The 41052-nt window shown below is 45.0% G+C and carries 34 protein-coding genes and 1 tRNA gene; 12 read left to right on the forward strand and 23 right to left on the reverse strand.

What is annotated here, in order from left to right; genetic code table 11:
* Positions 1-798 precede the first annotated feature (798 nt).
* Positions 799-2046 carry a sodium:proton antiporter NhaD gene (gene nhaD, locus GWI56_RS20470; protein WP_028760859.1) on the forward strand — a complete coding sequence of 416 codons (1248 nt, stop codon included), beginning with the start codon at positions 799-801 and terminating at the stop codon, positions 2044-2046.
* A 107-nt stretch (positions 2047-2153) separates the two neighbouring features.
* Here nhaD and GWI56_RS20475 read toward each other — a convergent pair whose 3' ends face one another.
* Together GWI56_RS20475 and GWI56_RS20480 are read right to left on the reverse strand one after the other, a co-directional pair.
* Positions 2154-3236: a general secretion pathway protein GspB gene (locus GWI56_RS20475; protein WP_198573912.1), complete on the reverse strand. Its 1083-nt coding sequence runs from the start codon at positions 3234-3236 to the stop codon at positions 2154-2156.
* Complete coding sequence (locus GWI56_RS20480; protein ID WP_198573913.1) at positions 3236-4909, reverse strand: ExeA family protein; 1674 nt, start codon at positions 4907-4909, stop codon at positions 3236-3238. Before GWI56_RS20480 ends, GWI56_RS20475 begins: the two co-directional genes overlap by 1 nt.
* A 178-nt stretch (positions 4910-5087) precedes the next feature.
* Here GWI56_RS20480 and GWI56_RS20485 point away from each other — a divergent pair, with 178 nt between their 5' ends.
* Together GWI56_RS20485 and GWI56_RS20490 are read left to right on the forward strand one after the other, a co-directional pair.
* Complete coding sequence (locus tag GWI56_RS20485) at positions 5088-6338, forward strand: multifunctional CCA addition/repair protein (protein WP_198573914.1); 1251 nt, start codon at positions 5088-5090, stop codon at positions 6336-6338.
* A 233-nt stretch (positions 6339-6571) separates the two neighbouring features.
* Positions 6572-6838 carry an Lpp/OprI family alanine-zipper lipoprotein gene (locus GWI56_RS20490; protein WP_006080732.1) on the forward strand — a complete coding sequence of 89 codons (267 nt, stop codon included), beginning with the start codon at positions 6572-6574 and terminating at the stop codon, positions 6836-6838.
* Between the two features lie 621 nt (positions 6839-7459).
* Here the strand turns inward: GWI56_RS20490 and GWI56_RS20495 are convergent.
* The 4 genes from GWI56_RS20495 to folB all read right to left on the reverse strand — a co-directional run bounded on the left by GWI56_RS20495 (position 7460) and on the right by folB (position 10162).
* Positions 7460-8302, reverse strand: a complete 843-nt coding sequence (locus tag GWI56_RS20495) for a putative RNA methyltransferase (RefSeq protein WP_168823472.1) — start codon at positions 8300-8302, stop codon at positions 7460-7462.
* A 118-nt stretch (positions 8303-8420) separates the two neighbouring features.
* Positions 8421-9221: an undecaprenyl-diphosphate phosphatase gene (locus tag GWI56_RS20500; protein ID WP_173246178.1), complete on the reverse strand. Its 801-nt coding sequence runs from the start codon at positions 9219-9221 to the stop codon at positions 8421-8423.
* Between the two features lie 18 nt (positions 9222-9239).
* On the reverse strand, positions 9240-9743 hold the full coding sequence (gene folK, locus GWI56_RS20505; protein ID WP_113940689.1) for a 2-amino-4-hydroxy-6-hydroxymethyldihydropteridine diphosphokinase: 504 nt from the start codon (positions 9741-9743) through the stop codon (positions 9240-9242).
* A gap of 68 nt (positions 9744-9811) precedes the next feature.
* Positions 9812-10162 carry a dihydroneopterin aldolase gene (gene folB / locus GWI56_RS20510; protein WP_105249889.1) on the reverse strand — a complete coding sequence of 117 codons (351 nt, stop codon included), beginning with the start codon at positions 10160-10162 and terminating at the stop codon, positions 9812-9814.
* Positions 10163-10430: 268 nt separating this feature from the next.
* Between folB and plsY the strand changes: the two genes are divergently transcribed.
* A complete protein-coding gene (gene plsY, locus GWI56_RS20515) occupies positions 10431-11042 on the forward strand; it encodes a glycerol-3-phosphate 1-O-acyltransferase PlsY (RefSeq protein ID WP_028760867.1) in 612 nt (203 codons plus the stop codon).
* 83 nt (positions 11043-11125) lie between these two features.
* Here plsY and tsaD read toward each other — a convergent pair whose 3' ends face one another.
* Positions 11126-12142 (reverse strand): tRNA (adenosine(37)-N6)-threonylcarbamoyltransferase complex transferase subunit TsaD, encoded by a 1017-nt coding sequence (tsaD, locus tag GWI56_RS20520; RefSeq protein WP_198573915.1) that lies wholly within the window; start codon positions 12140-12142, stop codon positions 11126-11128.
* Positions 12143-12357: 215 nt separating this feature from the next.
* On the opposite strand from tsaD, the gene rpsU reads away from it, so the two are divergent.
* The 5 genes from rpsU to GWI56_RS20545 all read left to right on the forward strand — a co-directional run bounded on the left by rpsU (position 12358) and on the right by GWI56_RS20545 (position 17136).
* A complete protein-coding gene (gene rpsU, locus GWI56_RS20525; protein ID WP_006080725.1) occupies positions 12358-12573 on the forward strand; it encodes a 30S ribosomal protein S21 in 216 nt (71 codons plus the stop codon).
* Positions 12574-12579: 6 nt separating this feature from the next.
* Entirely contained in the window at positions 12580-13023 is a 444-nt protein-coding gene (locus tag GWI56_RS20530; protein WP_028760869.1) for a GatB/YqeY domain-containing protein, read from the forward strand.
* Between the two features lie 83 nt (positions 13024-13106).
* Positions 13107-14831, forward strand: a complete 1725-nt coding sequence (gene dnaG / locus GWI56_RS20535) for a DNA primase (protein WP_198573916.1) — start codon at positions 13107-13109, stop codon at positions 14829-14831.
* A 135-nt stretch (positions 14832-14966) separates the two neighbouring features.
* The gene (gene rpoD, locus GWI56_RS20540) at positions 14967-16805 is read left to right on the forward strand and encodes an RNA polymerase sigma factor RpoD (protein WP_105249892.1); all 1839 of its coding nucleotides are present in this window, start codon (positions 14967-14969) and stop codon (positions 16803-16805) included.
* 254 nt (positions 16806-17059) lie between these two features.
* A tRNA-Ile gene (locus tag GWI56_RS20545) sits at positions 17060-17136 on the forward strand.
* 243 nt (positions 17137-17379) lie between these two features.
* Here GWI56_RS20545 and GWI56_RS20550 read toward each other — a convergent pair.
* Together GWI56_RS20550 and mak are read right to left on the reverse strand one after the other, a co-directional pair.
* On the reverse strand, positions 17380-19500 hold the full coding sequence (locus tag GWI56_RS20550; protein ID WP_198573917.1) for a methyl-accepting chemotaxis protein: 2121 nt from the start codon (positions 19498-19500) through the stop codon (positions 17380-17382).
* Positions 19501-19730: 230 nt separating this feature from the next.
* Entirely contained in the window at positions 19731-20627 is an 897-nt protein-coding gene (gene mak, locus GWI56_RS20555; protein WP_198573918.1) for a fructokinase, read from the reverse strand.
* A 419-nt stretch (positions 20628-21046) separates the two neighbouring features.
* On the opposite strand from mak, the gene GWI56_RS20560 reads away from it, so the two are divergent.
* Complete coding sequence (locus GWI56_RS20560; protein ID WP_198573919.1) at positions 21047-22612, forward strand: peptide MFS transporter; 1566 nt, start codon at positions 21047-21049, stop codon at positions 22610-22612.
* A 525-nt stretch (positions 22613-23137) separates the two neighbouring features.
* Positions 23138-24145, forward strand: a complete 1008-nt coding sequence (locus tag GWI56_RS20565) for an LLM class flavin-dependent oxidoreductase (protein ID WP_198573920.1) — start codon at positions 23138-23140, stop codon at positions 24143-24145.
* A gap of 145 nt (positions 24146-24290) precedes the next feature.
* Here the strand turns inward: GWI56_RS20565 and gabT are convergent, their stop codons facing one another.
* The 10 genes from gabT to GWI56_RS20615 all read right to left on the reverse strand — a co-directional run bounded on the left by gabT (position 24291) and on the right by GWI56_RS20615 (position 36472).
* A complete protein-coding gene (gabT, locus tag GWI56_RS20570; RefSeq protein WP_113941280.1) occupies positions 24291-25568 on the reverse strand; it encodes a 4-aminobutyrate--2-oxoglutarate transaminase in 1278 nt (425 codons plus the stop codon).
* Positions 25569-25600: 32 nt separating this feature from the next.
* Positions 25601-27049 carry an NADP-dependent succinate-semialdehyde dehydrogenase gene (gabD, locus tag GWI56_RS20575; protein WP_198573921.1) on the reverse strand — a complete coding sequence of 483 codons (1449 nt, stop codon included), beginning with the start codon at positions 27047-27049 and terminating at the stop codon, positions 25601-25603.
* 50 nt (positions 27050-27099) lie between these two features.
* On the reverse strand, positions 27100-28386 hold the full coding sequence (locus GWI56_RS20580) for an FAD-binding oxidoreductase (protein WP_198573922.1): 1287 nt from the start codon (positions 28384-28386) through the stop codon (positions 27100-27102).
* A gap of 257 nt (positions 28387-28643) precedes the next feature.
* Positions 28644-29459, reverse strand: a complete 816-nt coding sequence (locus GWI56_RS20585) for an ABC transporter permease subunit (RefSeq protein ID WP_105249905.1) — start codon at positions 29457-29459, stop codon at positions 28644-28646.
* On the reverse strand, positions 29456-30361 hold the full coding sequence (locus tag GWI56_RS20590; RefSeq protein WP_028760880.1) for an ABC transporter permease subunit: 906 nt from the start codon (positions 30359-30361) through the stop codon (positions 29456-29458). Before GWI56_RS20590 ends, GWI56_RS20585 begins: the two co-directional genes overlap by 4 nt.
* Entirely contained in the window at positions 30358-31494 is a 1137-nt protein-coding gene (potA, locus tag GWI56_RS20595) for a polyamine ABC transporter ATP-binding protein (protein ID WP_028760881.1), read from the reverse strand. The genes GWI56_RS20590 and potA overlap by 4 nt, the downstream gene beginning before the upstream one ends.
* 177 nt (positions 31495-31671) lie before the next feature.
* A complete protein-coding gene (locus GWI56_RS20600) occupies positions 31672-32772 on the reverse strand; it encodes a polyamine ABC transporter substrate-binding protein (protein WP_028760882.1) in 1101 nt (366 codons plus the stop codon).
* Positions 32773-33371: 599 nt separating this feature from the next.
* Positions 33372-34727 carry a glutamine synthetase family protein gene (locus GWI56_RS20605; protein WP_028760883.1) on the reverse strand — a complete coding sequence of 452 codons (1356 nt, stop codon included), beginning with the start codon at positions 34725-34727 and terminating at the stop codon, positions 33372-33374.
* A gap of 2 nt (positions 34728-34729) precedes the next feature.
* On the reverse strand, positions 34730-35491 hold the full coding sequence (locus GWI56_RS20610) for a gamma-glutamyl-gamma-aminobutyrate hydrolase family protein (protein WP_198573923.1): 762 nt from the start codon (positions 35489-35491) through the stop codon (positions 34730-34732).
* A gap of 432 nt (positions 35492-35923) precedes the next feature.
* Positions 35924-36472 carry a cupin domain-containing protein gene (locus GWI56_RS20615; protein ID WP_198573924.1) on the reverse strand — a complete coding sequence of 183 codons (549 nt, stop codon included), beginning with the start codon at positions 36470-36472 and terminating at the stop codon, positions 35924-35926.
* A 236-nt stretch (positions 36473-36708) separates the two neighbouring features.
* Between GWI56_RS20615 and GWI56_RS20620 the strand changes: the two genes are divergently transcribed.
* Positions 36709-38016 (forward strand): FAD-binding oxidoreductase, encoded by a 1308-nt coding sequence (locus GWI56_RS20620; RefSeq protein ID WP_198573925.1) that lies wholly within the window; start codon positions 36709-36711, stop codon positions 38014-38016.
* On the opposite strand, the gene GWI56_RS20625 is transcribed toward GWI56_RS20620, so the two are convergent.
* From GWI56_RS20625 to GWI56_RS20640, 4 genes are all read right to left on the reverse strand, one after another.
* Entirely contained in the window at positions 38000-38506 is a 507-nt protein-coding gene (locus tag GWI56_RS20625) for a DUF2937 family protein (RefSeq protein ID WP_198573926.1), read from the reverse strand. The genes GWI56_RS20620 and GWI56_RS20625 overlap by 17 nt on opposite strands.
* A gap of 108 nt (positions 38507-38614) precedes the next feature.
* On the reverse strand, positions 38615-39472 hold the full coding sequence (locus GWI56_RS20630) for a sulfurtransferase (RefSeq protein WP_198573927.1): 858 nt from the start codon (positions 39470-39472) through the stop codon (positions 38615-38617).
* Between the two features lie 245 nt (positions 39473-39717).
* Positions 39718-40131 (reverse strand): septal ring lytic transglycosylase RlpA family protein, encoded by a 414-nt coding sequence (locus tag GWI56_RS20635; protein WP_198573928.1) that lies wholly within the window; start codon positions 40129-40131, stop codon positions 39718-39720.
* Positions 40132-40392: 261 nt separating this feature from the next.
* The gene (locus GWI56_RS20640) at positions 40393-40788 is read right to left on the reverse strand and encodes a hypothetical protein (RefSeq protein ID WP_105249914.1); all 396 of its coding nucleotides are present in this window, start codon (positions 40786-40788) and stop codon (positions 40393-40395) included.
* Positions 40789-41052: the final 264 nt, after the last annotated feature.

A 41052-nucleotide genomic window follows, 5' to 3' on the forward strand; every position in this document is an offset into this window, starting at 1 on the left:
TAAGCCACAACTGAACCTCACTAACGCAGAGTTTAATGCTATTACAGTTATGGCTTGTTAAACCGATCTCAGGTTAGTTAGCTTTGTGTCGCTTTAATAACGATCAGACTTTTTAGAACCTAAAGCCGATTTAAATATTATCCCAGCCTCCATGAATTGTAAGGTCAAGTTGATATGCTCAATAACGTGCTAAGGCCACCCCATCACGCCCAGCGCAATAAGCTGCTTGCCACAATATATTAACCAAACGAGTGAGCCTAAAAGCAAAAGACTCCGGATAACAAATCTCATTTTCCTCTACTTCAAAAACACAATATCCATTATTGATACCCAAACAAGCTCAAGACGCAGAATTCTGCGGGACTGAGTGCTAAGAGCACTCTACTTCCGAGTGGCACTCATTCAAAAGGCAAGCATTAAAAATGCCTGCCTACATAGGCATGACAATTCAGGAATATCGACCTGAATAAAAATTAATTGAAGAATATGCAAACTAACTGCTTAGACTTTAATCGTAGATCTCACTTTTAACGCGGTAATCAAATCAAACAATACAGTTAATAACGCTGCAATAATCACAATAACCAATATATAAAACTAATTAGCAACCAAAAAGCATGAGATGGACATCACAAAGAAGCATTAAATTGAGTTACAGCTAACAGTTGCGTTCTCTAGCCCATTATGTTCTGATCCGCACGCGCTAACACGGCTAGCTTAATTTAGCCTTGATATGCCCAATCTTTAGGTTGACTCAAGTCGCCCTACGACATCAAAACAGCAGTTGGAATTGCAGTTATGTTAAATACCTTTCTCATCTTACTGGCCGTGCTCGCATTGCTCAGTATTATTTTCGAAGAAGTGACCCACCTTAATAAAGCAAAAACCACCTTATTCTTTGGTTGTATCTCTTGGGTAGCGCTGTTTATGGCTGCAGGGGAACCGGCTAATGAGAAAATCGTTGCCCATCAGCTCAATGAAAATTTGCTCGAGATTGCCACACTTTGGCTCTTTCTGATGTCGACCATGACCTTCGTAGCATATTTGAATGCTAAGGGTATGATCCAAATCATGGTGCAAAAGCTGTTTCCGCAGAAAGTATCAGTGCGTATGTTAATGATCCAAGTCGCCCTATTCGCACTCGTGCTCTCAGCATTTTGTGATAACGTCACCGCGACTTTAGTGTCTTTAGGTTTATTAACCACCTTTAAACTCGACAAGCAAATGCGCCGTAGAATGGCAGTGTTGATTATATTCGCGGTGAACTCAGGCGGTGTAGCCCTGATCACTGGCGATGTGACGACACTGATGATCTTCTTAGCTGGACATGTGCATATGTCTGAACTGCTGATGTTATTTATCCCATCGGCCGTGAGCGTGATTTTACTGGCAACCCTGTTCTCACTCAAAGCCGAAGGTGTTGTGAGCACGACGCCAATCAAACATACTTATCAAACCGTTGATGTATTGATTGCCCTCGTCTTCTTCTGCACCATTTTAATGACCATGCTACTCAACATATTGTTTGGTATCCCGCCAGTGTTAACCTTCTTAACGGGTCTATCAATTATGTTCCTGATTGGCCATACCACGCGCAGTGATAAAGAAGAAATCAAGATCCTAGAGTATATTCGCCAAGTTGAATACGACACCCTGTTGTTCTTCTTAGGTATTTTACTGCTCGTTGGTATGCTTAAAGAAATTGGCACCTTAGACATGTTGACTGAAGCTTATACTCAGTTTAATCCAAACATCTCTAACTTCGTCACGGGTATGGGCTCAGCCTTAATTGATAACGTACCGCTAACGGCGGCATTGTTAAAAGCCAATCCAGTGCTGAGTACTCCTGAATGGCTTGGCTTGACTTACAGCGTCGGGGTAGGTGGTTCACTGCTGATTATCGGTTCAGCATCAGGTATTGTAGCCATGAGTAAAGTAAAAGAACTGACTTTTGTGAGTTACTTGAAATATGTTCCTGCACTTTTCCTCTGCTACAGCGTCGGTTACGCACTGACCCTATTCTTAGCCAACAGACTGTTTGATTAAGTTGAGATTCACTAAGATCAAAAAAGGCGCCTAGTGCGCCTTTTTTATCAACTACTTATTTATTGTTACCACAAATAACCGCTAGCATGACTTATCGTAATACCTGATTAGATTGCGGGCACTTTAAACTGGGTTCCTTGAATATCTAACACTATGTCCCTTGGACGAATAGAGATGATTTTCAGCTTACCAGCAATCATATCCCCTTCTTGTAACTCAGCACCGTCTACATTCAGCCATCTCTGGGCAGGGTCGCTGGAATAAACATGAGCAACGATATTAAATTCAGGCACTTGTAATTGCAGACCTGCAGGTAATTGGCCGTATTTCGGAATTTCATCCACAGCAGTTTTGGGGATCGGATCTAATTTAGCTTCAGTGACATTCGTCTCTGCAGCATTAACATATTCCACATCCTTTAATGCATTTTGAAAGGAAGCCACTAACTTATCTTCATCGCGACTTTTATTGGTCTCTAAACCGACATCTTCCGCCGCGGCACTGACTTGCTGACGCAGGGCTTCAAGACTCGCTAGACCCGACTCATTGGCATTAGCGCCTAACATCATAGGCTGCTGTGATTGCGTCTCTGCTGGCACAACCGCTTCCTGACTTGCCGCATCGACTTGGGCTGACGTCGACATATAATCTGCGTAGCTTGAATCACTAAAACCCGAATTGCTATCACTTTGAGCTGGCATACCAACAGAATTGGTCGTTATATTCGCGCTAGCATTCATTTCAGGCGCATTTGATACTACAGTCTCAGCCTGAAATTGCGGCGATACCGTTAGCTCGGGTAAAGTCTGCGTCCGAGGAAGCGCCACTTTCCCAGCAAGCCGAACACCTGAAGCAGCACTGGGCTCAACTTGGAGCTCAGAGGCAGCTCCTACCGTAGACTGAAGCTCATTTTTAATCCCAGTCGAGGGTGGCAATGATGAAGTTGATGGCAGTATGTTAGCCACTGCCACAGTATCACTTTGGGGAGGTCGAGTTTTATCCCAAACGCTTAATCCCCAAGCCACACCAATTCCAGCGGCAACTGCAACGACTAATATAGACAGTTTTCCTATCGGCACACCCGATTTACGTGGCTGTGGATAATTCGCCCTTGGCGTCATCACAGCATCAGGTAACGGTGATTGTTGCTGTTGTTTATTGCGGGTTACGGCATCGAGTAAAATGGACATCAGCTGCGCCCCCCATCATCAGTTAACCGTGGGCCTTGCTGACTTAAATACAAATTTAATCTCACTAATGTTTGATTCCCTGCAATACCATCGGCTTTTAATCCATGCTGACTTTGGAAGGTTTTAAGATCATTTTCCAATTGCACATCAAATTGATTAACCCGACGGGGGCTACGACCATTCACATGTGCTAACGCATTCTCTAACCACTGTAATTGACCAGGACTCGATTTTTGACTGATATCCATCATAGGCAAATTAGGTGCTTGCCATAATATTTCGAAGGTGCCACTGAAATGTTGATTAAACCAAGCTCTATCAACCCAAAGTTGCTGCTCACCCAGTTGCATCAGTAATTGTTCCCCCTCTACCGCAAGCACTGCACCATAAAAATCTTGTTGCTTGTCATCAACCAAATACACGACAGCCGGATAATTAAGCCGAGTCAGTGACATCCAGTTACCCTGCTGTTGATAGCAAGCTAATCCTTGCTCAACCGCCGATTGGCAAGCCGTCAAGCCTTTATAGGGCACTTTGCCCCACACGCTAAACAAACCTGCAAAAGCAGTATCGATATTGCGACTCTGATTAATCGCCTCGTTTAACAGACGTTGATTAGGATCGGGAATGGAAGTCTGACCGCTTGGTTGATTAGTCGGTTTTACTGACTTATCAGCGACGCCTTCACCACCCAAGGTTTGAGCATTTAATGACGCCACATTTGTTGGCACAGACTCAGTAACCAAATTGGACGCTGGCGCCGTATTGACTGACTTATCAGTAAATAACCAATAAGACACACCAAACGCAACACATAACGCCGCAGCGGTTGCTGTCGGCCACAGATACCTATTTTGAGTCGGTTCTTCTTCACCTAATACTTCAGCCGCGGCTTGCCGCACCATATGATGATCTATGGGCACCCGCGATTGTGCATAGCCTGCCATCAGTGAACGTTCACATAAAAGGTTAATTAATCGAGGGATGCCGCCGCTGTATTTCTGCAAAACGTTAACGGCTTTACGGGTGAATAAAGGCTCAAACCGCCCTGCCACTTGCAAACGATGCAGCACATAGAGGGCGATTTCATCTTCATTGAGCGGCAATAAATGATAACGAGCCGTGATCCGCTGGGCTAACTGACGCAATTCTTGGCGCTTCAATAACAGCTGTAATTCCGGCTGACCGATTAAAATCACCTGCAGTAACTTCTTAGTGTCCGTCTCCAAATTGGTCAGAAGACGCAATTGCTCCAGCACCTCAGGACGTAAATGCTGTGCTTCATCGATAATGAGCACGGTATTACGACCTTTGCTGTGATTTGCCAATAAAAAACGGCTCAAGTGATCAGTCAATTGCTTGAGTGTAGGATTATCGCCGTAGGAAATCTTAAGCTCATCACAAAGCGTTGCGAGTAATTCAAGCTCAGTTAACGACGGATTAAGGATAAAAGCAGTATCGGTATTGTCGGGCAATTGCCCAAGCAAACAACGAGATACTGTTGTTTTACCCGTACCGACTTCCCCTGTTAACAACACAAAGCCGCCCGTTTCCCCTAACCCATAGGTTAAATGGGCTAACGCCTCTCTGTGCCTATCACTCAGAAATAAATAATGGGGATTGGGTGCAATTGAAAAAGGGTTATCGCTGAGTCCGTAAAAGGCCTTGTACATACCACCAATCATCCTAATTTAAAAATAACGCCCCACGTTAAAGCGTCCCAATGTTATTGTCAAAATATCTGCAACATCAATGTGACAGATAAGTGCGCAAATATCTCGCGACGACTTTATCCATCATCTTAATGAGCGTGATAAGCTATGTTCATGACACATTAGCCGAATCTTGCCTGTGAAAATATATCTCGTCGGCGGTGCTGTACGTGACAGCCTGCTCAATCTTCCCATTAAAGATAAAGATTACCTCGTCGTTGGAGCAACACCAGAACAAATGCTGCAACAGGGTTACCGCCAAGTGGGTAAAGATTTCCCCGTATTTCTACATCCCAAAAATCAACAAGAATATGCTTTAGCCCGAACCGAACGAAAAATTGGTCTGGGTTATGGTGGTTTTAGCTGCCACGCCAGCCCTGATGTGACTTTAGAACAAGATTTGTTGCGCCGAGATCTAACCATCAATGCGATCGCCCAAGATGAAAAGGGCAACTTATATGATCCTTTTAATGGTATTGAGGATATTAACGCGCGCCTGTTACGCCATGTGTCGGATGCTTTCGTTGAAGATCCACTGCGAGTGTTACGCGTCGCCCGCTTTGCCGCAAGGTTTCATGCCTTAGGATTTCAAATTGCCGCAGAAACCCTGGCACTGATGCGTCAAATTAGCGCAAGCGATGAGCTTAGCGCTTTAACGGCGGAGCGAGTTTGGCAAGAAGTTGATAAAAGTTTAGGCGGACCTCACCCAGAGGTCTTTTTTGAGGTACTGCACCAATGTGCCGCACTCGAAGTCCTATTCCCTGAAATTCACGCCTTATTTGGCATACCTCAACCTGAAAAATGGCATCCTGAAATAGATACTGGCGTGCATACCTTAATGGTGCTCGCTCAAGCCGCACTGCTCACTGAGGATAAAAGCGTTCGGTTTGCCGCCCTAGTACATGATTTGGGCAAAGCACTGAGCCCAAAAGAGCATTTACCAAAGCATCACGGCCACGGCCAGAAAGGCTTGCCACTCATAAAAGCACTCTGTACCCGTTTACGAGTACCGAATGAGGCACGCGATCTGGCGTTGCTCGTCAGCGACCAACATCAGAACGTCCATCAGGCATTCGAGCTCAGAGCCGAAACTATCGTTAAAATATTCGATAAAGCTGACTTTTGGCGTAAACCAGAGCGCTTAACGCAACTTATATTAGCTTGCACCGCAGATATGCGCGGCCGCACAGGATTTGAAAACATCCCATATCCTCAGGGAGAATATTTAACTCAGTGCTTCACTGTCGCCAATAATGTCGATATTGCCGCCATCATTGCCACTGGTTTCCAAGGCGCAGAGATAAAACAAGCCTTAAATTTACATCGAGTTGAAGCCGTCAGTCAGTTTAAACAAAAAATGCAAACAAAACTGCCGACGGACAACCAGTAATTTGTAAAGGATTTGTAAGTCGTGCATCACTGCATGGTGAATAATGCCCCTTTTTACGATTAGAAATGTCGATATCACATAGAAAAAAAGCTTTTAAAAAAAATTTATATGCCTATAGTGGTTAAACACATTAATATTCGTAGCAAATTAAAATAGCTATGTCATAATTAGGCAGTTTCGCTTACAAAGTAACGAAACATTCAAATCCAACCTATTTTAAGGGATTTTTTACAATGAACAAAAAAGTACTGATGATTGCTGGTTTAGCAATGACTGCCCTACTAGGTGGTTGCGCGAACACTACTGCTCTGGAAGAAAGCGTTGCAACTCTGGGCAACAAAGTTGATCAATTGTCAGCTGATGTTGGTTCTCTGAAATCAGAGCAAAGCAAACTGTCTGCAGACGTTAAAGATGCAAAAGCAGCATCTATGGACGCACAAGCAGAAGCTAAACGCGCAAACGACCGTTTAGACAACGTTGCTTCTCGTTACAAGAAGTAATGAAAGGTAATTTAGCTTACTATTTAGTAAGTTAAGACAAAAGGCTTAAGAAAGATGAAAGCGATAAGCACATCAATCTAAGCCTTTTTTTATGCCTGCAATTCAAGATTGCCATGCTAAGAATAGCGAATGCGACAATACAAAATCGCTAAATTGGTTTTAAACTTCCAAAGGCATGTTAAAGGCGATTCGCCTACCTCCCCCTAAAAGTTAGCCTTGACATACTTCTGTATAAACGAGTGTTATTCCTCTTTTAAATAAAGTCGCGTTATTAATCTAAACTTCTCGTTTGCGTTTTTAAGCATCCCTAACAATCAGCCTCATTTATCATAAAAAATGTATTTATGGGAAGTGAAAGCTAGTAATTTAAAGAACAGCTATAGATAAAAAAATCGAGGCTATATGGAAAACAAAAGCAATAAGAAGGTTGTCTTTGTCACTGAACAAATAGGCCTAAAGTTAAAAATAATAACACCTTCAGCCTATCCAACATAAGAGCAACATAAAAACGTCAAACAGAATCATAGGTTTGAGTAATATAGCCTTTTAAAGCATCAAAAAACCATCTAACTAAGCCTATGAATTGTCTTAAAATTAACCGCATCGACTGCAAGTTTTAACCTATAGCGATTCACTCACGCGTTTATGTGCCAAGACTAATACATAGTCAATTTCTAGCGACTCAAAATGATTAGCTTGAATATCGTGTTTCATCTTGTCAGTTGCACGCCACGCATAGGGTGCCATATCCAATAACGTTAATGCCTGTTCACCTGTAACTGATAAAGTAAAGCGCAGTGACTGAGTTTCTTTTACCAATAATGCTGAGGGTAAATTCACTTGGAAAGGTTTTTCAGCCAAGTCGGAATAAATATATTCTCTGAGTTGCCATAGATGTCGTGGCCCAGGCATAACCAGTAACATGGTCCCATCGTCTTTCAATACCCTGACAGACTCTTTTCCCTTTAACGGCCTATCAATAACAGTAATAAAATCCACACAATTATCGGCAAAGGGTAATTTTTTAGAAGAGCTTAAACACAAGATCCCAGGAGTCTGCGCTTTTGCTGCAGCAAAAATAGCATTTTCTGCGTCCGCTACACCCACGTACTGGACGTTTCGCGGATTTTCGACCTCTGCCAACTTGGAGGCTAAAGCACGTAAATAGAAGCCCTCAGCGCATTCATAATCCAATAAACAAGCGTCAGGCTTGATAGAGCCGGTGATTATCTCAGCCAATTTATCGATTAAAGGCGAAAAGATGCCTGATTCGAGAAGAAAACGCTTAGCCCTAACTTGCTCGCGCGAATCCCCTGTCGGCTTTTGGCGTTGTGGTTTAGTAAAAACCCAATAACCTTGCTCATTTCGATCAAAATGATGCTTATTTGCACAATAAAAACCTTGGGAGGCTTTGTGTTGTTTTAACGCAAGTCCGCAGGTTGGACACTGATATTCGAGACCCATATAAAGCTCCAAAAATAAGTTAAGCTTCAGAAAAATGAGGAAGCTCCAAAAACAAAAATCGGGTACTTGACCCGATTCTATTATTTATAATTTCACTATGATGACTAAGCTGGAATGACTACAAAAAAATAAATCCACACAGCACAGCACCCAGTGCCAAACGGTAAATAACAAACGGGGTCATTCCCATGCGGCTGATGATTTTCAAGAAATAATGAATACATGCATAAGCTGCAACAAAGGAAATCAAAGTGCCTAAGATCAATGCTTGATAATCAATTGGCAGCGCGCTTTCCGCCAAATCTTTACCCACTAAAATTGCCGCGCCTAAGCTCACTGGCACTGACATTAAGAATGAGAAGCGAGCCGCAGCATCTCGACTCAAACCTAGCATTAGCGCCGCGGTCATAGTGGCACCAGAACGTGAAGTTCCAGGGATTAAAGCAAGCGCCTGGGCGAAACCAATTAACAAGGCTTTGCGCCATCCAGTCTGATAGATTGTTAAATCGCGGCGCGACATCTTATCAGCCCACCACAGCAATAAACCAAAAACGACTGTCGTGACCGCGATAACCTCTGTATTACGTAGGTGAGTTGCAATAAAATCCTTAGCCATAAAACCAAAAAATACAGCGGGTAACGTCGCAAGAATAATCCACCATGCCAGCTTGCTGTCTTCGGATTGCTGACCTTTAAAAATGCTTGCAACCCAAGCATTAAACATAGTCCATAACTCGTGTCTAAAATAAATCACCACAGCAAATAACGACCCCGTATTCACCGCCACGTCGAATGACAAACCTTGATCTTCCCAGCCTAAAAGCTGAGCAGGCAGAATTAAGTGGGCAGAACTAGAAATAGGCAAAAACTCAGTTAGCCCTTGAATAAGCGCTAAAATAATGACCTGAAACGTATCCATGACAATCCTATCAATAAATTAAAACGTCAGCCCTTGGGGCCATTCAAACATCACAGGCCAAAGTCGCTGTGACTCTTTATCATACTCTTGCCACAAACTGGCATAGCTTTTATCAACCACGGGATGAATCAATTCCGGCGCTAACTCGGCTAATGGCCATAACACAAAAGCATTATTAACTATCTCTGCACGGGGGAGCGTAACGGGCGTTTCACATACCACATGGTCATAAAGCAGCAGGTCTAAATCTAAAGTTCTTGGGCTAAATTTCTTCGCCCCGACAAGCCGGCCGTGATTCTGCTCGATTTGCTTAAACTGCGCAACTACCGCAGCAATATTAAGGTCAGTTTCAGCACTAGCAACCATATTCAAAAAGTTAGTGCCACTAAAACCTACCGCTTCACTTTCATACATAGAAGAGAGGCGCAGCGGCCCAAAACACGCTCGCAGCGATATTAATCCCGCTTGCAGATGCTGTTCAGGCTCGATATTGCTACCTAGACTGATATAAATACGTGCCATGCAATGTCCGATTTATCTGAAGATAAACATGATTTCTTAATCAACAGTCGAGTTGATCAATCTCTTATCTAACGTGAACGCTCGATCTCAACGCCAACCGACGCAGCAGTGGCGACAGCCCCCGGCTTCATCACGACAACTTTCACCCAAGTCACGTTAAATTCTTGAAGTAAGCAATCCGCTACGCGCTCGGCAACCGTTTCGATTAACTCGATTGGATGCTCAGTAATAAGTTCTGTTAATCGATTGGAAACTGTCTCATAGCAAAGCGCATATTGATAATCGTCTGTCGCGGCAGCAGGTTTGTTATCCCACGCCATATCTAAATCTAGCAACAGGCTTTGATGGATTGTCTTTTCCCACTCATAGACACCAATCACAGTATCGACGCGTAATTGCCGTATAAGTACTTTATCCATGCTTTCTCCAACTAACTTACTACTATGAGGTCTGATAAGCTAAAAGCGATCCTAGCTGTATAATCCGCAATCTTCTGACAGATAACTAATTTGCTTTCTACTCGAGCCAATCCACAGTAGGATAACGCCCTAAAAGGATTTGCTCATTCAGAAAATATCTCAACCTCAAATGGGCGAGTTATTCCACAAACCTATAGCGGGATTGACAACTGAGTCAGCTTTTTAAATTGTTGCGCGATAATACCTTAAGACGCGTAAGGAAACCAATGTGAGTCCATTAACACTGACACTTTTGATGATTTTGGCCGCCTATTTGGCAGGTTCAATCTCGAGTGCTGTGCTGGTTTGTAGAATGAGGGGTTTACCCGATCCAAGATTACAGGGTTCAGGTAATCCGGGAGCCACCAATGTACTGCGAATTGGCGGCGCGAGTTCGGCTGCCATGGTGTTGTTTTTTGACATGCTCAAAGGCGCCCTACCATCTTATTTAGCCTATCTGATGGGCATAGATGCAGTCTCACTCGGACTTATCGCTATCGCTGCCTGCCTTGGGCATATTTATCCCGTATTTTTTGGATTTAAGGGGGGGAAAGGTGTCGCAACAGCTTTTGGTGCTATGGCTCCCATTGGCGATGATTTAGCCATTTGCTTAATGGCATCTTGGATTGTCCTCCTCTTAATTAGCCGCTACTCGTCCCTTGCAGCCATTCTGACGGCCTTACTTGCACCACTTTATACTTGGTGGTTAGACGACAGATTTACCATTCCCGTTGCCATGCTATCGACGCTTATCATTATTCGTCATAAAGACAATATCCAACGGCTACTTAAAGGTGAAGAGTCCAAAGTTTCACGTAAAAAAACGCCTAAAAAATCTTAATGTGACAACATTATTCCAATAAAAAGCTGCGCTATAAGCGCAGCTTTTTTGTTTCAACATAACCTATCAACATCAAAGGCGTTTTATGCCACAGGCGGCAAGGTATCTAACGGCCATCTTGGCTGACCTTTTACCGCCAAATCTTCGTGCTGTCCCGCCTTTAAACGCTGCAATCCTGCAAAGGCAATCATGGCGCCGTTATCGGTACAAAACTCACCACGGGGATAAAACACTTGTCCACCAAGCGAGCTCATCATTTCAGCCAAGGTTTCTCTTAAGCGCGTATTCGCACTCACGCCACCGGCAATCACTAAGCGGTTATAGCCTGTTTGCTTCAGTGCACGGCGGCATTTAATCGCTAGCGTATCAACCACAGCTTCTTCAAAAGCACGAGCAATATTGGCTCGAGTCTGTTCATCCTTAGGTTCGGCAGCAATGGTATTAGCGGTAAAAGTTTTTAGACCCGAAAAGCTAAAATCGAGTCCAGGTCTATCGGTCATAGGCCGCGGAAACTTATACCCTGCAGGTAAACCTTTAGCAGCAAGCTTTGCTAAACGCGGACCGCCGGGATAATCCAGCCCCATTAACTTAGCTGTTTTATCAAACGCTTCACCCGCAGCATCATCAACAGACTCGCCTAATACTTCATAGCGGCCAATTCCATCGACTTTAACCAACATAGAATGGCCACCAGAGACCAATAAGGCCACAAATGGGAACTCGGGCGCGTCATCTTCAAGCATAGGCGCCAGTAGATGTCCTTCCATATGGTGAACACCGATTGCAGGCTTGTCCCAAGCAAACGCCAGTGACCGCCCCACACAAGCGCCAACAAGCAAAGCACCAATCAAACCAGGCCCCTTGGTATAGGCAATCCCATCGAGATCAGCAATTTCAGTATTTGCATCTTTCAGCGCTTGACGAATAAGCGGCACAATTTTGCGTACATGGTCACGCGACGCCAACTCAGGCACCACACCACCATAGTCAGCATGCAGCTTAACCTGACTGTATAAAGTGTGCGATAATAAGCCCAGTTCATCGTCATAGACGGCGATACCTGTCTCGTCACAGGATGTTTCAATACCTAAAACCCGCATGGTGTCTCATCAATTGCTAACTAAAGGGCGCCAATTCTACCCCCAAGCGCTCGATTACTCCAGTCGCGCAGGCCATATTGAGTCCACTATAGGACTGAGCTCAGTTTTAGGGCTTTACAAGCCTAGGTGTCTCGGTATAAAATTCCGCACCATTTTAAATAGACTTGGTTCGAGCAATTGAACCAGAACAACCTACACCTAAGGGGTGATGGCGTATGCCAATTATTAAAGTACGTGAAAACGAACCATTCGACGTAGCTCTGCGTCGTTTCAAGCGCTCTTGTGAAAAAGCTGGTATTTTAGCCGACGTGCGTGCTCGTGAATTCTACGAGAAGCCAACTACTGCACGTAAGCGCGCAAAAGCAGCTGCAGTTAAACGTTTAGCTAAGAAGCTTTCTCGCGAAAACGCACGTCGCGTACGTTTATATTAATCTCATATGAGCCTAATTGATCAGCTAAAAGACCATATGAAACAGGCCATGATCGCCAAAGAGAAGGCGCGCTTGAGCACTATTCGTATGGCATTAGCCGCCATCAAGCAGATTGAAGTGGATACCCGCGAATCTCTGACTGATGAACAGGTTATAGCGGTCTTAACCAAAATGGTGAAACAACGTCGTGACTCGATTGCTCAATTTGAAGCAGCGGGTCGTAACGAGTTGGCCGACGTGGAAGCAGCAGAGATTCAAGTTATTGAAGCTTTCTTGCCTACCCCTCTTACAGAGGCGGAAATCGCGGCGCTCATCGATGCAACTATTGTAGAAGTAGGTGCATCCGCCATGGCGGATATGGGCAAAGTAATGGGAGCATTGAAATCTAAAGTGCAAGGACGTGCAGACATGGGCGCTATCGGCGCTATGATCCGTGCTAAATTGCAATAATTAGCGTTTCACTGTATGAACAAGCCGTGCCTATGCGCGGCTTGTTTGTTTAAATTCGCGCAAGGCGGGATTTTAAGCACTCAATGGCAATACCTCGTGATTTTATCAATGAGCTAATCGCTCGCACTGACATAGTCGAACTTATCGATCGTAAGGTGCCCTTGAAAAAGGCGGGTAAGAACTACTCGGCCTGTTGTCCTTTTCATAGCGAAAAATCACCTTCGTTTACCGTCAGCCGTGATAAACAGTTCTATCATTGCTTTGGCTGCGGTGCTCACGGCAACGCCATCGATTTTGTGATGGAGTATGACCGACTCGATTTTATTGATGCCATTGAAGATTTGGCGGGCCAGCTTGGATTAGAGGTTCCCAGAGAACAAGGCACAGGCAAGCGACATGATGACGGTTTAAGCCGTGACTTATATCAACTCATGGAAGAAGCGAGCCTTTACTTTCAAAACCAACTTAGACAACACCAAGATAAACAAAAAGTTATCGATTATCTTGCCTATCGCGGTTTATCCGATGATGTAGTAGAACATTTTGGTATTGGCTTTGCGCCAGACGGTTGGGATGGCTTATTGGGCCGCTATCGTCAGAATCAAGATGCGCAGGATAAGTTACTGACTGCGGGGATGTTAATTAGCAACGACAGTGGGAAACGTTACGACAGATTTCGTGACCGCCTCATGTTTCCTATCCGCGACAGGCGCGGACGAGTCATTGGTTTTGGTGGCAGAGTTTTAGGTGATGGCACACCCAAATACTTGAATTCTCCAGAAACGCCCATATTTCATAAGGGCAATGAGCTTTATGGTCTCTATGAACTAAAGCAGCGCTATCGCGATCCAGACAAAGTACTGATCGTTGAAGGCTATATGGATGTGGTGGCATTGGCGCAATTTGGCGTCGATTATGCTGTCGCATCATTAGGCACCTCGACCACAGCAGAGCAATTTCAGCTTTTGCTGCGCAGCGCTAAAGAAGTGATTTGCTGTTACGACGGTGACAGAGCGGGTACTGAAGCGGCATGGCGCGCCTTAGAAACAGCATTGCCATTATTAAAGCCTGGCGATCAAGTGCGATTTATGTTCCTGCCTCAGGCCGAAGATCCTGATTCTATGGTACGTAAAATTGGTAAAGATGCATTTGAAACCTTAATGGGCTCTGCCATTGCACTACCCGAGTTTCTATTTGACACGTTAGCGACAAAATACGGTACAGATAAAGGCAACTTAGCGAAACAAGCTTTTATCTTAATTGAAAAAATTCAAGACACTGTGCTGCAAAATTTACTGCTTGAGAACTTAGCTCACAAGTTAGGAATGAACAGCTCAGAAGATATGAAAAAGAAGCTAGGCTTTAGCGTGAAACAAGCTAAACCAATGGCAAGTAAAGGATTAAAAGGACGCGGTACACCATTGCGACTCGCCATCGCACTGCTAGTACAACATCCTAAACTGGGTATGGGTTTACCCCCACAACCCGCACTCGCCCACTTGCAGATGCCAGGCATAGAATTGCTGCCACTGTTATTGGAGATGACTCGAGAGCAAACGTTAAACAGCGCACAACTACTTGAACAATTCCGAGAGCACCCTTACAGCGGCACTCTCCATAAATTGGCCCAATGGGACCATCAAGTGGCGGATGAAAACTTGCTCGAAAAGTTTAAACAAACCCTGGTTTGGTTGAACAATCAATATATTGAACAACGATATCAGGAATTGAGTCTAAAACAGACTCATACAAAAGAAGAGAAGATGCAGCTCTCGAAGCTGATCTCAGTCATGAAAGGGTTAAACTGAGGCAAAAATGTCCTCATTCGCTACCCCAGTGACTAGCACAGATATGTGCACACGGCTATAATTGACGATTTGCGCGGCACTTGGCTTATGCTAAGTGTCCGTCGTTGTAACAGTTTCCCAACTTGGATGATATCTATGGATCATACTCCGCAGTCGCAACTTAAGCTGTTGCTTGCCAAAGGTAAAGAGCAAGGTTACTTAACCTATGCAGAAGTGAACGATCACTTACCTGCAGACATGGTCGATTCTGACCAGATCGAAGATATTATCCAGATGATAAATGACATGGGTATCCGGGTGTTCGAAGAAGCCCCCGATGCCGATGACATGATGATGTCGGAAGACAACACAGACGAAGATGCAGCAGAAGAAGCCGCCGCAGCACTGGCAACAGTAGAAAGCGAACTTGGCCGCACAACCGATCCCGTACGCATGTACATGCGTGAAATGGGTACCGTTGAGCTTCTGACCCGAGAAGGCGAAATTGTTATCGCCAAACGCATCGAAGAAGGCATCAACACAGTTCAAAGTTCAGTCGCCGAATACCCACAAGCGATCGCTATGATCCTTGAGCAATTCGACCAATTTGAAGCCGACGAACTGCGCTTATCTGATATTATCTCTGGATTTGTAAACCCGGACGAAGATGACGTCGCCCCGACGGCCACTCACATCGGCTCAGAATTATCTGAAGAAGAGCTGGACGATGAAGATGACGAAGAGGATGACGATGACAGCGAAGATGAAGAAGAAGGCAACAAAGGGCCTGATCCTGAAGAAGCTCGAGAAAGATTCGGTCAACTTAGAGCCGCTTACGAAAGCGCACTGAAAATTATCGAAGCTAAGGGCCGTGAACACCCTGAATCGGTAAAAGCCCTCTTCGAAATCGGCGAAATTTTCAAAGAATTCCGCTTAGTGCCTAAGCAGTTTGACCGTTTAGTCAAAAGCATGCGCACTATGATGGACCGCGTGCGTGTTCAAGAACGTTTAGTATTAAAACTGTGCGTTGAACAAGCCAAAATGCCGAAGAAAAACTTCGTCAAATTCTTCACTGGCAACGAAACCAACCTCGATTGGTTCAACACTGAGAAAGCCTCAACGAAACCTTATGCCGAAGGCCTAAGAATGGTTGAAGATGACGTCATTCGTTGTCGTACCAAGCTTGCAGCAGTTGAAGAAGAAACCGGCTTAGCAATTTCTGCCATAAAAGACATCAACCGCCGTATGTCAATCGGTGAAGCCAAAGCGCGCCGTGCGAAGAAAGAAATGGTTGAAGCCAACTTACGTCTGGTAATTTCTATCGCGAAGAAATACACCAACCGTGGTCTGCAATTCTTGGACTTAATCCAAGAAGGTAACATTGGCTTAATGAAAGCCGTAGATAAATTCGAATACCGTCGTGGTTACAAATTTTCGACCTATGCTACTTGGTGGATCCGTCAGGCGATTACTCGCTCTATTGCCGACCAAGCGCGCACGATTCGTATTCCAGTACATATGATCGAAACGATCAACAAGCTGAACCGTATCTCTCGCCAAATGCTACAGGAAATGGGCCGCGAGCCTTCACCTGAAGAACTGGCTGAGCGTATGATGATGCCGGAAGATAAGATCCGTAAGGTACTGAAAATCGCTAAAGAACCTATCTCCATGGAAACCCCAATCGGTGACGATGAAGATTCGCATTTAGGTGATTTTATCGAGGATACTACCCTCGAATTACCACTGGATTCAGCGACCAGCGAAAGCTTGAAAAACGCCACCCACGAAGTGTTAGCAGGTTTAACCGCCCGTGAAGCGAAAGTGCTGCGTATGCGTTTTGGTATCGATATGAACACTGACCACACGCTTGAAGAAGTGGGTAAGCAGTTCGATGTGACCCGTGAACGTATTCGTCAGATTGAAGCTAAGGCACTGCGCAAACTGCGTCACCCTTCACGCTCAGAAATCTTAAAATCATTCTTAGATGAATAAGCCGTTACAAGCCTAAAGTCAGCTAAGATGGATTGAAGCCCTGCCCATGCAGGGCTTTTTATTGTCTTTATCACCTCAATTTATGCACAAGCACAGTATCGAAGCCTTAAATTTAGGCGACGATAGCATTTAAGTTGATTAACAGATAACCAATTGAATCAGTTGCGTGAATTTCCAGCCAAAACACGGGTGACAAGCGTAAGTAAGCTTAGTATACTTCCTCCCGCTTCAGGTAATGACGATTACCTTAAGTCGGCCCCTTAGCTCAGTTGGTTAGAGCACACGACTCATAATCGTTAGGTCCACGGTTCAAGTCCGTGAGGGGCCACCACCCGATTCAACAAAAAAGCCCATTGATTCAATGGGCTTTTTTGTATCTAAAAACTGATCTCCGCTAGTTATCACACAATATCCGTGTATTTACACATTCCCCTCGCTGAACTGTTTTAAATTTTTAGCCTATTCGATGTTATTTAAATATCCATAAAAATAGGCTCTTTGATAAATGTTAAGCAGCAACACAATCAAAGAGCCTATTTAAAATCAATGAGCTAATTCCACAAATATCTGAGTGCTAGGTTTTTAACTTGCCTAACTGCTCATGTTGCTGCTTCACTAAGCTTGCTAAAACTACACTGCTTTGCTGTGCTTCACCCGCAAGACGCGCAAGTTCAGAAGCCGAATCAGAAATGCCTGTAATATTGCGATTAACCTCTTCAGTCACCGCGCTCTGCTCTTCTGCCGCTGCCGCAATATGGGTCACTTGGCCCGAAATTTCTTCAATCTGACTCACCATAGAGTTCAATGAGTTCAGCGCTTGCTCAGTTTGAGATACGGCCATTTGTGCCCGTTCAGCGCCTTTATCTATGATGCCAGAAGCACTTTGAACTTCTTTTTGCAGTGCATCGATAAGAGTACTAATATCATTCGTCGAGCTTTGAGTCTTAGATGCCAGCGCACGGACTTCGTCAGCCACCACAGCAAAACCCCGTCCTTGTTCACCCGCTCTCGCCGCCTCAATCGCCGCATTTAGTGCCAGCAGGTTTGTTTGTGCGGCAATGGAGCTGATCACCTCAAGAATACGACTAATATTCATACTGCTGTCAGCGACTTTACTCACGGCCAGCTTAGCTTCCATTGACTCTTTAGACATAGTCGCCACAAAGCCCATCGCCTTAGTCAGACTTTCTTCACTGTGACGAATGTTGCGTGACATAGCTTCTGTTTCTGCAGCGGTTTGCTCAGACGCCTTAGCAACCTCAAGTGCGGTGGCACTCATTTGGTTTACGGCCGTTACCACACTCTCAATTTCACCATATTGACGATTGACACTATCACGCGTGAGCTGGGCAATTTTCGCTGAGGCTTGGCTTTCTTCCTGAGAACGACTCGCGAGGGTTTTAAGTTCGGCAATCAAGTTTTTCAGTTTATAAATAAAGGAGTTGAAACCTTTTGCTAACGCAATCAACTCTGCATGGGAGTCCACTTCTATCGATTGCGTTAAATCGCCATCAGCGCTTGCTAGGTGTTCTACACGGCCTTGGATCATCTTTAAGGGTGAAATAATGCTACGGATCACTAGGCTAATCGTAATCACAGCAGCAATCGACACGACAACACCGACCATGAGCAACAAACTTCCCAAGGAAGTTGCCATTTCATCCATATCATTATTCAACACAATCGAACTCTTGTACGCCTGCGCAGTCGGCACTTGGATCACTAAGGACCACTCGGCATTCGCTAAAGGGATCTTAATTGGGTAGGCAACAATAATTTCATCATCATTAACCATGTAACCCGAGTTCTTGTGTAACGAAATGATTTGTGAGGCAATTGCTGGATTTATAGACTCTGCTAAAGGACGAGCCTTTTTACTGTAATGACTTGCTGCAACCACTAAACCGCGGGTACTCAATAAAGTTACTTTCGCTTGCCCATCGTAGAGGCTCTTAGATAACTTATCGATAAGGGTTTGAAAGACGGGTAAGTTTAAATCAACACCGACCACACCGATAAACTGTTTACGCTTAAGCACAGGAACAGTTAGCGAGGTCATTAATGCTTTGTTACCGGGAGTGATTTCGTATAAATACGGCTCCATTAGACAGGGCTTTAAGGTTTCTTTACCGCATAAATACCATTCTGCATCACGGATCCCAAATTCATTTAGGCTAGTAAGGTATTTTTCTGCCGAATCTTCAACCTGTTGATGTGCAACAGTGCCATTATCATCACGGGTATAGTAAACCTCTAGCACACCCGATGTCGTTACACTGTGGCTAGAATTAATATTCAGAAACTCAGTATCGAGCCCATCATAACCATTAGGTTCAAACTGGGCATACATGGAGGAAACTTGCGCATTCTTCTTAAGCACAGCCGCCACAGTGAGTTCTAAACGATCACGCTTTAAGGGAAGTTCTTCTGCCGTACTCTCCACCATACCGGCAAAAGAGTAAGGAATACGATAGGCTTCGTTAATAAATCCAGCGACCATTTCGCCATATTCACCGGCGCGGGCTTCGAGTTTATCCCGTGTTTCAGTTTGTAAGGTATTTTGAACTTGATCCGATAATTGCGCGTTTTGAGCCGACAGTGTCCACCATAAACTGATAGATAAAATAGCCACTATCGATAAAAATAATGCTGATGTAATCCACAACAACTTAGTACTGATGGACAAATGCTTCATCTAGTAAACTCCCAAGAGAACGACAATAGCGTAATTATTTTGATCTACTTTATTTTTATACTTTCTATACAGCATTAAAAATAGCACTTAGGGTAGGAATTACCAGTACTTAAGATAAAGAGTTGTCAATGGAATGTAAAACTTTTGAATGACTAAATTAAAAAAAGGCCAAATTCAAATAAATGAATTCAGCCTTTAATATCAAACACTATTCTTGATTGAGTCTAGGATTAGCGTCCCCACAACCAAGCGGCGCCACGCACTCCCGATGAAGCACCATAATAATTTTTAACAACGGGTGTATGGCACTCTCGGCCAACCACATATAGCGGCAAAATTTTCGGTAATTCGGTATAAATAGCATCGATGTTAGACACGCCGCCGCCAAGGACGATAACATCAGGATCCATCATATTGATCACATGGGCCAATGAACGGGCTAAACGATCAATAAAGCGGTTAAATGCTTGAGTTGCCAGCGGATCTCCCGATTGCATCATTTGGGCAATTTCAATACCGCTGTCAGCAACACCGCCCGCAGCGCGAAAGTCGCGAACAAAGCCTGTTCCAGATATAAACGTTTCGATACAGTCTCTATTACCACAAAAACACGTCGTGGTATTAAATTCTTCGGCTTTCATCCACGGTAAAGGATTATGGCCCCACTCACCACCAATACCATTGCCACCGTCATGTACTTGGCCTTTAATTGCGATACCAGCACCACATCCCGTTCCAATAATGGCACCAAATACAACTGACTTTCCTGCGGCAGCGCCATCTACCGCTTCTGATACGGCAAAACAGTTCGCATCATTAGCAATTTTTACTTTACGATTTAATCGAGTCCCCAGATCCACATCGAGTGGATGACCATTGATCCAAGTTGAATTAGCGTTTTTTACTAGGCCAGTAAAAGGAGAAACAACCCCAGGAATACCTATTCCGATAGTGGCGGTTTGCTGCAGGCTGTCTTCGACTTCAGTTACCAATGCAACCAAAGCATTGACTGTCGCAACATATTCTCTCGGTGTCGGGATGCGTTTACGAAAGACTTCGTTACCATCGCTATCTAATGCGACTACCTCGATTTTTGTGCCACCAAGATCGATACCAATTCGTAACATTCATATACTCCGTTTAAATATATTTAACGCAAAGCGATGCATTAACAACCTGATGCATATCTGCAACTGTAGAGACGCTGCTAAGTAGAACTTTTCGTTTTAAAGTTATCTACATTAGAATTTCCAAGCGCACTATGCCTGCTGGACAAACAGCAATCAACCTCAATGTATTTAAATACACCATAGCGCATACCCGCACATGCCATTATCTGCTTATCCGATAGTACTGCGAATGCTCCTTGATTTATCCGCAGCAGAAAAACTTGGATAGAATTGTCCCCGCTTAAATCCACCTTAAAATTGATAAGGTCATTTGTAACAAAGTCTGTTTTTGCCTATGTCTGCCATTGGTTTGAATTGGTTATCGCCTTATACTTTTGAGCTCAAATATTAAAACAACAATGTTGGAAGCAAGCGATATGACTATTGGGACTGCTCCGGTAAGTAAAACACATTCATTTATGACAGTGTCTCTTATCGAATTATGGGAACGCTTTGGTTATTACGGCATGCAAGCGCTGATTGTGTACTTTATGGTGCAACGCCTTGGCTTTGATGACTCACGTGCAAACTTAGTATGGAGTGCCTGTGCGGCACTTATTTATGTATCACCGGCGATTGGTGGCTGGGTTGGGGATAAAATTCTCGGCACCAAACGCACTATGCTGCTCGGTGCGGGGATCCTCTCTCTGGGTTATGCGCTAATGGCCGTACCCACTGAAAATACGTGGTTTATGTTTTCAGCGCTCGGCGTGATTGTGGTCGGTAACGGCCTATTCAAGCCGAATGCGGGTAACTTAGTCCGTAAGATTTACGAAGGTGACGACTCTAAAATCGACAGTGCTTTTACCATCTATTACATGGCGGTAAACGTGGGATCGACCTTCTCTATGTTGCTCACGCCTTGGATTAAAGATTACGTTAACGCCCAGTATGGTAACGAATTTGGTTGGCACGCAGCCTTTGCCGTGTGCTGTGTCGGTATATTGGTGGGGTTAGGTAACTATGCACTCATGCGTAAGAGTCTAGTCCATTACGGTTCTGAGCCAGATACTCGCCCTGTGAACAAGAAAAACCTCGCGATTGTATTGGGTCTATCCGCATTGTCAGTTGTCGCTTCAGCCATTATTCTTGAATACGAAGCTGTTGCGCGCGTCTTCGTTTATGCAGCAGGCGTAGCCGTATTGGCAATCTTCTTCCACTTGATCCGCACCAGCGAAACCAGTGAAAGAGCTGGACTGATTGCAGCGCTGATCCTTACCGTGCAAACCGTGTTCTTCTTTATTTTCTATCAACAAATGTCAACGTCACTCGCGCTGTTTGCCCTGCGTAACGTGGATTGGGATTTTCAAGTTTTTGGTACCCACTTGTGGACTTGGTCACCTGCCCAGTTCCAAGCATTAAATCCATTATGGATTATGGTATTAAGTCCAGTACTCGCATGGAGCTATTCGTGGGCTGGACGCAATGATAAAGACTTTTCTATCGCGGCGAAGTTTGCCCTCGGTTTTGCCGTTGTGGCGATAGGCTTCTTTATCTATGGCTTTGCGGGCCAATTTGCCGTCAATGGTAAAACCTCTTCATGGATCATGATCTGGGGCTATGCCTCTTACTCTTTAGGGGAATTGCTGGTGAGTGGTCTTGGACTTGCCATGATTGCTCGCTACGTACCTGCACGCATGGGCGGCTTTATGATGGGTGCCTATTTCGTCGCATCAGGTATTTCACAGTATTTGGGTGGTGTGGTTGCTAACTTCGCCAGTGTACCCAAAGATTTAGTCGACCCACTGCAAACCTTACCCGTATACACAAGTCTGTTTAATAAACTAGGTATAGCCGCTGTGGTCTGTACCTTTATCGCACTTGCGGTATTACCTCTGATGCGTCGCCTGACTGAGACTCATCATTCACATAACAATACTGCTGATCATGATATTAATGAAAGTGCTGCAGCATCGCTACGGGATGTGAAAGCCGAGCAGTAATGCTCGACTGACAATAGCGATTTATCTATTGCATAACATTAACTGCCGATAGCCCTGCTATCGGCAGTTTTTTTATCACTTCATTCAACATCGTTTATACCCTTATATTGCTACTCATAACCAAATGAGCTTTAGCGAAAGTCATGCAATCCTACTGTGACTGGCTTAGCGCTGAGTTGCTGAGAATAAGAACTTCAGTTCCACATTATCGGCCCTCATACAGGGATGACTTCACCGTCTCGATTTGTTACAAAGAAAGTATGAACTCGGACGCACTCGGTTTAATAGCGCTGCTCAAGTACAAATTCAAATTGACATGATTAATGAAATAACGAAGGGGAAAAGAGTCAGTCGTTCAAGCTTGAGAAGCGCGGCACTTAGCCCCATATCAATAACACTGAATACCTTTTATTCATCAAGACTGAGCCGTTAACGCTTTGTCTTAGCAATGCAACGAACAATACGCCTAACACAGTTAGCGCCTCTTGTTGTAGCTAGCAAAAACGGCAGTCACTTGGAGACCCTATGTCACAACAGACATCAATATTAGCCGATATTCCCTTCTCGCTATTGGAACTCGCGCCCATGCGCCAAGGCTCAACCGTGGGTGAAACACTGCACAGCAGTTTGCAGTATGCCAAGGAAGCCGACAGACTCGGCTTTAATCGTTTTTGGTTTGCCGAACACCATAATATGCCCGGCATCGCCAGCGCGGCGACCTCAGTATTAATTGGTTATATTGCTGGCAATACGCAGCGTATTCGCGTCGGCGCAGGTGGCATTATGCTGCCAAACCATGCGCCGTTAGTAGTTGCCGAACAGTTCGGTACCCTTGAAAGTCTCTATCCTGGTCGTATCGATTTAGGACTGGGACGCGCACCCGGCAGCGATCAAGTTACCAGCCGAGCACTGAACCGTGATACCAGTCGCGCCGAACAATTCCCTGAAGAAGTCAGTGAATTACAAACCTTACTCGGCCCTTACAATGGTCGCCATGCGGTGCGAGCGATTCCTGGAGAAGGCACTAATGTGCCGATTTGGTTATTGGGCTCGAGTCTCTTTAGCGCACAGTTAGCGGCGCAGCGCGGTTTGCCCTATGTGTTTGCGGGCCACTTTGCACCACGTTTTCTCTACGATGCGATTGAAATCTATCGCCGCGACTTTAAACCTTCTCAAGTGCTTGATAAGCCCTATGTGATGTTAGGTTTGCCGCTCGTTGCTGCCGACACTGATGAAGAGGCGCAATTTCTGGGCACGACCTCGAAACAGCGCGTACTGGCGCTTATCCGTGGTCACGAGTTATGGTTAAAACCTCCGGTTGAAACGATGGATGGCTTGTGGAGTGCGCAAGAAGAAACCTATGTCGATAATTTCTTAGGTTTATCTGTCATTGGCGGCCCAGCGACGATTAAGCATCGTTTGGAAATGATAGTAAAAGAACTCGGCGTGAATGAGTTTATCTTTACCAACGACTTGTATGATCTTGATAAACGCAAAAAGGCATTACAGATCCTAATGGAGATTAAAAAGTAGTGATTCATTTAACTGATGAGTGCTGAAAGTCACTGGCAGTAAAAACAGCCAACTCCAAAACAATCGCCCCAATAAAAATCCCGCCGAAGCGGGATTTTTATTATGCAAAACTGTCATCTAAAACCATTTTTATATCAAAGCGATATTAGCTTTTCAGTACGGCATTAAAGCTGGCGCTAAGAATACCAAGGCCTGCATCAATTTGTGCATCCGGCGCCGTTAATGGCACCAAAATGCGCAGCACATTACCGTAGGTACCGCAGGATAATAAAATCAATCCACGGTCACGGGCATCGCTCAACACTTGCGCGCAATAGTGCGGCGCAGGTTTGCCCTCTTCCATCAATTCGATGGCGATCATAGCGCCTAAACCACGCACATCGGCGATTTGCGCATGTTCGACCTGCATTACATTCAGGGCAGACTTAATGCGCTCACCAATGGCATTAGCCCTTTCTAGCAACTTTTCTTCTTCAAACACTTCAATGACTGCAAGCGCAGCGGCGCACGCTAACGGATTACCACCATAAGTACCGCCAAGACCACCGGGACCCACTGCATCCATGACTTGGGCGCGGCCAGTAATGCCCGAAAGTGGGAACCCACCCGCGATAGATTTAGCAAAGGTCGTGATATCTGCAGCAACCCCCATTTGCTCCATAGCGAAGAAAGTGCCAGTACGGCCCGCGCCTGTTTGCACTTCATCGGCGATCAGCATAATGCCTTCACGGTCGCATAGTGCGCGTAAACGTTGCATAAAGGCGGGCGATGCGGCGTAGAAACCACCCTCGCCCTGCACTGGCTCTAAAATAATGGCGGCGATATCACTCGGCTCAGCATCATTTTTAAAGATACGTTCAATCGAGGCCATAGCATCATCATCGGACACGCCATGCATTTCGCACGGGAATTCAGCGCGGAACACATTCGCCGACATCAGCCCCATACCTTTACTGTAAGGCGCGACTTTTCCGGTCAATGCCAAAGCCGCAATAGTGCGACCATGGTAGCCCGAGGTAAACGCAATCACGCCAGCACGTTTGGTATAGGCACGCGCCACTTTAACTGCGTTTTCAACCGCTTCTGAACCACTAGTGAATAGTGCCGTCTTCTTGGCAAAATCCCCAGGAACCAGTTGATTGAGCTTTTCACATACTTGGATATAGCTCTCGTAGCCGAGCACCATAAAACAGGTATGGGAGAAATTATCCAGCTGAGCTGCAACCGCCGCCTTAACCTTAGGATGAAGGTGACCCGTATTGAGCACGGCAATGCCACCCGCAAAATCGATAAACTCGCGACCTTCAACATCCCACACAGTCGCATTTTCGGCGCGGGCGGTAAAAATAGGGTGAATTTGCCCGACACCACCCGCAACTGCGGCTTGGCGACGTGCCATCAATGAATCATTGGTTGTTGTCATTTAGTCTTCCTCACTCGCCAAATCGGGCCGTATTAAACGGACATACAGATATATTTAATTTCTAGATATTCTTCGATACCGAACTTAGAGCCTTCACGGCCAAGCCCTGAAGATTTCATCCCGCCAAAGGGCGCGACTTCCGTCGAAATCAAGCCAGTGTTGACCCCAACCATGCCATATTCCAAGGCTTCGGCGACTTTCCACACCAATGAAATATCGCGGCCATAGAAATAGGCGGCGAGGCCAAATTCAGTATCATTAGCTTGTTTGATCACATCGTCGACATCGCTGAATTTAAACAGCGGCGCGAGTGGACCAAAGGTTTCTTCACGGGCAACAAGCATGCTTTTATCGACATTGGTGAGCACGGTTGGCTCGAAGAAATTACCGCCAAGATCGTGGACTTTGCCGCCTGCGAGCACAGAGGCGCCTTTTGCAATGGCATCGATAAGGTGACTTTGTACTTTCTCGACTGCGGCAGCATTGATCAACGGGCCAGTAGTCACACCTTCCTTGATGCCCTCTCCAACCTTAAGCTTGCCCACAGCAGTGCTGAGTTTTAAGGCGAATTCATCGTATACGCCGTCTTGTACATAAATACGGTTAGCACAGACGCAGGTTTGGCCAGCATTACGATATTTAGCAATCATGGCGCCTTCAACGGCCGCATCAATATTGGCATCGTTAAATACGATAAATGGTGCATTGCCGCCAAGCTCTAGCGACAATTTTTTTAAGGTAGGCGCACATTGCGCCATTAATTTAATACCGATATTGGTTGAGCCCGTGAAGGATAATTTACGCACTATCGGGTTGCTGCACATTTCATTACCAATCTGCACCGCATCACCCGTTAGAACACTAAATACGCCCGCAGGAATACCGGCACGCTTAGCGAGTTCAGCCATCGCTAATGCGGTAAAGGGGGTTTGGTGCGCAGGTTTTACCACCATAGTGCAACCCGCAGCTAACGCTGGAGCGGCTTTGCGGGTGATCATCGCAGCAGGAAAGTTCCACGGCGTAATCGCGGCGGTTACACCGACAGGCTGCTTAATTACTATCAAGCGCTTATCCCCTTGATGCCCAGGAATGGTATCACCATAAATACGTTTCGCTTCTTCGGCAAACCACTCGATAAACGAAGCGGCATAGGTTACTTCACCTTTGGCTTCTGCCAGCGGTTTACCCTGCTCAGTCGTCATGAGCAATGCTAAGTCATCACTGTTTTCATTGAGTAATTCAAACCAACGCCTTAACTTAGCGCCGCGCTCTTTGGCTGTGAGCGCTCGCCATGCAGGTAAAGCCGCTTCTGCCGCCTTAATCGCCATTTCAGTTTCAACTTGTCCCATATTAGGAACGTAGCCAATCACGGCATTGGTTGCGGGATTAACCACCTTTAGCGTGTCACCAGAAACGGCATCACACCATTGGCCATTAATAAAAGACTGTTGACGTAGCAAACTCGGATCATTTAATTGCACAAGGATTTCCTCGTATTGTGAAGCTACCTAGCTTCTTAAAAGTGATGATGTTAGAGACCTAGTTTGTCTCTTAACGTGTAATACCAAGCTCCGATAGCACTAAAAGGGACGCGAAGTGCGTGACCGCCGGGGAAAGGATAATGTGGCAATGCAGCGAAGGCATCGAAGCGCGTGGCTTGGCCGTTAAGCATTTCAGCCAGTAACTTGCCTGCCAGATGGGTATAAGTGACACCGTGACCACTACACCCCTGTGAATAATAGATGTTCTTACCAATACGACCGACCTGTGGCAGGCGCGACAGCGTCAGTAGGAAGTTACCCGTCCACGCATAATCGATCTTCACATCCTTTAATTGTGGGAAGGTTTTGAGCATGTTAGGAATAATGATCGATTTGATATCCGCCGGATCGCGGGCGCCATACACTACGCCGCCGCCGTAAATCATCCGCTTGTCACCAGACAGACGGAAATAATCGAGCAGATAGTTACAATCTTCGACGCAGTAATCCTGTGGTAATAAGCTCGCAGCCAGATCGGCACTCAAAGGCTCTGTGGTAATCACTTGCGTGCCGCAGGGCATAGATTTCGCCTGCAGCTCAGGCATTAACTTACCTAAATAGGCGTTACCCGCCACCACCACAAACTTGGCTTTCACACTGCCCTGCGCCGTATGCACAACAGGGCTAACGCCCTCATCGACACTTAACACCGCTGAGTCTTCAAAAATTTTACCGCCGAGGGATTCAACCGCGCGCGCTTCGCCTAGGGCTAAATTAAGCGGGTGAATATGACCACCACTTTTATCGAGTAGACCACCGACATAACGCTCAGTATTTACCACACCGCGAATACCTTTAGCATCGAGAAGTTCGAGCTGATTAACATGGCCGTGGCTTTCCCACAGTTGTTTTTGATGGCGTAGATGGCCCATTTGCTTTTCGTTCATCGCGGCAAACACGCCGCCATCTTTTAGATCGCATTGAATATTATACTTAGCAATACGATCACGGATGATTTGCCCGCCCTCAAAGGCCATTTGGCCAAAGAGTTTACCTTGTTCTTTACCGACTGTTTTTTCAATAGTATCAATGTCACGGCTATAACTATTAACGATTTGTCCGCCATTACGGCCCGAGGCGCCCCAGCCAATGCGAGCGGCTTCTAACACCACCACACTCATGCCCGATTCTAATAAATGCAGCGCGGCAGAAAGGCCTGTATAACCTGCGCCAATCACACAAACATCGGCTTCAATCGATTCCTGTAGACGCGGACGTTCAACCTTATCGTTGGCCGATGCCGCATAATATGATCCAGCGTGAGCTATGGCAGACATGTTGTTCCCTTGAATTCTAATGTTCATTATTTTAAACAGCCATCACATCCTACACCTTCATAAAACGAAACACTAGCCAGAAAAGCGCAATAATTTACATTTTGTTTGATATATCAAACGCGCGATTATTTTTAGCTCAGTGATTCAATTCTGATGATCTTGAGTAACAGGACTAGCCTGCAAAGCGGGTGATGGGAGCGGTGACAAATATCAAGGATGGCTTTGGCAATACCAAAGCCATCCCCAAATTAAGTTAACTAGTTCATTGGTGTACGGTCGCGTTTCTCTGCCCGTCTTGCCATATACCAAGAAAGGAAAGCGATGAGTGAAACACACAGTATGATCAGCGTCGCTAAGGCATTGATCTTAGGAGAAACCCCTAAACGTACCGAAGAGAACACCACCATAGGCAACGTCGTTGCACCAGGGCCTGAGGCAAAGCTTGCGATCACTAAATCGTCTAAGGACAAACTGAATGACAACAACCAACCCGCCACCAGCGCCGGCGAAATCATAGGCACAGTGATCAAGAAGAAAGTCTTGAGCGGTGTTGCCCCTAAGTCCATTGCCGCCTCTTCGATTGACATATCAAGCTCGCGCAATCTTGAAGACACCACCACAGCCACATAGGCAGCACAAAATGTTGAGTGTGCAATCCACACGGTCATCATGCCACGCTCTCTAGGCCAGCCCAACAAATCTGCCATGTGCACAAACAGTAAAAGCAAAGACAGACCAGTGATCACTTCAGGCATTACCAGCGGTGCAGTAATCATGTTCGACAGGGTCAGTTTTGCCCATGAACGCTTAAAGCGTGTCATCACAAAGGCTGCCATAGTGCCGATAATGACCGCCATAGTTGAGCTATAAAACGCTATCCGCAGACTGGTCCATACTGCATCTAAAATCTGTTGGTCTTGAAATAACTCGCCATACCATTTAGGTGAAAATCCGCCCCATACCGTCACTAATTTAGAGTCGTTAAAGGAATAAATCACCAGCACTAACATAGGTGCATACAAGAAAAACAAGCCAAACCAGAGCATCACTGAAGAAAAGCTTAATTTTTTCATAGGTCTTTCTCCAAACTACGCGCCTGATAGCGATGGAATAAAGTAATCGGAATAATCAATAGACCCAACATCACAATCGCCAGTGACGAAGCCACAGGCCAGTCGCGGTTATTGAAAAACTCTTGCCATAACACTCGACCTATCATCAAGGAATCGGGACCACCGAGTAGCTCAGGGATCACAAACTCACCCACGGCAGGAATAAACACCAACATAGAACCAGCAATCACACCACTTTTTGACAGCGGGAAGGTGATTTTCCAGAAGGTATTCAAACGGCTCGAACCTAAGTCAGACGCAGCTTCAATCAAACTCATATCAAGTTTCACTAAGGTGGCGTACAAGGGCAGAATCATAAAGGGTAAATACGCATAGATAATGCCGATATACACGGCAATATTGGTATTGAGGATCTGTAACGGCTCAGAAATAATCCCCAACCACATCAGTGAATTGTTGATGATCCCTGTGTTACTTAAGATCCCCATCCAAGCGTAAACACGGATTAAAAATGAGGTCCAAGAAGGCAACATAACTAACAGCAGCAGCACGGTTTGCAACCGCGCAGGGGCACGGGCAATGGCATAGGCCATTGGGTAGCCAATAATCAAGCAGCCCAAGGTCGAAATTAACGCCATTTTCAATGAGCTGAGATAAGCCATGTAATATAGCGAATCATCGAGCAACATCAAATAGTTACCCAAATGCAGGAAAATATTTAATACATCGTCAGCATATTGGAATGTTGCTTCATAGGGCGGGATAGCAATCGCCGCCGTCGAAAAACTCAGTTTAAGGACAATCGCAAACGGTAAGGCAAAAAACAGCAGCAGCCAAGCGTAGGGAATACCTATGGTCCAGAAGCGGCCCTTAAGCCACTTTAATTTAATGGGTTTCTTCATGATCTCAACACCACGCCACTGGTGTCCTCCCAACTAATGAACACTTCGTCATCCCATGTGGCATGATCGGCGCGGCGTTCACGGTTAGTCATACTGCACTGTACGATTTGACCATTCTCTAAACGAATGTAATAGACTGAAATACCGCCTAAATAAGCGATATCATGCACGATTCCTTTTGCCCAGTTGTACTGACCTTCAGGCTGTTCACGGCTAATAATGGTCTTTTCGGGACGCACTGCTAGCCAAACATTCTTATCTTCAACGTTAGTCGTGACGCCATAACCGACATAAAAAGGTTGGGCCAAATCATTAGACTTAATGATCAGATGGTCGACTTCATCCACTTCAATCGCGCCACCAAACAAATTCACAGTACCGATAAACTCAGCAATCATGCGGCTGTTCGGGCTTTCGTAAATATCCATTGGCGAGCCAGTTTGAGCAATCCAGCCATCACTCATGATCGAAATTCGACCAGCCATTGTCATGGCTTCTTCCTGATCGTGGGTCACCATCACGCAGGTCACGCCGACACGCTCAAGGATTTCAACCACTTCTAGCTGCATTTGGGTACGCAGTTTTTTATCCAATGCGCCCATAGGCTCATCGAGCAGTAATAATTTAGGCCGTTTCGCCAGTGAACGGGCCAGTGCAACACGCTGGCGCTGACCACCAGATAACTGATGCGGTTTACGCTTACCATATTGCTCCATATGCACGAGTTTCAGCATATCTTGCACACGCTGTTCAATTTCGGCTTTAGGCAGCTTGTCTTGCTTCAAACCAAATGCAATGTTTTGTGCCACTGTCATGTGGGGAAACAAAGCATAGGATTGAAACATCATATTGATGGGACGTTCGTATGGCGGTAAATCGGTGATATCTTCCCCATCAAGGAAAATACGGCCAGAGGTGGGCTTTTCAAAACCCGCCAACATGCGCAGTAGTGTTGACTTACCCGAACCTGACCCGCCAAGTAAGGCAAAAATTTCGCCTTTATTGATAGTTAATGACACATCGTCGACAGCCCGCACGTCATCGAATAATTTGCTTACCCGCTCAATCTTGAGCAGTACTTTTTCTTGCGTCTTTGTTGTCGGTTTATTGGTGACGCTCGAGGTGATTGCCATAGTACTTCTCCACCCGAAAATGAGGCGTAGATACGCTCAAACTCTAGGTTCAACACGATTAATGAATGAAAAGTGGTTAAACAAACTGTGTCAAATCCTATACGTGGATTAACTATGCATAGGATTGGACATAGAAGTTTGCCAAGCTGGGGGCAAGCTAGGCTTGCCCCCTATCGACTATTGTCCTGATTTCACTTTGGTCCAAACACGGGTTAATACGCGCTGAATTTTCAAAGGACGAATTTCACCAATATAAAGTTTGTCTAACACTTCTTGTGGCGGATAGATCGCAGGATCGGTACGGATAGCCTCATCAACCAGAGGTTGAGCGGGATCGTTGGGGTTAGCATAGGCCACATAGTTAGAGATAGGCGCTATGACTTCTGGACGCAGAAAATAGTTAATCAGCGTGAGTGCATTATCGACGTTCGTTGAATCAGCTGGGATAGCTAACATATCGAACCACAGATTGGCACCTTCTTTTGGAATGGAGTAGCCGATCTTATTGCCATTTTTTGCTTCTTCAGCACGGGCCTTCGCCTGGAATACGTCACCGGAGAAACCGTAAGCGACACAAATGTCACCGTTTGCTAAGTCAGAAATATAACGTGAAGAATGGAAATACGTCACATAAGGACGAATTTTTTCCAGTAACTCACCCGCTTTTTCATAATCTTCAGCCTTAGTGCTGTTAGGATCTAAGCCTAAATAAATCATCGCCTGTGGCACCATGTCGTCGGCAGAGTCCAACATAGCAAAGCCACACTTAGAAATTTTTTCAGCGTATTTAGGATTGAAGATCAGTTCCATTGAGTTAAATGGCGCATCTTCCCCCACAGCGGCTTTCACTTTATCTATGTTGTAACCAATGCCATTGGTTCCCCATAAATAAGGCACGGCATATTGGTTACCCGGATCGGCTTTTTCAAGCAACTTCATCAGGGCTGGATTTAAATTTTTAAAATTAGGTAACTTAGCGCGGTCTAAAGGTTTGAAAGCACCCGCTTTGATTTGCTTAGCGAGAAAGTGGTTAGAAGGTACAACGATATCGTAGCCACTACGACCAGACAGTAATTTAGCCTCAAGCACTTCATTACTATCAAATACATCGTAAATTACCCTAATGCTCGTTTCTTTCTTGAAGTTTTCTAAGGTATCTTCCGCGATATAATCTGACCAGTTATACACGCGAACCACTTCTTCCGCTTGGGCCACTGCGCTCGCAAATACGCTCGCAGTCACCAGCGCTAATGTGGTCATCTTATTAAATAGCTTCATGCTTTCTCCTTTCTCGGGTAGCAGAACTGCTTAAGCAAATTCTGACATTGTGTCACCGGGCTGCCCGGATATTGTTGTTATTTTCGACCAATGCTACACCTTAAAAACCGCATCGGCAGTCTCTACGGCATGATAACCATGCCTACTTTATATCTTGCTGCAATTTGTTAAGTATCAGGTTTCGTGCCAAATTTTCGAGGCATCGGTATTGCATTAACACTCAAAAAAATAGACTAGATATGACACTGCTTGTACATTTTGCAACATTAAGGCAAATGCCTCAAGTCCCTAAGCAATCGCAAAAAAACACTTAGATAAACACATTTTAAATATGACTAACAATTAGTTAGTAACGCTAGCAAGCTAACAACCTAAAATTGTTAAGCCTATTTTACTTCCCTTGCAGACAAGCAATGGAATTGAATAATCACTTTAACGGACAAGCCATTAAAAACCATCATATTATTTAACAAGCGAGTTGCACCAGTTAAGTGCAACCTCACTAAAACAGTGCACACATCAGTATCATTATGGCCAACGTTAACCCCTTATTCCTTGGGTTAACGCGGCAACACGGTCAGTGCAATCAATCCAAAACATTACACAGTGAGTAATAGGAATTCACGTTCCCATGAGCTGACAACACGGCGGAAGTTTTCAAGTTCAGCCTGTTTTACCGCCACAAATCCAGTGGTGAAGGATTCGCCTAAATATTGCTTACAGGCATCACTTTCTTCCATCGCCGCTAATGCTTCCTCTAATGTCAGTGGTAAACAATGGGTATTATTGCTACGACTTTCATTGGCTTTACCTTGCACAGGAGTCGAAGGTTTTAGCGACTCAACCATGCCGATATAGCCACACAACAAGCTCGCGGCAATCGCCAAATAACAGTTAGCATCGGCGCCGGGAATGCGGTTTTCAATGCGACGGTTTTGTGGTGAAGATTCTGGAATGCGTAAACCACAGGTACGGTTTTCATCGCCCCATTCTAAGTTTACAGGTGCCGAAGTGCCGGGGAGGAAACGACGAAACGAGTTCGCATTTGGCGCCATCAGTGGCAGCAACTCAGGAATGAATTTTTGTAGGCCTGCAATATATCCCAAGAATAGCTTGCTCTTAGTCCCATCTTCATTGGTGAAAATATTCTTGCCAGTCTCTTTATTGATCACGCTTTGATGAATATGCATCGCACTGCCAGGTTCATCCGTCACGGGTTTTGCCATAAAAGTGGCACACACATCGTGCTTCAGCGCGGCTTCCCGTAAAGTGCGTTTAAAGATAAACACTTGATCAGCTAAAGATAATGCGTTGCCATGGCTGAAGTTAATCTCCATCTGTGCGGGACCATCTTCATGGATTAAAGTATCGATATCTAAACCTTGAAGCTCACACCAATCGTACATGTCTTCAAACATAGGATCGTATTCGTTGGCAGCATCAATAGAGAATGACTGGCGACCCGCTTCGGGGCGGCCTGAACGACCAATTGGAGGCTTTAGGGGTAAATCGTGGTCGTCACTACGACGAGTCAAATAGAACTCCATTTCGGGAGCGATAACAGGTTCCCAGCCCTGTTCGTCATAGAGAGACAAGACTTTTTTCAATACGTTACGTGGTGAAAGCTCAATAGGATTACCCATTCTGTCGTAGCAATCGTGGATAACCTGTGCCGTGGCTTCGATGGTCCAAGGCAACATAAAAACGGCATTTTCATCGGGTACACAAACAAAATCGATGTCGGCTGCATCGAGCAAACTGTAGTAAATCTCTTCGTCGACAAAATCACCCGTCACAGTTTGCAACAACACACTTTCGGGCAAACGCATGCCTTTTTCATCGAGAAACTTATCGACTGGAGCAATCTTGCCGCGGGCGATGCCAGTCATGTCACTGATAACACATTCGACTTCTGTGATTTTTCGTTCTTTTAAAAAAGCGATTAGCTTATTCATTATTATTTCACTCGAGTTGTAGCCCTACGTCGGCATGCATCACCGAAGGCATTGAAAATGGAGAGGTAAAACGGATTATCGCTCACCTTCCACTCTGGATGCCATTGCACACCGAGGGCAAATTCTTTAGTACCAATTACGGAGAAAGCCTCCACTAACCCATCTGGAGCATAAGCTTCTGGCCGCAACCCAACACCCAGGCGCTCCACGCCTTGAGTATGTACAGAGTTGACCTCTGCAGAGTTACGGCCCCAGGCCTCGTAAATAAGCCCCCCGGGCTCAACAGTAATACTGTGAGAAGCCCCATACTGCACATCTAAGGATGCGGTTTTATCTTCTCGATGTTCAATAAAGCCACCCACCTCATGGAGCTTCTGATGCAAACTGCCACCAAAAGCCACATTCATTTCTTGAAAACCGCGACAAATACCTAATACAGGTACCCCAGCAGCAATAGCAGCGTGGATCAGCGGCAAAGTTGTCGCGTCACGTTTAGGATCATGGTGTGTACCAAGCTCACTCGGCTGGCCTGCATAAAGATGGGGTTCTACATTAGAAGGAGAGCCAGTAAACAAAATACCGTCAAGACGCTCTAAAATAGCGTCTATCGGTAAATCGCCACCTAAAGATGGGATCACTAACGGCCAGCCTTTCGCGCCATTAACTACGCCTAAAAGGTATTTTTCACCAACAATATTAAAGGGGTGTGATCCCAATTGTTGATTGCATGCAATAACACCTATGAGGGGTAAATCGGCTGACATATCTCACCTTTAGAATTGATTTTACTAGCATAACGAACACTTTGCCTTTAAATGTTCATTTTTTCACACAGTACACCGAAATTTAGCACTAGGCAAGAGGTTAAACACTTGTTAAAGGTTATTTAATCCACTTATTCTTAATAAGCATAAATAACATGTAGTTAAATGTATATTTTTCCCATTTCACGCTAATTCATGTATATAAACCAGCGGTTACACCAGCATAAAGCTCACTTTTACAGGGTAAATTAAACCGTATTCGAACCAAATTTGAACCAATATTATTTACACAAAGAAGAGGATACATAACCAATATGACAGGGTTAGAAAGTAGGTAAATACGCAGGAATGTTGAATAACAGTATTACGCCACTCACTTTTAGCTAATAAGTGGCCTAATATGTTGAATAATAGGGTAAGTTAATGACTTAATTAGAAGTTTGCAGGCGTAGTCGCACTCACTAGGCGACAAGGTTCATCAAAGGGATTGCGGAATCTATGGGGCAATTCACTGTTAAAATAATAACTGTCACCCGCTTCCAAAATATACACGTCATCCCCAACAGTGAGTTCGAATTTACCTTCTATCACCATAGCGGCCTCTTCACCTTCGTGCTTTAGCATCTCTTCACCCGTATCTGAACCGGGTGGGTAAATCTCATTCATCACTGACATTGCGCGGTTCGGGTAATCACGGCCAATCAGTTTAAATTCAAGTGGTCCAGTACCGATATTCAGTAATTCATTGGATCGATAAACGACCTTTTGCTCACTATCCGTTGAGGCTTCAATGGAGAAAAAGTCCACTAAAGACATCGGGATACCCGACAGCACTTTTTTTAAAGAGCTGACTGACGGGCTAACACTGTTTTTCTCGATCATTGAAATCGTACTGTTAGTCACACCAGCACGTTTGGCTAATTCTCGTTGAGATAAGCCTTTCATTTTTCGAACAGTTTTGAGGCTGGCTCCAATATCCAAATTTCACATCCCCCTAAAGGCTCGGGTCAATCCCGATAGATGACGAACAGGTTGTTCAGGATAAACACCATCCAGAACGCATTTTCGCCCAAAAAGCGCGTGTTTTACTGCTTTCATTGTATTCTACATAAAAAGCGTGTTAAATAAAACGAACACTTTTTTGCGTCATGTTAAAAGTGTGATGAGTATACTGAGACAAGTCCAATTTACAATAAAAACAATTTTTGGGAGCCATAATGGCAAGCAAACCTCCAGTGCACAGTGAACAGTATCCACACTCTTATTATGTTGATACTGCTAAAGAAATTTACGCTCACCCACAACTCGAAGGCAATATCAATGCCGATGTCTGTATCGTGGGCGGCGGCTTTAGCGGTATCAATACCGCCATAGAACTCGCGCAGCGCGGTATGAGTGTTGTGCTGTTAGAAGCGAGGCGAATTGGCTGGGGCGCATCGGGGCGTAATGGCGGCGAACTCATTCGCGGCATAGGCCATGACCCTGCACAATTTCAAAGTGAAATCGGCACTGAAGGTGTTCAAGCAATTCAACAGATGGGCTTTGAAGCCGTCGAGATAGTGCGAAATCGCATACGAGAACACAGTATCGACTGTGATCTGCAAATGGGTTATTGCGACTTAGCGGTTAAACCTCGTCACATGGATGAGCTTGAAGAAGAATTTAGCGCACTCAAGGCCATGGGTTATCAGCAAGAAATCAAGCTGTTAACTAAGGCGCAATTAGGTGAAGTCATAGGCTCAGATTTTTATCAAGGCGCGCTAGTTGATATGGGTAGCGGTCATCTGCACCCACTTAATCTTGCCCTAGGTGAGGCCCGCGTCGCCCGTAATCTCGGCGCTAAGTTGTTTGAGTACAGCGCTGCTGAAAAAATCATTCAAGGCGCCAAACCTAAGGTCATTACCGCTAAGGGCGAAGTCACATGCCAATACTTAGTGCTGGCGGGCAATGCCTATATCGGCCACAAACTTAATAGCTTTGTAGGGGGAAAAGTATTACCTGCAGGCAGTTATTTATTGGCGACAGAGCCCTTAACTGAGGCCCAATGCGCGAGTATTATCCCGCAAAACATGGCCTTCGCGGATATGCGAATTGCCCTAGATTACTTTCACTTATCGGCAGATCGTCGTTTGCTGTTTGGCGGCCTTTGTACCTATTCGGGTAAAGATCCTAAAGACATTGAAGCGGCACTAAGACCGAATCTTGAGAAAGTTTTCCCGCAATTAAAAGGGGTACGTATCGATTATGAATGGGGCGGCATGATAGGTATCGGTGCTAACCGTATGCCACAAATTGGTCGCCTTCCCGATGCAAATAATATTTTTTACGCCCAAGCCTATGCGGGACACGGCGTGAATGCCACTCACATGGCGGCAAAACTGCTTGCCGAGGCTATTTGCCAACAGGCGGGACATTTCGATGTGTTTGCTAAAATCAAACACATCACCTTCCCCGGTGGCCCGACGTTCCGCTCACCTATGCTCGCGGCAGGCATGCTGTATCACAGATTTAAGGACTTGTTTTAAGTCGCTTGTTACGCCTTGCCCACAGGATAAAAGGGATAGACCCAAGATAATGCACGACTAAAGCCACCAAGACGCCAAAGCCAATACCACTAGAAGTTAAAGGTATCCCTGGCTTAAAGTTACTGATGGTTTTCTCAAGATAATCAAAGCGAACAGGGTTAAACATATAGGCAGTTTTCTCAAACAAATTGCCCGTATTAAAAATCGCCACGCCCTGTGTTAACGCTTTATAAAGCGCCAGTGTCTGTACCTTTTGCTCAGCGTCGGCACGCACACTTGGCTCCTCATTTTGCTGGTGGCGGGCAATCATGGCATCAACATCGACGTAATGATATTCCTTAGCCGTTGCCTCGTAACCTTCTACCTGCCATCGAGTCGATTCATAAAGGCCTGATAAAAATTGCTGATAATGATCAGCCAGTTGTGGTAACTGTAAGGCAATCACTAAAATAAATCCAAATACCAACTTATCGATCAATCTCGCTATCAAAGGTTTCTCCTTGGCATTTAGCCAAACGACGTAGAAGTCACATGATGTTCAACAAAAACCACGCTAACTTAATTAATCTACAGCACTAATTTCAATGGTGATACTCAATTAACACTCTATCGGCAGATCGTTACGGCTGCCCCAATCCGCCCATGAACCGTCATAGAGGATGGGATTTTTATGCCCCGCGGCGACCGAAGCTAAGATCAAAATACACGCCGTAATCCCAGAACCACAGCTGAATATCCTTGCGGATTTATCCGCTGCTAGCCCTTGATAAATAGACTGTAGCTCACTGACCGTTTTGATTTTATTACCATCGAGCACTTGAGCGAAGGGTAAATTAACCGAGCAAGGAATATGCCCAGAGCGCACACCGGGGCGCGGCTCACTCACTTGCCCTAAAAAGCGTGGCGCACCACGGGCATCGACAATCGCCGTTCCGGCATCTTCAATTCGTGATAACACTGCCTCGGCATCCATCACAAGCTCGGGGTGGTATTGCAACACATCTGCCAAAGTATCAATATCCGTCGGGCCATAATCGACGCCTTCGGCTTGATAACGCGATGAGGTAATGCGGTCTTCTTCAATCCATTGAGGCAAGCCACCATCAAGCACATAGACTCGATTAAAGCCCATGACTTTAAAGGTCCACCACGCCCGTGGAGATGAATAAATGCCTTGGTTATCATAGATAACAATAACACTGTCGACCTCAATCCCAAGTTGGGCTATCCCTTGGCTGAATTGCTCAAACGTCGGCAAGGCATGAATTTGGGTTGAAGTCTTATCGCAAAACACATTTTCCAAGTCGAATCGACGTGAGCGCGGAATGCAAATAGGCTCATCGTAAACTAAGGGTTCTTTACCAATAACGGTTTCCATACTGGCATCGAGCAAGACTAAATTGGGATCGGTGAGATGTGCTTCGAGCCACTGCGTACTAACAAGTGGGTATTCCATAGCGGGTCCTTTTACTGTTATCCAAATCTGCCGCTAGTCTCTCACCAAATGCCGTAAAGCCCAAATATCGGCTTAACAAATTGTCTGCTTTGGGATTTTATTTAAAAGCGTGGACTCGATTTCATGTGCTCAATCATTAAATTGCGGCGAAGCCGTATTTTGAAGAAAGTGCTTTCAAACTGCTCATTTTTAATGATGCTGCTTTCAAAACGATCTTTTCGAGATAGCAGTGTTCAAAATAGCCGCTATTTAATGACTTCAATTTTCACGTCAATCAAGCCAGAAGAAGTGTTGCCTATGCTACTAAACGCCGATTTAGACAGATCAATAATGCGGCCACGCACGAAAGGCCCTCTATCATTGATTTTTACAATCACACTTTTGCCATTATCGACATTGGTGACCTTAACACTCGAGCCAAAGGGTAACTTTTTATGCGCTGCTGTCTTTAGTTTATGTTTGTAAAGTTCACCGCTGGCCGTCTGCTTATTCTGATGTTTATCCCCATAAAATGAAGCCTGACCAGCTTCCGTGAATCCCACCCAGTTTCCATTCTCATCCGTCTGCATTGAAGAACAGCCGGCCAAAAAGCTTAGCAATGCCAGTACAAATAGTTTGACGACATTGAACTGCCTAATTGGGTTTTGAAGTGCATTCACATGACACCCTCTCTAATGAGTGAACGCTTTGCTGACGAGTAATTGGCTCAGCAAAAATCACTGGGAAATAACGAACAACCTTAGATGGCAAAGCTCAAGACCTGCATCCTAAAAGATCAAAATAAGAAACAATAAATTTCCACGAGGCTACAGCAGTTGCACGCTAAAATCACGTATTTACAGGTGAATGCTCTTACTTTGAGATAAAATATGCAGTCATAACGAGGCTTTGTTTCCTAATTTAGATCGGTAAACAAAGCCCTAACGAGTTAACACTTCATGGATAATCTCAAATTTGGGTTCTTTACCACTTGGCCATGTAGGTTTCTTTATGGGGTTTTCAAAGGTGGTCAGCCAAATATCAAGATCACTGGAACCAGACAAACACCCCATAAACGCAAAATACATTCCACTATTTATCATGTGACGGGCAAACTGAATAGCGTCTTCAAGAGTGCCCTCTTCCCAGTTATGTGTGAACGTTTCATCATCCCATACCCATTTAATGGGGACTCCACTTTCATCACAAGCGAAGAACCTTACATTTCGATAACCTTTACTTGCTGTTTTTAGAGAATTTATAAAACTTTCTCTGGTGTTATCAAATCTTTTTTTGAACTCTTCAATATCTAGATCTTTGCTAATAAAGTTCTTCATACTTGCCCTAGAGTAAATACTACCAACGGTATGACATAACCACACACAAAAAAGTCTATCCAATGAGCCCAGTGACTGATGTCGTTTAGCTCTGTTAGAAGCTAATTATGCCAAAGATTGGTATTCATTGCTGCCATTATGAAACAACCTAATTTCGATACATTTTATTGTCATCCTAAAACCACCACCTCTGGCGGTGGTGATTGTTCCTTGAGGCTATAGCCTGAATTACGCCCATGCTAAAAGAGACTTCTTATTCACCAC

Origin of the sequence: Shewanella sp. DW31 (assembly GCF_015767295.1) — a bacterium.
Classification (GTDB): Bacteria; Pseudomonadota; Gammaproteobacteria; order Enterobacterales; family Shewanellaceae; genus Shewanella; species Shewanella oncorhynchi.

Coding starts and splice junctions, on each gene's coding strand:
- nhaD (WP_028760859.1), top strand. CDS start 799: ATGTTAAATACCTTTCTCATCTTACTGGCCGTGCTCGCATTGCTCAGT.
- GWI56_RS20475 (WP_198573912.1), bottom strand. CDS start 3,236: ATGTCCATTTTACTCGATGCCGTAACCCGCAATAAACAACAGCAACAA.
- GWI56_RS20480 (WP_198573913.1), bottom strand. CDS start 4,909: ATGTACAAGGCCTTTTACGGACTCAGCGATAACCCTTTTTCAATTGCA.
- GWI56_RS20490 (WP_006080732.1), top strand. CDS start 6,572: ATGAACAAAAAAGTACTGATGATTGCTGGTTTAGCAATGACTGCCCTA.
- GWI56_RS20495 (WP_168823472.1), bottom strand. CDS start 8,302: ATGGGTCTCGAATATCAGTGTCCAACCTGCGGACTTGCGTTAAAACAA.
- GWI56_RS20500 (WP_173246178.1), bottom strand. CDS start 9,221: ATGGATACGTTTCAGGTCATTATTTTAGCGCTTATTCAAGGGCTAACT.
- folK (WP_113940689.1), bottom strand. CDS start 9,743: ATGGCACGTATTTATATCAGTCTAGGTAGCAATATCGAGCCTGAACAG.
- folB (WP_105249889.1), bottom strand. CDS start 10,162: ATGGATAAAGTACTTATACGGCAATTACGCGTCGATACTGTGATTGGT.
- tsaD (WP_198573915.1), bottom strand. CDS start 12,142: ATGCGGGTTTTAGGTATTGAAACATCCTGTGACGAGACAGGTATCGCC.
- rpsU (WP_006080725.1), top strand. CDS start 12,358: ATGCCAATTATTAAAGTACGTGAAAACGAACCATTCGACGTAGCTCTG.
- GWI56_RS20530 (WP_028760869.1), top strand. CDS start 12,580: ATGAGCCTAATTGATCAGCTAAAAGACCATATGAAACAGGCCATGATC.
- dnaG (WP_198573916.1), top strand. CDS start 13,107: ATGGCAATACCTCGTGATTTTATCAATGAGCTAATCGCTCGCACTGAC.
- rpoD (WP_105249892.1), top strand. CDS start 14,967: ATGGATCATACTCCGCAGTCGCAACTTAAGCTGTTGCTTGCCAAAGGT.
- GWI56_RS20550 (WP_198573917.1), bottom strand. CDS start 19,500: ATGAAGCATTTGTCCATCAGTACTAAGTTGTTGTGGATTACATCAGCA.
- mak (WP_198573918.1), bottom strand. CDS start 20,627: ATGTTACGAATTGGTATCGATCTTGGTGGCACAAAAATCGAGGTAGTC.
- GWI56_RS20560 (WP_198573919.1), top strand. CDS start 21,047: ATGACTATTGGGACTGCTCCGGTAAGTAAAACACATTCATTTATGACA.
- GWI56_RS20565 (WP_198573920.1), top strand. CDS start 23,138: ATGTCACAACAGACATCAATATTAGCCGATATTCCCTTCTCGCTATTG.
- gabT (WP_113941280.1), bottom strand. CDS start 25,568: ATGACAACAACCAATGATTCATTGATGGCACGTCGCCAAGCCGCAGTT.
- GWI56_RS20580 (WP_198573922.1), bottom strand. CDS start 28,386: ATGTCTGCCATAGCTCACGCTGGATCATATTATGCGGCATCGGCCAAC.
- GWI56_RS20585 (WP_105249905.1), bottom strand. CDS start 29,459: ATGAAAAAATTAAGCTTTTCTTCAGTGATGCTCTGGTTTGGCTTGTTT.
- GWI56_RS20590 (WP_028760880.1), bottom strand. CDS start 30,361: ATGAAGAAACCCATTAAATTAAAGTGGCTTAAGGGCCGCTTCTGGACC.
- potA (WP_028760881.1), bottom strand. CDS start 31,494: ATGGCAATCACCTCGAGCGTCACCAATAAACCGACAACAAAGACGCAA.
- GWI56_RS20600 (WP_028760882.1), bottom strand. CDS start 32,772: ATGAAGCTATTTAATAAGATGACCACATTAGCGCTGGTGACTGCGAGC.
- GWI56_RS20605 (WP_028760883.1), bottom strand. CDS start 34,727: ATGAATAAGCTAATCGCTTTTTTAAAAGAACGAAAAATCACAGAAGTC.
- GWI56_RS20610 (WP_198573923.1), bottom strand. CDS start 35,491: ATGTCAGCCGATTTACCCCTCATAGGTGTTATTGCATGCAATCAACAA.
- GWI56_RS20620 (WP_198573925.1), top strand. CDS start 36,709: ATGGCAAGCAAACCTCCAGTGCACAGTGAACAGTATCCACACTCTTAT.
- GWI56_RS20630 (WP_198573927.1), bottom strand. CDS start 39,472: ATGGAATACCCACTTGTTAGTACGCAGTGGCTCGAAGCACATCTCACC.
- GWI56_RS20640 (WP_105249914.1), bottom strand. CDS start 40,788: ATGAAGAACTTTATTAGCAAAGATCTAGATATTGAAGAGTTCAAAAAA.